Annotated in this window: 51 protein-coding genes, 1 tRNA gene and 1 pseudogene (1 of these 53 cut by a window edge); 27 read left to right on the top strand and 26 right to left on the bottom strand. The window is 59.4% G+C overall.

The features are described 5' to 3' along the window. Positions 1-926: the 3' portion of an MATE family efflux transporter gene (locus ACTG2B_RS03915; protein ID WP_439996908.1), read on the top strand. It extends 409 nt beyond the left edge of the window; the window shows 926 of its 1,335 coding nt (coding positions 410-1,335); its start codon lies beyond the left edge, outside the window; it ends in the stop codon at positions 924-926. Between the two features lie 34 nt (positions 927-960). Here the strand turns inward: ACTG2B_RS03915 and ACTG2B_RS03910 are convergent, their stop codons facing one another. Continuing rightward, positions 961-1,437: an FxsA family protein gene (locus ACTG2B_RS03910; RefSeq protein ID WP_043826334.1), complete on the bottom strand. Its 477-nt coding sequence runs from the start codon at positions 1,435-1,437 to the stop codon at positions 961-963. Positions 1,438-1,879: 442 nt separating this feature from the next. Between ACTG2B_RS03910 and aspA the strand changes: the two genes are divergently transcribed. Together aspA and ACTG2B_RS03900 are read left to right on the top strand one after the other, a co-directional pair. Then, a complete protein-coding gene (aspA, locus tag ACTG2B_RS03905; RefSeq protein WP_005340569.1) occupies positions 1,880-3,322 on the top strand; it encodes an aspartate ammonia-lyase in 1,443 nt (480 codons plus the stop codon). 125 nt (positions 3,323-3,447) lie between these two features. Next, positions 3,448-4,767 carry an anaerobic C4-dicarboxylate transporter gene (locus ACTG2B_RS03900; RefSeq protein ID WP_021229055.1) on the top strand — a complete coding sequence of 440 codons (1,320 nt, stop codon included), beginning with the start codon at positions 3,448-3,450 and terminating at the stop codon, positions 4,765-4,767. A gap of 242 nt (positions 4,768-5,009) precedes the next feature. Here the strand turns inward: ACTG2B_RS03900 and tsaD are convergent, their stop codons facing one another. Next, positions 5,010-6,023: a tRNA (adenosine(37)-N6)-threonylcarbamoyltransferase complex transferase subunit TsaD gene (gene tsaD, locus ACTG2B_RS03895; protein ID WP_439995234.1), complete on the bottom strand. Its 1,014-nt coding sequence runs from the start codon at positions 6,021-6,023 to the stop codon at positions 5,010-5,012. A gap of 179 nt (positions 6,024-6,202) precedes the next feature. On the opposite strand from tsaD, the gene rpsU reads away from it, so the two are divergent. The 6 genes from rpsU to ACTG2B_RS03865 all read left to right on the top strand — a co-directional run bounded on the left by rpsU (position 6,203) and on the right by ACTG2B_RS03865 (position 12,413). Continuing rightward, a complete protein-coding gene (gene rpsU / locus ACTG2B_RS03890) occupies positions 6,203-6,418 on the top strand; it encodes a 30S ribosomal protein S21 (protein ID WP_005309452.1) in 216 nt (71 codons plus the stop codon). 15 nt (positions 6,419-6,433) lie between these two features. Then, positions 6,434-6,877, top strand: a complete 444-nt coding sequence (locus ACTG2B_RS03885; protein ID WP_005349081.1) for a GatB/YqeY domain-containing protein — start codon at positions 6,434-6,436, stop codon at positions 6,875-6,877. A gap of 88 nt (positions 6,878-6,965) precedes the next feature. After that, complete coding sequence (gene dnaG, locus ACTG2B_RS03880; RefSeq protein ID WP_439995233.1) at positions 6,966-8,753, top strand: DNA primase; 1,788 nt, start codon at positions 6,966-6,968, stop codon at positions 8,751-8,753. A 183-nt stretch (positions 8,754-8,936) separates the two neighbouring features. After that, a complete protein-coding gene (gene rpoD / locus ACTG2B_RS03875; protein ID WP_263718854.1) occupies positions 8,937-10,832 on the top strand; it encodes an RNA polymerase sigma factor RpoD in 1,896 nt (631 codons plus the stop codon). Positions 10,833-11,019: 187 nt separating this feature from the next. Beyond that, positions 11,020-11,096 (top strand) — tRNA-Ile (locus ACTG2B_RS03870). A gap of 97 nt (positions 11,097-11,193) precedes the next feature. After that, positions 11,194-12,413, top strand: a protein-coding gene (locus tag ACTG2B_RS03865) for an IS3 family transposase (RefSeq protein WP_439995232.1) whose coding sequence is annotated in 2 segments (ribosomal slippage) — positions 11,194-11,542 and positions 11,542-12,413 — 1,221 coding nt in all. Because the reading frame shifts where the segments join, the coding sequence is not laid out codon by codon here. 172 nt (positions 12,414-12,585) lie between these two features. Here ACTG2B_RS03865 and ACTG2B_RS03860 read toward each other — a convergent pair. The 4 genes from ACTG2B_RS03860 to purH form a co-directional block, all read right to left on the bottom strand. Continuing rightward, entirely contained in the window at positions 12,586-13,140 is a 555-nt protein-coding gene (locus ACTG2B_RS03860; protein ID WP_179903166.1) for a cytochrome b/b6 domain-containing protein, read from the bottom strand. Then, the gene (locus ACTG2B_RS03855; RefSeq protein ID WP_005349056.1) at positions 13,121-13,495 is read right to left on the bottom strand and encodes a cytochrome b562; all 375 of its coding nucleotides are present in this window, start codon (positions 13,493-13,495) and stop codon (positions 13,121-13,123) included. The genes ACTG2B_RS03860 and ACTG2B_RS03855 overlap by 20 nt, the downstream gene beginning before the upstream one ends. A 277-nt stretch (positions 13,496-13,772) precedes the next feature. After that, the gene (purD, locus tag ACTG2B_RS03850) at positions 13,773-15,059 is read right to left on the bottom strand and encodes a phosphoribosylamine--glycine ligase (protein ID WP_335832351.1); all 1,287 of its coding nucleotides are present in this window, start codon (positions 15,057-15,059) and stop codon (positions 13,773-13,775) included. A 114-nt stretch (positions 15,060-15,173) separates the two neighbouring features. Further along, the gene (purH, locus tag ACTG2B_RS03845) at positions 15,174-16,766 is read right to left on the bottom strand and encodes a bifunctional phosphoribosylaminoimidazolecarboxamide formyltransferase/IMP cyclohydrolase (RefSeq protein WP_439995231.1); all 1,593 of its coding nucleotides are present in this window, start codon (positions 16,764-16,766) and stop codon (positions 15,174-15,176) included. Positions 16,767-17,181: 415 nt separating this feature from the next. On the opposite strand from purH, the gene zntR reads away from it, so the two are divergent. After that, complete coding sequence (gene zntR / locus ACTG2B_RS03840; protein ID WP_236767088.1) at positions 17,182-17,637, top strand: Zn(2+)-responsive transcriptional regulator; 456 nt, start codon at positions 17,182-17,184, stop codon at positions 17,635-17,637. 214 nt (positions 17,638-17,851) lie between these two features. After that, on the top strand, positions 17,852-18,091 hold the full coding sequence (locus ACTG2B_RS03835) for an alternative ribosome-rescue factor A (protein ID WP_236767087.1): 240 nt from the start codon (positions 17,852-17,854) through the stop codon (positions 18,089-18,091). A 226-nt stretch (positions 18,092-18,317) separates the two neighbouring features. On the opposite strand, the gene hemW is transcribed toward ACTG2B_RS03835, so the two are convergent. Continuing rightward, positions 18,318-19,463, bottom strand: coding sequence for a radical SAM family heme chaperone HemW (hemW, locus tag ACTG2B_RS03830; RefSeq protein WP_236767086.1), 1,146 nt, complete (start codon positions 19,461-19,463; stop codon positions 18,318-18,320). 90 nt (positions 19,464-19,553) lie between these two features. Further along, positions 19,554-20,150 (bottom strand): RdgB/HAM1 family non-canonical purine NTP pyrophosphatase, encoded by a 597-nt coding sequence (gene rdgB / locus ACTG2B_RS03825; RefSeq protein WP_182938801.1) that lies wholly within the window; start codon positions 20,148-20,150, stop codon positions 19,554-19,556. A 238-nt stretch (positions 20,151-20,388) separates the two neighbouring features. Between rdgB and ACTG2B_RS03820 the strand changes: the two genes are divergently transcribed. The 3 genes from ACTG2B_RS03820 (at position 20,389) to ACTG2B_RS03810 (ending at position 23,295) form a co-directional block, all read left to right on the top strand. Continuing rightward, positions 20,389-21,552, top strand: coding sequence for a multidrug effflux MFS transporter (locus ACTG2B_RS03820; protein ID WP_439995230.1), 1,164 nt, complete (start codon positions 20,389-20,391; stop codon positions 21,550-21,552). Positions 21,553-21,687: 135 nt separating this feature from the next. Further along, the gene (locus ACTG2B_RS03815; RefSeq protein ID WP_439995229.1) at positions 21,688-22,737 is read left to right on the top strand and encodes an oxidoreductase; all 1,050 of its coding nucleotides are present in this window, start codon (positions 21,688-21,690) and stop codon (positions 22,735-22,737) included. Between the two features lie 309 nt (positions 22,738-23,046). Then, positions 23,047-23,295 carry a hypothetical protein gene (locus tag ACTG2B_RS03810; RefSeq protein ID WP_005340533.1) on the top strand — a complete coding sequence of 83 codons (249 nt, stop codon included), beginning with the start codon at positions 23,047-23,049 and terminating at the stop codon, positions 23,293-23,295. Between the two features lie 62 nt (positions 23,296-23,357). Here ACTG2B_RS03810 and rimJ read toward each other — a convergent pair whose 3' ends face one another. Beyond that, positions 23,358-23,909, bottom strand: coding sequence for a ribosomal protein S5-alanine N-acetyltransferase (gene rimJ, locus ACTG2B_RS03805; RefSeq protein ID WP_439995228.1), 552 nt, complete (start codon positions 23,907-23,909; stop codon positions 23,358-23,360). After that, positions 23,909-24,463, bottom strand: coding sequence for a GNAT family N-acetyltransferase (locus tag ACTG2B_RS03800; RefSeq protein WP_005341258.1), 555 nt, complete (start codon positions 24,461-24,463; stop codon positions 23,909-23,911). The genes rimJ and ACTG2B_RS03800 overlap by 1 nt, the downstream gene beginning before the upstream one ends. Before the next feature lie 346 nt (positions 24,464-24,809). Between ACTG2B_RS03800 and ACTG2B_RS03795 the strand changes: the two genes are divergently transcribed. After that, positions 24,810-26,585: a M4 family metallopeptidase gene (locus ACTG2B_RS03795; RefSeq protein WP_439995227.1), complete on the top strand. Its 1,776-nt coding sequence runs from the start codon at positions 24,810-24,812 to the stop codon at positions 26,583-26,585. Positions 26,586-26,617: 32 nt separating this feature from the next. On the opposite strand, the gene ACTG2B_RS03790 is transcribed toward ACTG2B_RS03795, so the two are convergent. Beyond that, entirely contained in the window at positions 26,618-27,511 is an 894-nt protein-coding gene (locus ACTG2B_RS03790) for a LysR family transcriptional regulator (RefSeq protein WP_335827226.1), read from the bottom strand. A 92-nt stretch (positions 27,512-27,603) separates the two neighbouring features. On the opposite strand from ACTG2B_RS03790, the gene mdtH reads away from it, so the two are divergent. Together mdtH and ACTG2B_RS03780 are read left to right on the top strand one after the other, a co-directional pair. Then, entirely contained in the window at positions 27,604-28,800 is a 1,197-nt protein-coding gene (gene mdtH / locus ACTG2B_RS03785; protein ID WP_005340523.1) for a multidrug efflux MFS transporter MdtH, read from the top strand. 139 nt (positions 28,801-28,939) lie between these two features. After that, positions 28,940-29,851 carry a bifunctional helix-turn-helix transcriptional regulator/GNAT family N-acetyltransferase gene (locus tag ACTG2B_RS03780; RefSeq protein ID WP_110304085.1) on the top strand — a complete coding sequence of 304 codons (912 nt, stop codon included), beginning with the start codon at positions 28,940-28,942 and terminating at the stop codon, positions 29,849-29,851. 250 nt (positions 29,852-30,101) lie between these two features. Here ACTG2B_RS03780 and prfC read toward each other — a convergent pair whose 3' ends face one another. Further along, the gene (gene prfC, locus ACTG2B_RS03775) at positions 30,102-31,691 is read right to left on the bottom strand and encodes a peptide chain release factor 3 (RefSeq protein WP_439996906.1); all 1,590 of its coding nucleotides are present in this window, start codon (positions 31,689-31,691) and stop codon (positions 30,102-30,104) included. A 429-nt stretch (positions 31,692-32,120) separates the two neighbouring features. Here prfC and ACTG2B_RS03770 point away from each other — a divergent pair, with 429 nt between their 5' ends. Beyond that, the gene (locus ACTG2B_RS03770) at positions 32,121-32,843 is read left to right on the top strand and encodes an SDR family oxidoreductase (protein ID WP_439995226.1); all 723 of its coding nucleotides are present in this window, start codon (positions 32,121-32,123) and stop codon (positions 32,841-32,843) included. Between the two features lie 141 nt (positions 32,844-32,984). Here ACTG2B_RS03770 and ACTG2B_RS03765 read toward each other — a convergent pair whose 3' ends face one another. From ACTG2B_RS03765 to ACTG2B_RS03755, 3 genes are all read right to left on the bottom strand, one after another. After that, a complete protein-coding gene (locus ACTG2B_RS03765) occupies positions 32,985-34,832 on the bottom strand; it encodes a diguanylate cyclase (RefSeq protein WP_439995225.1) in 1,848 nt (615 codons plus the stop codon). Between the two features lie 227 nt (positions 34,833-35,059). Further along, complete coding sequence (gene viaA, locus ACTG2B_RS03760) at positions 35,060-36,514, bottom strand: ATPase RavA stimulator ViaA (protein ID WP_439995224.1); 1,455 nt, start codon at positions 36,512-36,514, stop codon at positions 35,060-35,062. A 9-nt stretch (positions 36,515-36,523) separates the two neighbouring features. Then, the gene (locus ACTG2B_RS03755) at positions 36,524-38,137 is read right to left on the bottom strand and encodes an ATPase RavA domain-containing protein (protein WP_335842191.1); all 1,614 of its coding nucleotides are present in this window, start codon (positions 38,135-38,137) and stop codon (positions 36,524-36,526) included. Positions 38,138-38,451: 314 nt separating this feature from the next. Between ACTG2B_RS03755 and ACTG2B_RS03750 the strand changes: the two genes are divergently transcribed. After that, positions 38,452-38,886 (top strand): DNA polymerase III subunit psi, encoded by a 435-nt coding sequence (locus ACTG2B_RS03750; RefSeq protein WP_439995223.1) that lies wholly within the window; start codon positions 38,452-38,454, stop codon positions 38,884-38,886. 118 nt (positions 38,887-39,004) lie between these two features. Continuing rightward, positions 39,005-39,454, top strand: coding sequence for a ribosomal protein S18-alanine N-acetyltransferase (rimI, locus tag ACTG2B_RS03745; RefSeq protein WP_042053375.1), 450 nt, complete (start codon positions 39,005-39,007; stop codon positions 39,452-39,454). A gap of 39 nt (positions 39,455-39,493) precedes the next feature. Here the strand turns inward: rimI and ACTG2B_RS03740 are convergent, their stop codons facing one another. Then, complete coding sequence (locus ACTG2B_RS03740; protein WP_371733181.1) at positions 39,494-39,997, bottom strand: hypothetical protein; 504 nt, start codon at positions 39,995-39,997, stop codon at positions 39,494-39,496. Between the two features lie 227 nt (positions 39,998-40,224). Between ACTG2B_RS03740 and ACTG2B_RS03735 the strand changes: the two genes are divergently transcribed. Continuing rightward, positions 40,225-42,015, top strand: coding sequence for an AMP-dependent synthetase/ligase (locus ACTG2B_RS03735; protein ID WP_439995222.1), 1,791 nt, complete (start codon positions 40,225-40,227; stop codon positions 42,013-42,015). Positions 42,016-42,096: 81 nt separating this feature from the next. Here ACTG2B_RS03735 and gshA read toward each other — a convergent pair whose 3' ends face one another. The 4 genes and pseudogenes from gshA to ACTG2B_RS03715 form a co-directional block, all read right to left on the bottom strand. Further along, positions 42,097-43,695, bottom strand: coding sequence for a glutamate--cysteine ligase (gene gshA / locus ACTG2B_RS03730; RefSeq protein WP_439995221.1), 1,599 nt, complete (start codon positions 43,693-43,695; stop codon positions 42,097-42,099). Between the two features lie 61 nt (positions 43,696-43,756). Continuing rightward, positions 43,757-46,569, bottom strand: a pseudogene (locus ACTG2B_RS03725) (M16 family metallopeptidase). A gap of 27 nt (positions 46,570-46,596) precedes the next feature. Continuing rightward, complete coding sequence (locus ACTG2B_RS03720; RefSeq protein WP_005348990.1) at positions 46,597-47,034, bottom strand: YqaA family protein; 438 nt, start codon at positions 47,032-47,034, stop codon at positions 46,597-46,599. Beyond that, the gene (locus ACTG2B_RS03715; RefSeq protein WP_439995220.1) at positions 47,031-48,008 is read right to left on the bottom strand and encodes an NADP-dependent oxidoreductase; all 978 of its coding nucleotides are present in this window, start codon (positions 48,006-48,008) and stop codon (positions 47,031-47,033) included. Before ACTG2B_RS03715 ends, ACTG2B_RS03720 begins: the two co-directional genes overlap by 4 nt. Before the next feature lie 56 nt (positions 48,009-48,064). Here ACTG2B_RS03715 and ACTG2B_RS03710 point away from each other — a divergent pair, with 56 nt between their 5' ends. Beyond that, positions 48,065-48,232 (top strand): hypothetical protein, encoded by a 168-nt coding sequence (locus tag ACTG2B_RS03710; RefSeq protein ID WP_005308905.1) that lies wholly within the window; start codon positions 48,065-48,067, stop codon positions 48,230-48,232. Between the two features lie 53 nt (positions 48,233-48,285). Here the strand turns inward: ACTG2B_RS03710 and ACTG2B_RS03705 are convergent, their stop codons facing one another. Further along, positions 48,286-49,296 (bottom strand): Preprotein translocase subunit SecY, encoded by a 1,011-nt coding sequence (locus tag ACTG2B_RS03705; RefSeq protein ID WP_110304074.1) that lies wholly within the window; start codon positions 49,294-49,296, stop codon positions 48,286-48,288. Positions 49,297-49,551: 255 nt separating this feature from the next. On the opposite strand from ACTG2B_RS03705, the gene ACTG2B_RS03700 reads away from it, so the two are divergent. Beyond that, positions 49,552-49,848, top strand: a complete 297-nt coding sequence (locus ACTG2B_RS03700; RefSeq protein ID WP_110304073.1) for a hypothetical protein — start codon at positions 49,552-49,554, stop codon at positions 49,846-49,848. A gap of 19 nt (positions 49,849-49,867) precedes the next feature. Further along, entirely contained in the window at positions 49,868-50,218 is a 351-nt protein-coding gene (locus ACTG2B_RS03695) for a hypothetical protein (RefSeq protein ID WP_162507950.1), read from the top strand. 51 nt (positions 50,219-50,269) lie between these two features. On the opposite strand, the gene ACTG2B_RS03690 is transcribed toward ACTG2B_RS03695, so the two are convergent. The 4 genes from ACTG2B_RS03690 to rpsF all read right to left on the bottom strand — a co-directional run bounded on the left by ACTG2B_RS03690 (position 50,270) and on the right by rpsF (position 52,258). Next, positions 50,270-51,010, bottom strand: coding sequence for a ferredoxin--NADP reductase (locus ACTG2B_RS03690; RefSeq protein WP_439995219.1), 741 nt, complete (start codon positions 51,008-51,010; stop codon positions 50,270-50,272). A gap of 101 nt (positions 51,011-51,111) precedes the next feature. Then, complete coding sequence (gene rplI / locus ACTG2B_RS03685) at positions 51,112-51,558, bottom strand: 50S ribosomal protein L9 (RefSeq protein ID WP_005340490.1); 447 nt, start codon at positions 51,556-51,558, stop codon at positions 51,112-51,114. Positions 51,559-51,610: 52 nt separating this feature from the next. Next, positions 51,611-51,841, bottom strand: a complete 231-nt coding sequence (rpsR, locus tag ACTG2B_RS03680; protein ID WP_005308890.1) for a 30S ribosomal protein S18 — start codon at positions 51,839-51,841, stop codon at positions 51,611-51,613. A 30-nt stretch (positions 51,842-51,871) separates the two neighbouring features. Next, positions 51,872-52,258, bottom strand: coding sequence for a 30S ribosomal protein S6 (gene rpsF / locus ACTG2B_RS03675; RefSeq protein ID WP_005308887.1), 387 nt, complete (start codon positions 52,256-52,258; stop codon positions 51,872-51,874). Positions 52,259-52,495: 237 nt separating this feature from the next. On the opposite strand from rpsF, the gene ACTG2B_RS03670 reads away from it, so the two are divergent. From ACTG2B_RS03670 to ACTG2B_RS03660, 3 genes are all read left to right on the top strand, one after another. After that, positions 52,496-53,719, top strand: a complete 1,224-nt coding sequence (locus ACTG2B_RS03670) for an Nramp family divalent metal transporter (RefSeq protein WP_005340487.1) — start codon at positions 52,496-52,498, stop codon at positions 53,717-53,719. A gap of 111 nt (positions 53,720-53,830) precedes the next feature. Beyond that, positions 53,831-54,688, top strand: a complete 858-nt coding sequence (locus ACTG2B_RS03665) for a hypothetical protein (protein WP_429201480.1) — start codon at positions 53,831-53,833, stop codon at positions 54,686-54,688. Between the two features lie 164 nt (positions 54,689-54,852). After that, a complete protein-coding gene (locus ACTG2B_RS03660; RefSeq protein WP_439995218.1) occupies positions 54,853-55,296 on the top strand; it encodes a PACE efflux transporter in 444 nt (147 codons plus the stop codon). Between the two features lie 127 nt (positions 55,297-55,423). Here ACTG2B_RS03660 and hupA read toward each other — a convergent pair whose 3' ends face one another. Next, positions 55,424-55,696, bottom strand: coding sequence for a nucleoid-associated protein HU-alpha (gene hupA / locus ACTG2B_RS03655; protein ID WP_005340484.1), 273 nt, complete (start codon positions 55,694-55,696; stop codon positions 55,424-55,426). Between the last annotated feature and the right edge of the window lie 288 nt (positions 55,697-55,984).

Raw genomic sequence — 55,984 nt, 5'->3', positions numbered from 1 at the left:
TCCCCATGCTGGTGCTGCCCATGGTGGGCAATGCCGCCATCCGGGCGACCGGCGATACCAAAACCCCCAGTTTGGTGATGGCAGTAGCCGGGTTGGTCAACGGGGTACTGGATCCTCTGTTGATCTTCGGTATCGGCCCCTTTCCCGAGTGGGGGATCCGCGGGGCCGCCATCGCCACCTCTATCTCCTGGTTGATGGCAATGCTGGTCAGCCTCTATATCCTGCGTCATCGGGAGGGCTTGCTGCTGTGGCGCCTCTCGCCGCGGGCTCGGTTGCTATCCCACTGGCGGGCGTTACTCCATGTCGCCGTCCCAGCCTCTTTTACCAATATGCTCAACCCGCTGGCCAACGCAGTGCTGATGACGATTTTCGCCGGTCTGGGTACCGAGGTGGTCGCCGCTTACGGCGCCGCATCGCGGGTTGAGGCGCTGCTGCTGATTGTGATGATGGCCCTCGCCTCCGTACTGGCCCCTTTCATCTCGCAAAACTGCGGCGCTGGCAATCCGGCCCGCGCCAAAGCTGCACTGCAGAGCTGCATGCGCTTTGCACTACTGTTCCAGCTCGCCATCTATGGCCTGACCTGGCTACTGGCGCCACTCATCGCCAATCTGTTCAGCGATCATCCGCAGGTCATTCGCCTCATCATTCTCTATCTGCATCTGGTGCCGATCGGTTACGGCTTTCAGGGCATGGTGATGCTGCTGGCCTCGGCACTCAATGGCGTGAGGGCATCCAGTATTTCGTTCTTGTTCAATGGATTGCGACTGTTTGGTGTTCTGTTGCCAGGAGCCTGGCTGGGGGCAAAGCTGGGAGGAGAACAGGGGATATATCTGGGGATACTGCTGGCAAATCTGGCGGCGGGCACCCTCGCGTGGTGGTATGCCCGACACCGCTTCGAGGCCTTGTGCCATCAGGGCAAACCCTGATTCAGTCACTCGCCTCGGGTTTTCGTCTCGTCGATTACTCTTTACGCTCAAATTCGCCTTCGATGGTGGTGCCGCCCTGCTTGGCGTTCCCCAGATGATCATCGGACGGTGCGTTGCCAAACGGCGATTGAGTACGCTGGAAGCCACCCATCTGCATCCGGAACTGGCTGCTGCCGATCAGCTTGTCAGCCAGTTTGTTACGCAGCCAGGGTTGCAGCAACAGCACACCGAAAATGTCGGTCACGAAACCCGGGATAATCAGCAGCAAACCGGCCAACGCAAGCATCATGCCCCCCATCACCTCGCGGCCCGGCATCTCGCCCATCTGCATCTTTTGCTGGGCGCTGAACAGGGTCTTGAGCCCTTCACTGCGCACCAGCGAGGAGCCCAATACCGCTGTCAGGATGAGCAAGCCGACAGTCGGCAGCGCCCCGATTACCGAGCCGACCTCGATCATCACGGTGAGCTCCAGCACAACCAGACCCACCAACAACAAAAACAACTTGCCCATATCCACTCCAGCACCGGTAAATTGAGAAAAAGTGGCCCCCATCCAACGATGGTCAGAGGCGATTTTGCCGCCCCGTCATCACCACTTTCTGCCCTGAATAAATGGGGGCAGCCCCCCTCTTTTCAAGTTGGCCAACTGACTCCCACGTCATCAGCAATCTAAAAAACCAGCAAAAATTCACAAAAACTTATAAAAATCATCACGATAAAAACTTCATAACATATGTGTACTTTTCTCAAAGTAATTTGAAAATGTCGCAAATTTAGTGATCCACCTCTAATAACCGATACCTCAATTGGAGTAGTATATTGATTAGTTTTTCGGGAGGTTATTCTCCCAACCGCCCCACTCGATGTGTGGTGCTTCAGGATGAGCTGTGCGCAAGGAACTCGCGACCACTCGGTGAGGATTTTTCCATTTATCTGATTTCTGAGGCATTACAATGAGCGACATCAAGAACGTCCGCATTGAAGAAGACCTGCTGGGCACCAAAGAAGTTTCCAATGATCTCTACTACGGTGTGCACACCCTGCGCGCTGTCGAGAACTTCAAGATCAGCTCTCAGAAGATTTCTGACGTTCCGGAATTCGTCCGCGGTATGGTGCTGACCAAGAAGGCCGCTGCGCTGGCAAACGGTGAACTGGGTACCATCCGTCCTGAAATTGCTGACAAGATCGTAGAAGCCTGCGACCTGATGCTGAACACCGGCAAATGCTTCGACCAGTTCCCGGTCGACGTTTACCAGGGTGGTGCCGGCACCTCCGTCAACATGAACACCAACGAAGTACTGGCCAACATCGCCCTGGAAATCATGGGTCTGGAGAAAGGCCGTTACGACGTCATCAACCCGAACGACCACGTCAACAAGTGCCAGTCCACCAACGATGCCTACCCGACCGGTTTCCGCGTTGCTGTGGTCAACAGCACTGACGTGACTCTGCACGCGCTGGAGCACCTGATCGCGGCATTCGATGCCAAAGCGAAAGAGTTCAAAAACATCCTGAAGATGGGTCGTACCCAGCTGCAAGATGCGGTTCCGATGACCCTGGGTCAGGAGTTCCACGCGTTCGCCGTGACCCTGCGTGAAGAGATCAAATCCATCAAGCGTTGCCAGGAGCTGCTGCTGGAAGTGAACCTGGGCGCTACCGCCATCGGTACCGGTCTGAACACTCCGCCCGAGTACTCTGCACTGGCTATCAAGCGTCTGGCCGAGATCACCGGTCGTGCCTATGTGCCGGCAGAAGATCTGATCGAAGCGACCTCCGACTGTGGCGCCTACGTCATGCTGCACGGCGCCATCAAGCGTCTGGCCATGAAGCTCTCCAAGATCTGTAACGACCTGCGTCTGCTCTCCTCCGGCCCGCGCACTGCACTGAAAGAGATCAACCTGCCGGAAATGCAGGCGGGTTCCTCCATCATGCCGGCCAAGGTCAACCCGGTTATCCCGGAAGTGGTCAACCAATCCTGCTTCAAGGTATTCGGTAACGACATCACCATCACCTTCGCCGCCGAAGCCGGTCAGTTGCAGCTGAACGTCATGGAGCCGGTGATTGGTCAGGCGATGTTCGAATCCCTGAGCCTGATGGAAAAAGCCTGTATTTCCCTGCGCGAGAAGTGCGTGGAAGGTATCACCGCCAACCCGGAAATCTGCATGAATCACGTGCTGAACTCCATCGGTATCGTGACCTACCTGAACCCCTTCATCGGCCACCACGAAGGGGATATCGTCGGCAAGATCTGTGCCCAGACCGGCAAGAACGTCCGCGAAGTCGTTCTTGAGCGCGGCCTGCTGAGCGCCGAGCAGCTGGACGAAATTCTCTCCATCGAGAACCTGATGAACCCGCAATACAAAGCCAAGCGTTTCACCCGCGAAGCTGCCGTATAAGCGAGTGTGGGCCGGGATCTTCCCGGCCCATAAAGTCAGTTCCCGATTGGTCTTTATCCCCAGCCCGATCGGGAATTGGCTTTTTGCCAAATAAAAACCAAAAACTAAAAAATGGAGTTATCGCTATGATTGGAATCGAGTTACTTGTCGTGCTCGCCGCTATCTATCTGGGGGCCCGGATAGGCAGCATCGGCATCGGCTTTGCCGGTGGTCTGGGGGTACTGGTATTGACGTGGGGTCTGGGCATGCCCATCCCGAGCGATCAACTGGTCAGCTACATCCCTTGGGATGTGATCATGATCATCGCGTCCGTCATCTGCGCCATCGCCTGTATGCAACTGGCTGGCGGGATGGACTACCTAGTCTTCCTGGCAGAAAAAGCGCTGCGCAAGAACCCCAAATACATTACCTTCGCCGCCCCGGTGGTCACCTACCTGATGACCATGCTGGCCGGTACCGGTCATACCGCCTTCTCCACCCTGCCGGTGATCGCGGAAGTGGCCAAAGAGCAAGGGATCCGCCCATCCCGTCCGCTCTCCATCGCGGTTGTCGCCTCCCAGATCGCCATCACAGCCTCCCCGATCTCTGCCGCTGTGGTTGCCTTCTCCGGCATGCTCGAGCCATTTGGTGTTGACTACCTGACCCTGCTGGCCATCTGCATCCCCTCCACCTTCCTGGCCTGTATCCTGGGCGCCTTCATTGCCAACATGATGGGCAAGCCGCTGGAGCAGGACGAAGTCTATCTGGAGCGTAAAGCCAAGGGCCTGATCAAACTGCGTGGTACTACCAAGCTCGAGATCAAACCGTACGCCAAACTGTCTGTCTGGATCTTCATCGCCGCCATCGTTGCTGTCATGGCTTATGCCACTGCCATCTCCGGTAAAGTGGGCCTGATCACCAACCCGCCAATCCCCCGTGACGGTGCCATCATGGGCATCATGCTGGCCGCGGCCACCATCATGACCCTGGTGTGCAAACTGGACGCCACCCAAGTGACCAACATGCCGACCTTCAAGTCCGGTATGTCCGCCTGTATCTGCGTACTGGGTGTCGCCTGGCTGGGTAACGTCTTCGTGAAAGGCAACATGGACACCATCCAGCTGATCGCTGGCGACCTGCTGAACCAGTACTCCTGGCTGCTGGCCGTGGTGCTGTTCTTCGCCGCCATGCTGCTCTATTCACAAGGCGCCACCACCAAAGCGTTGATGCCTGCCGCACTGGCACTGGGTGTCAGCCCGCTGACTGCGATTGCCTCTTTCGCAGCCGTGAGCGCCCTGTTCGTACTGCCGACCTACCCGACTCTGCTGGCCGCGGTAGAGATGGACGACACCGGCTCCACCCGTATCGGTAAGGCGGTCTTCAACCACCCCTTCTTCGTACCGGGCACCGCCACTATCGCCATCGCCGTGGCACTGGGCTTCTTCTTCGGCGGCATCCTGCTGTAATCTATCGCCTGCCGATTACCAAACAAAAATCCCCGCCAGTTGGCGGGGATTTTTTTATCTCTTTACTCTGTGCTTGGCTGTCTGGCAGCGAGAGACCTGACGTCTTATCCGGATGGCTCAACCACGGCGACAGCAGACACCACAACAGCGTGCCAACGGCGCTATAACCACCGCTGCCGGATTGCCGGAGTAGTAGGCCACCATGGTACTCAGCACCACGCCAGAAGGCGGGATCCGTAGGATCAGACCGGATCCAGGGTATCCAGCGGCCAGCGCGGCACGGCTTTGACCGCTAGCGGTTCGAACACGCCCGCTTTCAGGCGCTGCATACCGGCGTAAGCGATCATGGCGCCGTTATCGGTGCAATATTCAGTGCGCGGATAGAACACCTCGCCCTTGAGGCTCTCCATCAGCTCGGCCAGATGGGCTCGCAGATGACGGTTGGCACTGACGCCGCCAGCAACCACCAGACGCTTAAGACCGGTCTCTTTCAAAGCACGACGGCACTTGATGGCCAGGGTATCGACCACCGCATCTTCAAACGCCCGAGCGATATCGGCACGGGTCTGCTCATCATCACCATTGGCGGCGATGGTGTTAGCGGTGAAGGTCTTCAGGCCGGAGAAGCTCATATCGAGCCCTGGGCGATCTGTCATGGGACGGGGGAAGTGAAAACGTCCGGTAGTGCCCTTCTCGGCCAGACGGGAGAGCAGCGGGCCACCCGGATAGTCCAGCCCCATCAGCTTGGCGGTCTTGTCGAACGCTTCGCCAGCGGCATCATCGATGGATTCGCCCAACAGCTGATAGCTGCCGATGCCATCAACCCGCACCAGCATGGAGTGACCACCGGAGACCAGCAGCGCCACGAAGGGGAACTCGGGAGCTTTATCTTCCAGCATGGGGGCAAGCAAGTGCCCTTCCATATGGTGGACGGCGATAGCAGGCTTGTTCCATGCCATCGCCAGCGAACGACCAATAGTGGCGCCCACCAGAATGGCGCCAACCAGACCCGGCCCCGCGGTATACGCGATGCCGTCGATGTCATCTTTGCCCAGTCCCGCCTCTTGCAATGCGGCCTGGATCAACGGGATCGTCTTGCGAACATGATCCCGGCTGGCGAGTTCGGGGACTACGCCACCGTAGTCCGCATGCAGCTTGACCTGGCTGTATAACTGATGGGAAAGGATCCCTTTTTGATCGTCGAAGATCGCGATCCCGGTTTCGTCACAGGATGTCTCTATGCCCAATACACGCATTGCTAAAAAATTTCACTGCTAAAATGAGACGGCTATGGTAACCTTCGCGGGTTTTTTAAACCAGAGCGATCTCTGCGGGTTTACTTTCATTCCCTGTCCAGAGTATAATTTCGCACCATTTTAAGACATGCTGATCGATTGAAGGTCAGCTAACAATTTATCACTGAGGTGAAAGGCACATGCCAGTAATCAAAGTCCGTGAAAATGAGCCGTTTGACGTTGCTCTGCGTCGTTTCAAGCGTTCTTGCGAAAAAGCCGGTATCCTGTCCGAAGTTCGTAGCCGTGAGTTCTACGAGAAGCCGACTACCATTCGTAAGCGCGCCAAAGCGTCTGCTGTCAAGCGTCACGCCAAGAAGCTGTCTCGCGAAAACGCACGTCGTATCCGCCTGTACTAATCGGGAGATATTGCCGTGTCTCTGAAGGATCAACTCAAGGATCAGCAAAAGCTCGCCATGCTTGCCAAAGATAAGGCACGTCTGGGAGCGATCCGCTTGTTGATGGCAGAAATCAAGCAACGTGAAGTCGATACCCGTATCGAGCTGAATGATGAGGATATCCTCGCTGTCGTGACCAAAATGGTCAAACAGCGCCGCGATTCCATCAGCCAATTTGAAGCTGCCGGTCGCCAGGATCTCGCCGACAAAGAGTCCGCCGAGATCGTTGTGTTGCAGGAATTCCTGCCGCAACAGCTGACCGCAGATGAAATTGCTGCCCTGATCGAGCAAGCAATCACTGAAAGTGGTGCTGCCGTCATGGCTGATATGGGCAAGGTCATGGCTGTCTTGAAGCCGAAAATTCAGGGGCGTGCCGATGTCGGCGCCGTCAGTGCTCAGGTGAAAACCCGCTTGGCGTAACAGGCAACTCTCTTGTTTGGTCGAAGAAGCCGTGCTTCCCTTGGAATGCGCGGCTTTTTTATTTTCTCCGCAATGAAACAGGACGGTTATGGCAGGCAGGATCCCCCAATCCTTTATCGACGATCTGCTCGTACGCACAGACATAGTCGAGCTGATCGACTCGCGAGTGCGGCTGAAAAAAGCCGGTAAGAACTACCAGGCTTGCTGCCCTTTTCATAACGAAAAAAGCCCCTCTTTTACCGTCAGCCAGGAGAAGCAGTTCTACCACTGTTTCGGTTGTGGCGCCCACGGCAACGCCATCGGCTTTGTCATGGAGTACGACGGTCTCGAATTTCCCGACGCCATCGAAGAGCTCGCCAGCATGCAAGGCATGCAGGTACCTCGCGAGCAGAGTATCGGCGGCTCGGCCAATAGTCAGCCCGCCGTTAGCAAGGATCTGTTCGAGCTGATGAACCAGATCGCCCGCTTCTACGAGAGCAACCTCAAGAGTGCTCCTCATGCGGTGGAGTATCTCAAAGGCCGCGGTCTGACCGGTGAAGTGGTCAAACGCTTCAACATTGGCTATGCACCGAGCGATTGGGATCAGGTGCGCCGCCGCTTTGGTACCAGCCGGGATCACGAGCTGTTGCTTATCTCGGGCGGCATGCTGATCACCCGTGACAATGGCCCGGGGAGTTATGATCGTTTCCGCGATCGCATCATGTTCCCGATCCGTGACAAGCGTGGCCGTGTCATCGGTTTCGGTGGCCGGGTGCTGGGTGATGGCACCCCCAAGTACCTGAACTCGCCGGAGACCCCCATCTTCCATAAAGGGAGGGAGCTGTTCGGTCTCTACGAGGTGAAGCAGGCACACAAGGATCCACGCCGGATCCTGGTGGTGGAAGGCTACATGGATGTGGTGGCACTCGGTCAGTACGACATCGACTATGCGGTGGCGGCGCTGGGTACTGCAACGACCAGCGACCATATCCACACCCTGTTTCGCACCACCGCCGAGGTAGTCTGCTGCTACGACGGTGACAACGCCGGTCGTGAAGCCGCCTGGCGCGCGCTGGATAATGCCCTTCCTCATCTGCAGGATGGCCGCGAGCTGAAGTTCGTGTTCCTGCCCGATGGCGAGGATCCCGACTCGCTGGTACGCCAGATCGGCAAGGAGGGCTTCGAAGCCCTGCTCGATGAAGCCCAGCCATTCGCCGACTTCATGTTCGAGCGTCTCGGGCGGGATGCGGCGCTCTCCGGTGAGGCAGGCAAGTTCGAAGTGGCCAACAAGGCCGCCGAGCTTATTCGTCGCGTACCGGAAGGGTTTACCCGCGAAGGGCTGATCACCCGCCTCTCCAGCATGATGCGCTGGGGTGAGAACAAGCAGCGCATCGCCGAGCTGTTTGCCCGCAACAGTCAGCCCAAGGCCGAGGTCAACAAACCCAAGGCAACCAAGCTGACGCCACTGCGGCGTGCACTGGCACTGATGGTGCAATATCCGGCAGTAACGGCTGAGCTTCCCCCCATGCCGGAATTGGCCGGGCTACGCGTACAGGGCATCAAGTTCCTGCTGCAACTGCACCAGCAAATCCTGGCACAGCCCGGTATCACAACCGGTATCCTGCTGGAACACTGGCGTGGAACCAAGGAGGGAGAGATCCTTGCTCAGCTGGCCATGCACGACCTGTTCGAGGAGATCAAACTCGATCAGGATCCAGATATTCTGGGAGAATTGCAGGACACCTTCGTCGGCTTCATCAACCAGTTTCTGAAACAGCGGATCGAAGAATTGCAGGCCAAAGTGGCTCAGGAAGGACTAAGCTCCGAAGAAACCCAAGAGCTGATGATGCTGATAAGAGAGGTGCAAATTGAGAAAAGAAATGAGAGTGGGGCTTGATATTTGAGTGATTAGTCCCAATATGGATAGCGTTGCCCGAATCGACGGGATGAAAAGCAAAAAATTTATAACCGCCTGGCCCCGACAATACTGCGGGCAGGGGTTTCTCATGACCGACGCCGCAACCAGACATAGCATGTCTGGCGGTTTTCTATTAGAATTGGCTATTTGCGCAGCAGCGCACTGTACGCGCAACCTAGCAACACCAACCGGATGAGTTCTATGGAGCAAACCCCGCAGTCTCAGCTTAAACTCCTCGTTGCCAAAGGTAAAGAACAGGGCTACCTGACCTATGCCGAGGTGAACGATCACCTCCCGCAAGACATTGTCGATTCAGACCAGATCGAAGACATCATTCAGATGATCAACGATATGGGCATTCAAGTGGTTGAAAACGCTCCGGATGCCGATGACCTTATCATGGCTGAAGGTGGTACCGCCGATGAGGACGCTGCCGAAGCAGCGGCCCAGGCTCTGGCATCTGTTGAATCTGAGATTGGTCGCACGACCGATCCCGTCCGCATGTACATGCGGGAAATGGGTACCGTCGAACTGCTGACCCGTGAAGGCGAAATCGACATCGCCAAGCGGATCGAAGACGGTATCAACCAGGTACAAAGCTCCGTAGCCGAGTACCCTGAAGCAATTACTTACCTGCTCGAACAGTACGACAAGTACGAAGCCGAGCAGCTGCGTCTCTCTGACATCATCTCTGGGTTTATTGATCCGAACGAAACCGAAGACATGGCACCTACTGCCACGCATATCGGTTCCGAGCTCGGCGAAGACGATCTGGCCGACGAAGATGAAGAGGACGAAGAAGACGAAGACGAAGATGGCGACAGCTCTGACGACGACGGTGACGGTGGCCCGGATCCGGAAGTCGCTCGCGAGAAGTTCGGCGAACTGCGTGCCCAGTATGAAGTGACTCGCCTCTCCATTCAGAAGAATGGTCGCGCGCACGAAGATACCCAGGCCGCCATCGCCCAGCTGGCCGATGTATTCCGTCAATTCCGCCTGATGCCCAAGCAGTTCGATCGCTTGGTCAACAACATGCGTGAAATGATGGAGCGCGTCCGCGTGCAGGAACGCATCATCATGAAGCTCTGCGTTGAGCAGGCCAAGATGCCGAAGAAAACCTTCGTCGCGGCCTTCACCAACAACGAGTGTGAAACTGCCTGGTTCGAATACCAGAAGCAGGCTGGCAAAGCCTGGTCTCCCCGTCTGGTTGAAATGGACGAGGATATTCAGCGCGCCATCGGCAAGCTGCAGCAGATTGAAGAAGAGACCGGTCTGTCGATTGCCCAGATCAAGGATATCAACCGCCGCATGAGCATCGGTGAGGCCAAAGCCCGCCGTGCGAAGAAAGAGATGGTTGAGGCCAACTTGCGTCTGGTTATCTCTATCGCCAAGAAGTACACCAACCGTGGTCTGCAGTTCTTGGATCTGATCCAGGAAGGCAACATCGGTCTGATGAAGGCGGTAGACAAGTTTGAATACCGTCGTGGCTATAAGTTCTCGACCTATGCAACTTGGTGGATCCGTCAGGCCATTACCCGCTCCATCGCGGATCAGGCCCGTACCATCCGTATCCCGGTACACATGATCGAGACCATCAACAAGCTCAACCGTATCTCCCGTCAGATGCTGCAGGAAATGGGTCGCGAACCGAACCCGGAAGAGCTGGCCATGCGCATGGGCATGCCGGAAGACAAGATCCGCAAGGTACTGAAGATCGCCAAAGAGCCTATCTCCATGGAGACGCCCATCGGTGATGATGAAGATTCCCACTTGGGCGACTTTATCGAAGATACCACCCTGGCTCTGCCAGCGGATGCTGCGACCAGCGAAAGCCTGCGCAACGCCACCCGCGAAGTGCTGGCTGGCCTGACCGCCCGTGAAGCCAAGGTACTGCGGATGCGTTTCGGTATCGACATGAACACTGACCACACCCTAGAGGAAGTGGGCAAACAGTTCGACGTGACCCGTGAGCGTATTCGTCAGATCGAAGCCAAGGCACTGCGCAAACTGCGCCACCCGAGCCGCTCGGAAGTGCTGCGCAGCTTCCTGGACGAATAGTCCTGACCCTGTGTCAAACTGCTCTGCCAAAGCCCCGCCATGCGGGGCTTTGTTTTGTCTGGCATTTACCCTTGCGACCCTCTTTGCGCCCTCAATCAAGCTGGACAATTAGTCGCCAAGTGGTTGATATGCCTATAGACTGCCCTTTCCTCTTCCCCTATAATCCACGCCGCTAAACGCACAATTTGGCCCCTTAGCTCAGTTGGTCAGAGCAGTCGACTCATAATCGATTGGTCGTGGGTTCAAGTCCCCCAGGGGCCACCAAATTGAAAAAGGCCGCTCATGATGAGCGGCCTTTTTGCATCTGCTGTCCCGTCCTGAATATGGTTTACACCTTTCCCCCCAATAAATGGAGAACCCGATGGGACAAGGTGTGAAACGGACACAGCGCGATTACTCGCTGACTTTTAAACTGGCACTGGTCGAGCAGATTGAAAAAGGCGAGCTCACCTACAAACAGGCTCAGGTGCGTTATGGCATTCAGGGCCGCTCCACCGTTCTGGTATGGTTGCGTAAACATGGTCTGCAAGATTGGAGCCAGGGGGCTTCTTTGCGCGCCGGCAGGAGCATCACCATGCCTGACCCCGACAACCAGACACCCGAACAGCGCATCAAGGTACTCGAGCAGCAGCTGGCGCTGATGAGTCAGAAGGCCCAGTTTTTTGAGGCCGTCGTCAATGTACTGAAGAATGACTACGGTGTCTCCATCGTAAAAAAGCGACCCGGCAAGTCCTCTCGCAGCGGCAAGTCGAGAGGCTGACCATTGTCAGGGCTTGCCTGTTTCTGGGGATAAGCCGGCAGGCTTACTACAAGCGCAATCGGGTCGCCGACGAGCGCCATGCACAGGGATTACAGGTGGTGCGCTTCGTGCGTCAGGTTCGACTGCGACAACCTCGGGTCGGCACTCGCAAGCTGCATTATCTGCTGCAGGGTCTGGATGATGGCGGGCTCAAGGTCGGGCGTGACAGGCTGTTTCGGATATTGGCCGAGCACCGCCTGCTGGTGCAGCCCAGGCGGGCGTATCACAAGACCACCCACAGTTTTCACCGTTTCTACCGTCATCCCAACTTGCTCAAGGCGGGGCCAGAGCAGGTCACACCGGTGGCCCCGGAGCAGGTCTGGGTCGCTGACATCACCTATCTGCCAGCCAGGAGCGGGCCGCTGTACCTGAGCCTGGTGACGGATGCGTACTCACGCAAGATAGTAGGCCACCACGTACACGAAGGAATGCACGCGGAGTCGGTGGCGATGGCGTTCAAGAAAGCGCTGAAGCAACGGTGTGGCAGCGGGGAGCTAATCCATCACTCAGACCGTGGCGTGCAGTATTGCTCTGGGCTGTATCAGTCATTACATGAACGGTACGGGGTGAAATGCTCGATGACGGATGGGTATGACTGTTACCAGAATGCGTTGGCGGAGCGGGTGAACGGGATTTTGAAAGGAGAGTTATTGCTACAAAGCCCGCAGGATTTGGCGCAAGCGCGGGAAATGGTGCGTGAAGCGGTGGATATTTACAACGCGGAGCGGCCGCATCATGCGTTGAAATACAGAACCCCCGATGCGGTACATAGGGGGTGCTGAGTAGAGAAATGCTAGTTGAAAATGTGTAAACCTATTTCAGGACTAGACATGCGGATCGGGCAATGTCCAGTGATGAGCTCGATGAGGTCATAGAAAAGACCCGCCATGGGCGGGTCTGGGCAGGGTCCGGATCAGGCGCCTCACTCAGAGACAAGGAGCCTAATGCTGAGCCTCAGGTTTGCTCGTTGCTGCCGCTCTGGATGGATGAGCGACGCCCGGCGGGTAGCATCCGGGTAACCAGATTGCTGCGCTGGCGCCAGGAGGTAAAGACAATGGCCAGCAGGTGCAGACCAATCAGTCCCTGCAGCGCCACCACGCACCACTCATGCCACTCGTCAGCCCCCAGTTCAAATCCCGTCTCGGTATTTTGAAACCAGCCGCTGCCTGCAGTGGCCAGCACAACCAGCCAGAGCGCCCACACGGCCAGCTTGCCGCTACCGTGATGACCCGGTGCCGGAGGCTGCCGCTCACGCATCTCTCGCGCTTGCCGGCGAAAATCCTCACCGCTGGGGATGAGAGCACCAAGGCGAGCGTAGCCACGGGCGAAAGTGAGCCCCCAGAGCAGACGCAAGGAGACCAGCCCAATGGCGCCGTAACCCAGCCACTCGTGCCACTCCTCGCCCGCTTCGTTAACCCAGAGATTGCTGATGCAGACCGCCACCAAGCCCCAGTGGGTCAGGCGAACCAGCGGATCCCAACGAAAGGGCTCACCCTTTTTGCTTGGCATATTTGTGGTACTCCTTCTTCAGGTCGTTGACCTTGGCCAAATGTTCGCGCGCCTTGGCCTCATCACCCGCCTTGAGTGCGGCCAGGCTGGCGTCCAGCTCGGTCTGTACCTCGTTCATCCCTTCAAGGAATTTCTCTTTCTTGGCGGCCGGCATGTTCTTCTGCTTGGCCACATCCAGCTGGGCCTTCATCTCGTTGATGTGCTTCTCCATGGTGGCTGCATCATCAGCCTTGACGGCCTGCTTGTAGTTGAAGCCAATCTTCTTCATCGGCTGTTCCAGATCACCCGCCACGGCAGGCAGGGTCATCAGGCCAAACATCAGGGGCAGCAGCAGGGGGCGGACGGTTTTCAACATGGGATTTCCTTATATAACGACATGCTCGAATTGTTAGGGGTACTTATGAATCCAAACAAGAATTCATCACCAGCATGATGCCATGACTCATGGTGAAACGTTTGTGAAAAATGCTGTTTTTTGTGGCAAATAGTGACAGATATGCCGCGCTTGTTTGCGCTTGGTAACTGATTGAACGCCGGTGACGCGCACCATGAGGATGGTTGAAAGCGGTAAACAGGGACAAAAAACCCCGCCGTAGCGGGGTCTGAATCAGCTGGCCAATGGCTTGCGTCAGTTACTCCTGTTCGCGAGCAATGGCGCGCCAGCCGATATCCTTGCGGTAGAAGACGCCATCCCACTTGATGCGGCCAGCGAGCTGATAGGCACGCTGCTGGGCTTCTGCCACAGTGTGGCCGAGGGCGGTTGCGCACAACACGCGACCACCAGCGGTCAGGCTGGTATCGCCCTCCAGACGGGTACCGGCATGGAACACCTTCTCACCCGCCACTTCATCCACGGGCAGGCCGCTGATGGGGTGGTTGGTGCTGTAATCGCCAGGATAGCCACCCGCCGCCAGCACCACGCCGATAGCGGCGCGGGGATCATAGATGGCCTCTTTCTGATCCAGCTTGCCCGCGCAAGCGGCCAGACAGAGCTCCACCAGATCGGACTGCATCCGCAGCATGATGGGCTGGGTCTCGGGATCGCCGAAACGGCAGTTGAACTCGATCACCTTGGGATTGCCCTGACCGTCGATCATCAGACCGGCATAGAGGAAACCGGTGTAGACGTTGCCTTCGGCCGCCATACCACGCACGGTCGGCATGATCACCTGCTCCATCACGCGTCGATGTACCTCGGCGGTCACCACAGGCGCCGGGGAGTATGCCCCCATGCCGCCGGTGTTGAGGCCGGTATCACCATCGCCAACCCGCTTGTGATCCTGACTGGTGGCCATCGGCAGCACATGCTCGCCATCGACCATGACGATGAAGCTTGCCTCTTCACCCTCCAGAAACTCCTCAATCACCACCCGGGAGCCCGCTTCGCCAAAGGCATTGCCGGAGAGCATGTCGCGCACCGCGTCTTCCGCTTCCTGCAAGGTCATGGCGACAATCACCCCCTTGCCCGCCGCCAGACCATCGGCCTTGATGACGATGGGGGCGCCCTTCTCGCGCAGATAAGCGAGTGCTGGCTCCACTTCGGTGAAGTTCTGGTACTCGGCGGTCGGGATGGCGTGACGGGCCAGGAAATCCTTGGTGAAAGCCTTGGAGCCTTCCAGCTGGGCAGCGGCAGCGGTCGGGCCAAAGATGGGCTGACCGGCAGCGCGGAAGGCATCCACCACTCCTTTCACCAGCGGCGCTTCCGGCCCGACGATGGTGAGGCCGACCTGCTTCTCTTTGGCAAAGGCCAGCAGCCCTTCGATATCGGTCGCCTCGATGGCAACGTTCTCGACCCCCGGCTCAAGCTGGGTGCCCGCATTGCCCGGCGCCACAAAAACGTGACGTACCAGCGGGGAGTGTTTGGCCTTCCAGGCCAGAGCGTGTTCGCGGCCACCATTGCCAATGATCAGTACTTTCATCGTATCGCTCGCTTCTATTTGTGGTCACCGGACGGCCACCCGGGCCGTCAGTCAGTGGAAATAGTCAGTTGAAAAGAGACAACAAAAGGGCCGCCATCGGCAGCCCCTGACCCATCAATGACGGAAATGGCGCATGTTGGTGAACACCATGCACATACCGTGTTCGTCGGCGGCATCGATCACCTCCTGATCGCGCATCGAGCCACCCGGCTGGATCACGCAGGAGATACCGGCCTGCGCGGCAGCATCAATACCGTCGCGGAACGGGAAGAAGGCATCGGAGGCCATCACGGAGCCCGCCACGGTCAGCCCTTCGTCCGCCGCCTTGATACCGGCGATTTTGGCCGAATAAACGCGGCTCATCTGGCCTGCGCCGACGCCGATGGTCTGGCCATCTTTGGCGTAGACAATGGCGTTGGATTTGACGAACTTGGCCACTTTCCAGCAGAACAGCAAATCTTGCAGTTCGGCCTCGGTCGGCTGGCGCTTGCTGACCACGGTCAGATCACCCAGCGTCACCATGCCGAGATCCCGCTCCTGTACCAGCAGGCCGCCGTTGACGCGCTTGAGGTCAAAGCCTTGCGCCGGTGCCGTCCACTGACCGCATTCGAGCAGACGCACGTTCTGCTTGGCAGCGACCGCATCGCGGGCCTCCTGGCTGACGGTGGGGGCGATGATCACTTCGACAAACTGGCGGGCCACGATGGCTGCCGCAGTGGCGCCATCCAGCTCGCGGTTGAAGGCGATGATGCCGCCAAAGGCGGAGGTGGGGTCGGTCTGGTAAGCGCGATCGTAGGCACTCAGCAGGTCGTTACCGATGGCCACACCGCAGGGGTTGGCATGCTTGACGATGACGCAGGCCGGCTCGTCGAACTCCTTGACACACTCCAGCGCCGCATCGGTATCGGCGATGTTGTTGTAGGAGAGCGCCTTGCCCTGCAGCTGGGTAGCGTTGGAGACAGAACCCGGCGCGGCATGCTCTTCGGCGTAGAAGGCGGCTGCCTGATGGCTGTTTTCGCCGTAACGCATGTCCTGCTTCTTGATGAACTGGCTGTTGAAGGTGCGCGGGAAGCGGGACTCCTCGTCACCCTCCTTGTTGTCACCGTAAGAAGGAACCATGGTGCCGAAATAGTTGGCGATCATGCCATCGTAGGCAGCGGTGTGCTCGAAGGCAGCGATGGCAAGATCGAAACGGGTCGCCAGTTTCAGGCTGTTGCCGTTGGCATCCATCTCGCGAATAACCCGATCATAGTCGGCAGCTTTGACGACGATAGCGACATCTTTGTGGTTTTTGGCGGCAGAGCGCACCATGGTCGGGCCGCCGATGTCGATGTTCTCGACCGCATCGGCCAGAGTGCAGCCCGCTTTGGCCACGGTGGCAGCAAAGGGGTAAAGGTTGACGACAACCATGTCGATGGGGGAGATAGCGTGCTGGGCCATGATGGCGTCATCCTGATCCCGACGGCCGAGGATGCCGCCATGAACCTTGGGATGCAGGGTCTTGACCCGGCCATCCATCATTTCAGGGAAACCCGTGTAGTCGGAGACCTCGGTCACCGGCAGACCCGCCTCGCCAAGCAGCTTGGCGGTACCGCCCGTGGAGAGCAGGGCAACACCACGCTCGTTGAGTGCCTTGGCAAATTCCAGAATGCCAGTTTTGTCAGACACACTCAGCAGTGCACGGCGAATGGGTCGAGCTTGTTCCATCACACTATCGTCCTCAACATAACGGGGACCGTTCCATGGGAGGCGAGGCTCAACACAGAGAGTCCCCAAATAAATGGAAGTGGGGGATTTCGCAAACCACTCTCGCCCCGACATCCGGCAAAAGCGTTTTAGGAAATGCCCGCTTGGTGCGGCGCTCTGTTATGGGCGCGTATTCTACACAAAAAATGTGACCTGTGGTGGATTTTTTGAAACAGCAAAGCCTTATTTGGCGCGGCGTTAAACGTTTTCCACTTGATTTTCTCGAAACGTTTGCACTTTCAGTGTTTTATGGGAAAAAGGGTCGCCATGAGATGTTTATCTGCCCCTTTTATGCCCTTGGCTGGCAATCCATGGGCAAAGGGGTGATAGTGGATTCCGGTTTTTGTGGCGGCATATATTCAAGGGGAGAGAGAGCATGTATCGGATCGGTGAACTGGCCAAGGCGTGCGGGGTCAAGGCAGATACCCTGCGTTTTTACGAGAAGAACGGGCTTATCTCACCGGGGATCCGCAACGAATCCGGCTACCGTCTCTACAGCGAACAGGACAAGCTGCGGCTGGAGTTTATTATCCGCGCCAAGTCGGTCGGATTCTCGCTGGCCGATATTGGCGAGCTGCTCGACCTCGATACCAACAAGGCCAAAGTCACCTGTCAGGAGGTGAAAGCTGTGGCCGACACCAAGCTGGCCCAGGTGGAGCAGAAGATCATCGAACTGACCCGCTTTCGCGACAACCTGCGAGAGCTCTCCAATATCTGCTGCGGCGGGCCGCGCTCGGCGGAGCACTGCGCCATCCTCGAGACGCTGGAATCTGGTGCCCCGGCCCATCACGAGCATCACAGCCACGACCAGCATGACCCGGTTCACGGCTGACGTGGTATGTCTGACTGAGCGTGCCTGGCTCAGTGTGACTGACTCGGCGCGCCCGACGCATTGCTCCTGCGGCGATTTGGTGACAAAATCGCCGCGTTTTTAACCGGTGCCAGTGCATCCGGTTGCCGGGCGCCCAGCTGAACAGGCGCTCGCAGCGAAAACCACCATCCAGACACAAGAATCAACACACCAAGAGAAAAGAAGAGGAGCCATCATGGCCAAAATTCGGGTCGACCAACCCGCCCTCCCCCGTGAGGAAAATCCGCAAGGGAGCTGCTATGCCCATCAGCGCGGCGAGATAAAGGATAACCATCTGCACGCCCTGCTCTCCGATCCCCTGTTTCGCAGCCGGGTCGAGCGCAACAAGAAGGGCAAGGGGAGTTACCAGCGCAAGGCCAAATTTGGCAAGCGGTGGGAGCCCGGCCAACAGCAGATGATCCGCGTCTGCTGCTGAGCGGGTTTCTACCGACCATAAACTATCAGGGCGCCATTGGCGCCCTGATTGTTATCTCGAAACACGGTTCGCCAAAACTGGCTCACGACAGACGTAGGGTGCAATAAGCGAAGCGCATTGCACCGGCAACCTCGCGGCTCCAATAATGGTGCAATTTCATTGCACCCTACGGTTAACTCTCCTCATCCTCTCTCAAGTTGAGAGAGAATCTTTAATGTGATTGGTATCACTCATCCATAAAGAGTTCGAGCAGCACGTTGAGATAGCGATGGCCGAGAGAAGTGAGCTGCCAGCTCTCTCCCAGATCCTCGATCAGCTCCTTGCTCTGTGCGATGGCGAGCACCGTCTCCACCCGTTCCAGCGGCAAGCCAGTGTAGGCCTCGAACTCCGCCTTGGGGGCAGGTTCAAACAGGCGGAAGCGGTTCATAAAGTATTCGAGCGGCAGATCGTCTGCCGTCACCTGCCACTGCTCGTCCAGATAGGGGCGACTCTTGTCCAGATACCCTTTCGGATGCTTAACCTTGGCGGTGCGCAGGATCTGCTGATCCGCGAGATTAGTCACTTTGCCGTGGGCGCCACAGCCGATCCCCAGATAGTCGCCAAAGCGCCAGTAGTTGAGGTTGTGACGGCACTGATAGCCCTCTTTGGCGTAAGCCGAGATCTCGTACTGGCGATAACCGCTGGCGGTGAGCATGGCGTGGCCCTGCTCGTAGATATCCCACAGGGTGTCATCTTCCGGCAGTTTGGGCGGCTTGGAGGCAAACGCCGTGTTCGGCTCTATGGTGAGCTGATACCAGGAGAGGTGCGGCGGGGCGCAGTCGATCGCCTGCTGCAAGTCATAAAGGGCATCGTCCAGACTCTGATCCGGCAGACCGTGCATCAGATCCAGATTGAAGGTGGGCAACTTGATGGCATGGGCCAGTGCGGCGGCCTTGCGCGCCTCTTCCGGGCCGTGAATGCGGCCGAGGCGGGTCAGCTTCTCCTGCTGAAAGCTCTGCACCCCGATGGAGATGCGGTTGATGCCGGCGCGCTGGAAACCGGCAAACTTCTCCGCCTCCACCGTGCCCGGGTTGGCCTCCATGGTGATCTCGCAATCTGCGGTGAGCGGTATGCGGGCCCGTACCCCGTCCAGCAAGGCTTGCATCGCCTCCACCGTCAACAGGCTGGGGGTGCCGCCGCCGATAAAGATCGAGGAGAGCGGCCGCCCCTGTGCCCACTTCAGATCCTGATCCAGATCCTCCAGCAGGGCGGCGACATATTCTAGGTGAGGCAACTCCCCCTTCTGGGCATGGGAGTTGAAGTCACAGTAAGGGCACTTCTGGACGCACCAGGGCACATGAATATAGAGAGAGAGCGGCGGCAGTTGCAGCATGGGGCTTCCAATAAAACGGGGGCTCAAGGCCCCCATTGTAGATGACTATGTGTAATTGACCGTGTGTAACCGACAAGGTGGCGAAGTGACTCAGTGCGCCGCAGCCAGCGCCGCTTTGAGCTTGGCCAGCGCCTGACCGCGATGGCTCAGCTGGTTTTTCAGCTCGGCAGGCATCTGGGCGGCGGTGCAGTCGTGATCCGGCACGAAGAAGACGGGGTCATAGCCAAAACCGTGCTGACCGCGCGGCTCGTCGATGATCATCCCTTCCCAGCTCGCCTGACAGATGATGGGAGTGGGATCGTCGGCGTGGCGCATATAGACCAGCACACACCAGAAGCGGGCGCTCTTCAGGTACTCGGGGGCACCTTGCAGCTCACCGAGCAGCTTCTCTATGTTGGCCTTGTCGCCGGCACCCACACCGGCAAAGCGGGCGGAGTAAACGCCGGGGCGCCCTTGCAGCAGATCAACTTCCAGACCGGAATCATCGGCCACGGCGGGCAGACCGGTAATGCGGGCGGCGTGGCGGGCCTTGATGATGGCATTCTCGACGAAGGTGGTGCCGGTCTCATCGGCATCGGAGACCGCAAACTCGCTCTGTGGGATCACCTGGATCTTCATATCGGCCAGCATGGTGGCCAATTCCTTCACCTTTTTCTGGTTACCTGTTGCCAGGACAAGCTTGTTCATCGAGCACCTCCGCAAAAATAATCTGCGCATTCTATGCGGCGCAAGCGTTTAGTAAAAGCGTCAATTACACCCGCTGTGATGGGGTTACGGGGGATTTGCCGTCATCGAATAACCAGCTTTTTAATACATGTTTCCATAATGGAATAACCAAAGTGATTAAATACCATTTCTATTCATTACTGTGAGTCAGTAGACTCGCGCCCCAATTCAATAACCTGGCTGACTAAAGAGGTGACAGATGCCATTGATACTTTTACTCGTACTACTGGTGCTGTTCAGTCCGCTGGCTATCGACATCTACCTGCCCGCCATTCCGCAGATGGCCGAGCAGCTGGGCGCCGAAGTAACCCTGATGCAGGGCACCATCACCTGGTTCCTGTTCAGCATGGGGCTGGGGCAACTGCTTGTTGGCCCGCTGGCCGATCGCTACGGTCGCAAGCCCATCGCGCTGGGCGGCGTGCTGCTCTATGGCCTGAGCGCGCTGGGGGCCGGTTTTGCCGCCAGCCTCGGTGAATTGATGCTGGCCCGGGTGCTGCAGGGCTTCGGCGCCTGCGCTACTTCGGTCGCCGCCTTCTCGGTGGTGCGTGACAGCTACGGCCCGAAAAAGAGCGGTCAGATGATCTCCTACCTCAATGGCGCCATCTGCTTTATTCCTGCGCTGGCCCCCCTGCTCGGTGGCTGGCTCACCGCCAAGGCGGGCTGGTCTGCAAACTTCTGGTTTATGGCCGGTTATGCGCTCATCGTCGGCTGCTGGCTGATGTGGCGGATGCCGGAGACCCGCCCGGAGGAGACCCGCAGTGAAGGGGCCCTCATCAGCTGGTCTCGCTACAGCCCGGTGCTGCGCTCCCCCAGCTTCCTGTTCAATGCGGCGCTGTGCATGCTGGCGATGGCGGTGATCCTCGCTTATGTCACCGCCGCACCGGTGCAGCTGATGGTGAAACTGGGGCTCGATATGAGCGGCTTTAGCTACTGGTTTACCGCCAACGCCGCGCTCAACATCCTGGCCTGCTTTATGGCGCCGCGCTTTATCGCCAAGGTGGGGCCAAGACGCACCCTGCGCATCGGCCTGCTGGTGTTGATGCTCTCGGCCATCACCCTGACTTTGGCCATGCACATCGAGCATCCGCTGGCGATGATGGGGCCGGTATTCCTCTCCAGCATCGCCTTTGCCATGATCCTGGGTTCGGCCGCCGGGATGGCGCTGGCACCATTCGGCCACTGCGCCGGTACCGCCGCCGCCCTGCTCGGCCTGTTCCAGATGAGCGGCTCCGGCGCGTTGGTTGGCCTGACCGGCGCCCTGATGCACGACCCGCTGAGCCAGCTGGCGCTGCATATGTGGCTGCTGCTGCCGCCCTTGGTGATGCTGATGACCCGACGCGGTCGCCGCTTGTGTTTGCAATAAATCCTGTGCTCTGATGGGCACACTCAGGGGGCCATCGGCCCCCTTCTCGTTTGTATCGCCTTTACAGCACATGGCCATCCGGCAGAGAGCCGGCGATGGCAACCCCACTCACTCGATGTCAGCGGAGAACTCCCGATGAGCCACACTCTCAACGCAGCCCTGGTGGGCTATGGCTTTGCAGGCAAGACCTTCCACGCCCCCTTCCTCTCCACCACCCCGGGCTTGTCCCTGAGTTGGGTGGTGAGCCGCGATGCAGCCAAGGTGCAGGCCGATCTGCCCGGCTGCCGGGTCGGTTCACTGGAGGAGGTGCTAAGCGATGAGACCGTCGATCTGGTGGTGATCGCCACCCCCAACGACACCCACGCCCCCCTCGCCCGCCAGGCGCTGCTGGCAGGCAAACATGTGGTGATCGACAAGCCCTTTGCTCTGGATCTGGCCGAAGCGCAAGCGCTGGTCGAACTGGCCGAAAAGCAGCAGCGGCTGCTCAGCATCTTCCACAACCGGCGCTGGGACGGGGATTTCCTTACCGTGCGCCGTTTGATTTCCGAAGGGACGCTGGGGCAGCTCGCCCAGTTCGAATCCCACTTCGATCGCTATCGCCCCGAAGTGCGCCAGCGCTGGCGCGAAGCGGGTGGCCCGGGTTCCGGCCTCTGGTTCGATCTCGGCCCCCATGTGCTGGATCAGGCATTGCAGCTGTTCGGCCAGCCGGACTGGTTGCAGGCCGATCTGGCCGAGCAGCGCCCCGGCGCACTGGCGGACGACTACTTCCATGTGGTGCTGGGTTACGGTGCTCTGCGGGTTATTCTGCATGGCAGCAGTCTGGTCTCGGCCACCATGCCGCGCTTTGTCATTCACGGCAGCCAGGGTTCGTTCGTGAAATTCGGTATGGATGTGCAGGAAGATCAGCTCAAGCAGGGCTTGCGGCCACCGGCGGCTGATTGGGGCATGGATAGCGAACTCGGTCAGCTCAGCCGCATTGTCGATGGTCAGTTACAGCAGCAGAGCGTAGTGGGTGAGGCGGGGGATTATGGCGCCTACTATCGCGGTGTCTGCGCCGCCATCCAGGGCGAAGGGAGCAACCCGGTGCCAGCAAGTGAAGCGCTGGCGGTGATGGCGCTGCTGGATCTGGCCCGTCAGAGCCACCTTGAGGGAAAACGGCTGCCCTGTCAGAAGCTGTCTGACTAAGGTACGGGCCATCGGCCGCGCTTGAGCAACCTTGACCTTGCTAAACCGCCACAAGATGGCAGTAAAGCGGTGTTTTATTGTGCAATTAGTGCCATTTAACGGCATCTTGTATTGATATCAGTCGTTGCAGTGGAGCTTTTTATCCACGGCACGAAAAAATGTCATTGTGATATCCGTTTTCATCGGTAACTAATGGGGCTATATTGCGCCCGCCTGCTGCCTCCCGGCTTCTTGTTTCAATACCGGGCAACGGTGGGCGCTGTGATGGTTGCACAGACCATCTCTCCATCTTTTTTTGAGGGAATGCACATGAACAAAGTACTGGTAGCCGGTATCCTGGGTCTGATGTTGACTGCTTGCGGTCAGAAAGAAGAAAAAGCTGCCGCTCCTGCTGCTGCTCCGGCCGCCGAAGTTGCTGCCACTGTAGAAAAAGCCGCTAGCGAAGCCACCTCTACCGTAGAGAAGGCCACCTCCGAAGCGACTGCAACCGTAGAAAAAGCTGCTACCGAAGCCGCTACCAAGGTTGAAGCTGCAGTGAGCGATGCCAAGGCCAACTAAGCCTGCACCTCATTCGAAGACGGGTCCGAAGGCAACTTCGGGCCCGTTTTTTTATCTGTCGTTCAGGAGGCCGGATTAATCAGCGAGGTGAGGATGTGATCCTCCCAGCGGCCATTGATCATCAGATATGCCCGCGCGAATCCCTCCCGCTCGAAACCGAGCCGCTCCAGCAAGGCGCCACTGCGCTGATTGGCAGGCATATAGCAAGCCATGATGCGATGCAGATCGTGCTCCCGAAACAGGTAGTCGATGGCGGCTGACAGCACCTCTCTCATCACTCCCTGCCCTTGATGCTGCTGGTCGATGGCGTAGCCCAGATGACACGCTTTGAAGACCCCCATCAGGATATTGCTGAAGTTGCAGGTGGCGATCACCCGCTCGCCAGCCGGATCGATGGCCACCAGATTGACGCCGGTGCCGTTGAAGAACTGGCTGTAGCTGTCCTGTAGCCGGGCATGCCAGTACGAGAGGGTATAAAAGTGCTCGTCCCGAAGCGGCTCCCAGGGGATGAGATGGGCACGGTTGCGCCGGTAGAAGTCGAGCATCATGGGGGCCTGATCCGGCGACAGTATGGTCAGGTGGGTGCGGGCCGTCTTGATATGTGGCAGCGCCATCAGGACTCCCTCTGTCTTAGCCACTCGTCACGCAGCAAGCTGTAGTGGGCATGGTCCACAATCCGGTTGCCCAGCCGCTCTGCGCGTCGGGTCACCCCCTCCTGCTGCATCCCGAGCCGTTCACAGACCGCTCTGCTTGGCTCGTTATCGGTGGCGGCGCTGATCTCCACCTTCTCCATCCCCATCTCCTCGAAGGCGTGGTGGATCAGGGCCTGACAGGCACGGGTGATGATACCGTTACCCTGCCAGCGCTCCGCCAGCCAGTAACCGATGACCACCTTGCCAAGGTCGTGATCGATGCTGTTGTACCCTATGACCCCCACCACCTCCCCCTGATACTCGATGGCAGTGGTGAGCCCCTCGCCGCGGGCGAACTTCTCGATGGCACTGCGAATGAAGAGGGCGCTGTCGACGGGGCGCTGGATCAGTGGCGGCCAGGGTAGCCACTGGGAGAGGTACTCCCGGTTGTCATTGCAGAGGGCAAACAGTTCGCTCGCCATATCGGGCTGCAAGAAGAGCAGCGCAAGCTCGTCGTCCAACTGCCATGAAAACATGGGATTCTCCTTTCAAATCAGTGATCAAATCGCGAACCAGCACCCAATGTAGCCAATCGCCACTGGCCGCGCCAGCCACTTTTACGGCCCTCATCCGGCAGGCTTCGCAGAGGGTGACTGCGCACGATCTCTCCTCCCTCAAAAGAGGAGGGTGGGTGTCTGAAACCGGATAATGCTCTCCACATGGCGCCGACGAATGCCCGAAAAGGGCACTTTGGCAGATCCTGCTACCCCTTTGTGCTGCGCTGTCACTTTTGACAGGGGGCACTTTCCCCCACCGGCACTAGCTTCAAAACGCCCGACCTTCGGTCGGTTTATCAACCTCATCGATTTAAGGAAAGAAGAGATGAATAAAATTTATCTGGCCGTTGCGCTGGCCTGCTGGGGAAGCGCCGCACTGGCGGCGCAAGAGGTAGAGATCAACGTAACGACAAACGGCATCCGGGCCATGACAGGCCTCAGTGCCGCGAGTGGTACCTTGCAGCTGGAAGATGGCGAGTTTCGTCAGGTGCGGGTGGTCAAGCTGCCCAACGGCCAGCAGCGGATCCGCTACGAGCAGGTCTGGAACGGCATCCCGGTAATGGGTCAGGTGGTGGTAGCTGACAAGAGCCTGAACGGCCAGCTGCAACAGGCCAGCGGGCGCATGCTGCGCCAGATCGATCAGGATGTTGCAAGCCCGGTCGCCACCCTCTCGCCACAGGATGCCGCCAGCAAGGCCAAGGCGGGCAGCAAGGGGAGCAACGAGCAGGTCAAACTCTACGTGATGCAGGATGAGAACGGGCTGGCCCGGCTGGTTTATCAGGTCTCCTTCATCGCCGAAGGTGACAAGCCAAGCCGCCCCTTCGTCATTCTTGATGCCCAGAGCGGTGATGAGCTCAAACGCTGGGAGGGGATCAACCACAAGGACGCCACCGGCCCGGGGGGCAACATCAAGACCGGCAAATACGTCTACGGCACCGACTTTGGCCCGCTCATCGTGGATGACAACTGCCGGATGACCAGCCCCAACGTCGATACCATCAACCTCAACCACGCCACCTCAGGCGGTGCCATCCACCAGTTCACCTGCCCGGAGAACCGGATCAAGGAGATCAACGGCGCCTACTCGCCCCTCAACGACGCCCACTACTTCGGCAACGTGGTGTTCGACATGTACCGCAACTGGTACAACACGGCGCCCCTCACCTTCAAACTGAAGATGCGGGTTCACTACAGCAAGAATTACGAGAACGCCTTCTGGGATGGCAGCCAGATGACCTTCGGTGACGGCGCCACCACCTTCCACCCGCTGGTGAGCCTCGATGTGGCGGCCCACGAGGTGAGCCACGGCTTTACCGAGCAGAACTCCGGGCTGATCTATTCAGGACAATCCGGCGGCATCAACGAGGCCTTCTCCGATATGGCGGGGGAAGCGGCCGAGTTCTACATGAAAGGGAGCAACGACTGGCTGGTCGGGGCGCAGATATTCAAGGGCAACGGCTCCCTGCGCTACTTCGAGGATCCGACCCGGGATGGCAGATCCATCGGCCATGCGGCGGATTATCAGGAGGGGATGGATGTACACCACAGCTCAGGGGTCTATAACCGCGCCTTCTACCTGCTCGCCACCAGCAACGGCTGGAACACCCGCAAGGCATTTGAAGTGTTCTTGCTGGCCAACCGCCTCTACTGGGGCGCCAACACCAACTACCAGCAAGGTGCCTGCGGCGTCAGCCGGGCGACCGCCGATCTGGGTTACAGTCAGGCGGATGTGGCACGGGCCTTCCAGACCGTCGGGGTCGATGCCAATTGCGGCAGCACGCCGCCACCGAGCGACAACATACTGCAAAACGGCGTGCCGGTGAGCAACCTCGCCGCCAACAAGGGTGGCAAGCTCAACTACACCCTGAACGTACCGGCGGGCACCAGGTCGCTGCAGATCAGCAGCAGCGGCGGCACCGGAGATGCCGACCTCTACGTCCGCTTTGGCAGCGCCCCCACCAGCAGCAGTTACGACTGCCGTCCCTACAAGGGGGGCAATAACGAAAGCTGCTCGTTCACCAATCCCAAGGCAGGCACCTGGCATGTGCAGCTGTCAGGGTTTTCCGCGTTCAGTGGCGTAACCCTCAAGGCCAGCTACTGATCCACCCGATGCGGGCCTTGTCCCGCATCGCTCTACTCATTGCGCCACCGTTTCGCCAGCGTGCGGGCGGTGGCCAACACGGTTTCCCTGGCCGGGTTGGGCCGCTTGCCACCGCGCCACGCCATCATCACATCCCAATGCTCTTGCGGCAGATTGCGCACATCGAGCCTGACCAGCCGCCCCACCTCCAGATCCCGCTTGATGGCCAGCTCCGGCATCAGGGTGATAAACCCGTGTTCCAGCGCCAGATCCCGCGCCGCACTGGCGGGTTGCACCGCATGCAGGGGGCTGGCGGCCCGCCGCAGCCGCCGCAACTGCTGGATAAAGACGTCACACCCCGGCCCCCATACCTGAGGCGCCAGCCGCTGGTCGGCAATATCCTCCAGGGTGAGGCCGTGACAACCGGCCAGCGGATGCAATGGCGAGGCGATAGCGATAATGGGGGAGCAACAGAGCAGCTCCATCTGCAGGCCCGCAACCGGCGGGCGCTTGAGCACAAAGCCGATATCGGCCTCCCCGGTCAGCAGCGACTGCATGATCTCGCCGGAGTGATCCGTGGTGCAGCGGATCTCAAACGGCTCATCCACCAGCTCCATCAATAGCGAGCCAAACACCACCGAAGTGAGGGATGGCAAGCTGGAGAGACGGATACAAGGCAGCGCAGGCGCCCCCTGCAGTGCCAGCCGCCCTTCGCTCAGGATCGCTAGCGCAGAGCGGGCCGATGGCAGAAACTCCTCGCAGGCACGGGTCGGCGTCACGCCGCGCCGATGACGCTGAAACAGCGGCGCCCCGAGGTTCTCCTCCAGCTGGGCAATGCGCTGACTCACCAGCGGCTGTGACCAGCCACGAATGGCCGCCGCCTGACTGAAGCTGCCCAGCTCGGCCACATCCAGCAGCAGTTGCAGATCGTCCAGATCCATAGACATAAATAATCCTGATATGAAATATAGGTAGTTGTCGTCTACCACTATATCTAAACCCTCTCCAGAATGAAGGTATCTGTGAATGAGAGGGCGTTATGGTCGATAGGGCGAGGTTTTGGGGACGCTGGTTTCTGGCGCTGGATACCACACTGGTGATCCTGGGTTTCTTTGTGGTGATGCCGATGATCAGCCTGCGCTTCGTCGATCAACTCGGCTGGGCGGCCGGTCTGGTGGGGCTGGCCCTCGGCCTGCGCCAGCTGACCCAGCAGGGGCTGGGGATCTTTGGCGGCTCCCTCGCTGACCGTTTCGGCGCCCGCCCGCTCATCGTCACCGGCATGTTGTTGCGCGCCGTCGGCTTCGCCACCCTGGCCTGGGCCGACAGTGGCGCCATGCTGATCTTCTCCTGCTTCCTCTCCGGACTGGGCGGTTGCCTGTTCGACCCGCCACGGGCCGCACTGGTGATCAAATTTACTCGTCCCCATGAGCGGGGCCGCTTTATCTCCCTGCTGATGATGCTTGAGAGTGCGGGAGCCGTCACCGGTGCCCTGCTCGGCAGCTGGCTGCTGCGCTTTGACTTCACCTACGTCTGCCTGCTGGGGGCCGGGCTCTTCACCCTGGCAGCACTCTGCAACTGGACCCTGCTGCCCGCCTACCGCCTCTCGGTCAAACCGACTCCGATGCGGGAAGGGTTGGGGCAGGTGCTGGCGGATCGCGCCTTCTGCCGACTGGTACTGATCCTGAGCGGCTACTACATGCTGTGGGTACAGGTGATGCTGATTTTCCCCATTCTGGTCAAGCAGCTCTCCGGCACCACCACGGCGGTAGGCTGGATGTACAGCCTGGAAACGGCGCTGTCACTGGCGCTGCTCTACCCCATCGCCCGTTTCAGCGAACGGCGCTATCGGCTGGAGAGCCGACTGATGGCAGGTATCCTGCTGATGACGGTGGGGATCGGGCTGGTCGCTTTCGTCAGCACCCTCTCCGGCATCTTCGTACTGCTGGCCTGCTTCTATCTGGGGATCATCATCTGTGAACCGGCCCGGGAGACCCTGATGACCCGGCTGGCCAACCCCACAGCCCGCGGCAGCTACATGGGCTTCAGCCGCCTCGGACTGGCGCTGGGGGGCATGACCGGCTACGTGGGCGGCGGCTCCCTCTATGACTTCTCGCTGCAACAGGGACAACCGGCCCTCCCCTGGCTGGTGCTCGGTACCATAGGCGTCGCCACCATGTTGCTGCTCGCCCGCTGCTTCTCCCGCCGCCCGGAGCTGGCTATCAGAGCAGCCGCCTGACGACCGCCCCTCCTGTGGCAGTCCCGCCAACGGGGCTGCCGCTTACCCCATATTCTGCAAGTCATCACAGCAAAAGGTTGCGATTTACAACTTTTACGCTATTTTAGTTGTCATGCACAACTAAATAGGAAACCACGATATGGATCCCCGTCCCCTGCGCGCCCTGTCACGCGACCTGGTTCGCGAACTCGGCATGCTCTCCCAGCAGTGCGGCAACCTGGCCCTCACCCCCATTGAGGCTCATCTGCTGATCGAGCTGGAAAACGCCCCGGCCACCAACCAGCAGCTGGCAGAAAAGCTGCACATCGACAAATCCAACGCCAGCCGTCCGCTGGCGCGCCTCGCCGAGCGGGAGCTCATCAGTTGGCACCCGCACCCCTCCGATGGGCGCAGCAAGGAAGCTCGCCTCACCGTCAACGGTCAGGGGATGCTGCTGGAGTTGCACCGGGAGATGGACGGGGCGATGGAAGAGATGCTGGCGCAGTTGAGCCTGCCCGAGCGGGAGCAGCTGTGGCAAGGGCTGCGGCTCTATCGCAGCGCCCTCTCCCGCGCCCGTCGCCAGCGGGGTTACCAGATCCGCCCCATCACGGCGGCGGACAATGCCCAGATCGCCTTGGTGATCCGAGCCGTCTCGGCCGAATATGGCCTCACCGCAGACAAGGGCTATGGGGTATCCGATCCCAATCTCGACACCCTCTCCCAGAGCTATCAGGGGGAGAAGAGTCGCTACTGGGTCATCGAAGGGCCGGACGGTTCCATCCTCGGCGGTGGTGGTATCGCGCCATTGGCGGGAGAAGAGGGAGTCTGCGAGCTGCAGAAGATGTACTTTATGCCCGCCCTGCGCGGACTGGGCCTTGGCAAGCGGCTGGTGTTGCAGGCACTGGACGAGGCGCGCGCGCTTGGTTATCAGCGCTGCTATCTGGAAACGACCGAGGTCTTGCGCGAAGCCACCAGCCTCTATGAATCACTGGGCTTTGAACACCTGCCCGGCCCCCTTGGCTGCACCGGCCACGGGGATTGCGAGATCTGCATGGTGCTGACACTGGGGTAACCCCCCTCATCCCCAACCCTTCTCCCGCAAGAGGAGAAGGGGGCAAAAACACTTCCGCGATCTTTCAGGCAGACCTCTGATGGTTCCCTCTCCCTCTGGGAGAGGGCTAGGGTGAGGGCTGCTTGCGACTGGTATATGCCGAACAATTCCCCCCTGCATCCCTCCTTAAACAGGCAAAACGGCACAAAACAAGAGACCCCGCCGAAGCGGGGTCTCTTTGATTATCTGCCAACAGGCAAACAAACCATTATCAGTGCTCGCGAGTCTGACGGAACTCCACGTCGGGGTGACGCTCCTGAGCCAGGCGCAGGTTGACCATGGTCGGTGCGATATAGGTGAGGTTGTCACCGCCATCGAGGGCCAGGTTGACCTCGTTCTTGCGCTTGAACTCTTCGAACTTCTTGACGTCAGTCCCTTCCACCCAGCGGGCGGTGGAGACGTTGACCGCCTCGTAGATGGCCTCGACGTTGTACTCGCTCTTCAGACGGGACACCACCACGTCAAACTGCAGCACACCGACCGCCCCAACGATGAGATCGTTGCTGATCAGCGGACGGAACACCTGCACCGCGCCCTCTTCGGAGAGCTGGACCAGCCCCTTGAGCAGCTGCTTCTGCTTGAGCGGATCGCGCAGGCGGATGCGGCGGAACAGTTCCGGTGCAAAGTTCGGGATACCGGTGAACTTGAGATCTTCACCCTGGGTGAAGGTGTCGCCGATCTGGATGGTACCGTGGTTGTGCAGACCGATGATGTCACCGGCGAAGGCGTCTTCCGCCTGCTCACGGTCACCGGCCATAAAGGTCACGGCGTCGGAGATGTTCACATCCTTGCCGATACGCACATGGCGCATCTTCATGCCCTTGCTGTAAGTACCTGACACGATACGCATAAAAGCGATACGGTCACGGTGCTTCGGATCCATGTTTGCCTGGATCTTGAACACGAAGCCGGAGAACTTCTCCTCGGTCGCCACCACTTCGCGGCTCTCGGCCTTGCGCGGCATGGGTGCCGGCGCCCAGTCGGTCAGGCCGTCCAGCATGTGGTCGACCCCGAAGTTGCCAAGCGCGGTACCGAAGAAGACCGGGGTCATCTCGCCAGCGATAAAGGCGTCGTGATCGAACTCGGGGGAGGCGCCCTGCACCAGCTCCAGCTCGTCGCGCAGTTGCCGGGCCAGATCTTCGCCGACGGCGGCATCCAGCTCCGGGTTGTTCAGCCCCTTGACCACCCGCTTCTCCTGAATGGTGTGGCCCTGACCGCTCTGATAGAGATAGGTCTCATCCTTGTAGAGGTGATAGACCCCCTTGAAGGATTTACCGCAGCCGATGGGCCAGGTGATCGGGGCGCACATGATCTTCAGCTCGCGCTCCACCTCGTCCATCACTTCCATCGGATCGCGCACTTCGCGGTCCAGCTTGTTCATGAAGGTGAGGATAGGGGTATCACGCAGACGGGTCACTTCCATCAGCTTGCGGGTCCGGTCTTCAACACCCTTGGCGGCATCGATGACCATCAGGCAGCAGTCGACCGCGGTCAGGGTACGGTAGGTATCTTCAGAGAAGTCCTCGTGACCCGGGGTATCGAGCAGGTTGACCAGACAATCGGCATAGGGGAACTGCATCACCGAGGTGGTGATGGAGATACCACGCTGCTTCTCCATCTCCATCCAGTCGGATTTGGCGTGCTGGCCCGAGCCACGGCCCTTGACGGTACCGGCGCGCTGAATGGCCTGTCCGAACAGCAGGACTTTCTCGGTGATGGTGGTTTTACCCGCATCCGGGTGCGAAATGATCGCAAAAGTGCGTCTCTTGGAGACTTCACTCAGAAATTCAGCTGACATAATTCAACGTTCTTCTATTGAGCGGTGGCATCAGCCACCGTGGGAATAAATCCGGAATGCCGCTCACGGCACATGTATACGCAACGAAAGCCACGCCAGCTGGCGTTTTGCCAACCTGGTGGAGAGAGGGAGGAGGGTTGCGTTACATGGGTCTTCTCGCCTGAGTCAAAGCAAAATTGCGCGACATTATACCCGCGCGAGTGAAAAATACCCAGCCTGACAAGAGATGATAATTTGGCCGCCCAGCCGTTACACAGGTTCCAACTGAACAGAAAATCAAACGCTCCGAATCGGATGGCAGCATCCGGACCACGTGGACTTGGCCCCCTCCCCATGCCAGCAACAACCACTCTTGATAAATTTTCATACTTGGACTTTCCCTATCCAGCTACAAATATGTAAATCGTATCTACATAATGGAGAGGTCATTACATGAAACATTCCACCCTACACAATCAACAGATCGTCATTATCGGTGGTACCTCGGGTCTTGGCCTAGCCACCGCCAAACAAGCGATCGAGCAAGGCGCCAAGGTCATTATCGGCGGTTCCAGCCGTGAGCAGCTTGCCACTGCACTGGCTGAACTGGGCCCAAGTGCCAGTGGCCATCAACTGGATATTCTCGACGTCGACTCCGTCAATCACTTTTTCAACCAGCTGGATTCGCTGGATCATCTCGTCATCACCGCCGCCGTCATGCGACCAGGCAGCTTTCTCACCGCTGCCATCGAGGATTTGAAAATCAACATGGACAGCCGCTTCTGGGGAAGTGTTCATGCGATCCGCGCCGCAGCACCCAAACTGTCCGAACGCGGCTCCATCCTGCTCACGTCCGGGATGGTGACGCGCCGCCCACAACTAGGTAAGGCACTCCCTGCCGTTGCAGCTGGCGCGGTTGAAACGCTGGCTCACAGTCTGGTGACTGAGCTGACCCCCCGTCGGATCAACGTCATCAACCCGGGCCCCATGCGCACTCCCATGCTGCTTAAAGCGCTGGGCAATGACCCACAAAAAGTGGCCGCAGTGGCGCAAAGCCTGCCGTTGAAACGCTTGGGAGAGGGAGAGGATTATGCGCAGGCCGCGCTATTCCTGATGAGCAATAACAACATGAATGGTGAAGTGCTTCACCTCAATGGCGGCAGCGCCTGGGCATAACGCCCTTCTGACGGTCTTCTGCGCTCGTGCTTGCCAATCTGTCATCGCAGGCAAGAACGAGCGCAGGGGACGAGCATCATCGCCGTATCAGAGTGCTCCCCAATGGCGATGACATCCTGCTGAGTGACAATACCCAGCCCGTCAATCATCTGTTTCCACCCGGTTGCGCCCCGCCTCTTTCGCACGATACAGCGCATTGTCGGCACGCTGGATCAGGGCCGCCAGATCCTGATCATCGTCTCGCAGAGAGGCACATCCGATACTGATGGTTACCGGGTACGACATGCCGGGCAGCGCCCGGTTGGCGACCGTGTGACGGATCCGCTCAGCCACCCGGCACGCCTCTTCAAGGCTGGTATCCGGCAGCAGGATCAAGAACTCCTCTCCGCCGGTACGCCCCAACTGATCCTGGTGCCGCAACTGACGCTCTGCCGCCCGAGAGACCCATTGCAGCACCCTGTCTCCTTGATGATGTCCCAGGGTATCGTTGATCCGCTTGAAGTGATCGATATCGAACACCAGCAGACAAAATGGCGAGTCCTGCCTGCGAGCCTGCGCCAACATATCGCTGCCCTGCCGTAGCACCCGACGGCGGTTGTTGATGCCGGTCAGCTCATCGGTAAAGGCCAGACGACGCATCCGACGGTTGCGATCAAGCAGCCACCCCATCGTCAGCAGCGCCAGTACCCCGCAGAGCACCATCACCACCAGCAGCCAGAAACGACGCTCCTTGACCTGCTCCAGCTCCTGCTGCTGCAGTCGCTGCTCGACTCGCAGTCGCTCGTTCTCACCCTCCTGACGGGCCAGTTCGAACTCGCCGCGAACCCAGGCCGTGCTCTGTTCCCGTAACAGCTGATCGAGCCGCTGCTCCTGCACCAGATGCTCCCGCAATGCGGCCAGTGCCGCCGGATAATCGCCTTGCAACTCGAGCGCCCGGCTGCGTACCCAGTAGAGCTCGAGCAAAAAGCGCACGTGCCCTTCCACCTTCAAAATCGGCTCAATCTTCTCAAGCGCACGCAAGGCTGGCACAGGTTCCTGCTCTTCGACTCTCAACCTCGCCCGCACCAGCTCGAGATGCGCGTGGAGGATGGGGTCAACGTCGGGAGAGAGCACCTCCGCCGCTTGTGCCAGCAAGCGTCCCGCATCAGCGGGGCGATCCAGCCCGAGCAGAGCCTCGGCCTGCATCACCATGCGTTCGGCATGCTCAATCAGATATTGAGGTTGATTATAAAAGGCCGCACTGCGTTCAAGCTCGCCCAGCGCATCCTGATAACGCCCGGTCTGCAGATAAACCATCGCCAGTTGATCGCTTAGCCTTGCCGAGCCAAATCCATCGTGACTTCTGGCAAAATGCTCGCTCAACCGGTTGAGGGTGGCGAGCGCTTCGGCATAGAGGCCCATACGACGAAATGTGGCTGCAATCTCGAGCTGCGCCTGGTGATACCAGGTGGGCAACCCCAGCTGTTCGTAGATATTGTGCGCCTTGGTGAGATCCATCAGCCCCTGGCCTGAGACCCCCTGAAAAGACAGCATGGCCCCCCGGCGGGCCAGCGCCAGCGCCTCCAGCTTTGGCAAGGCGGCCTCTCTTGCCAGCCGCAGCCCCTCATCGTAATCGTGACGAGCCTTCGCTACCTCGCCGAGCAGCTGATTGAACCAGCCGCGGCAAATCGTCAGCTCCGCCACGGCGGCGTCATCACCCTGCTCGCGCGCAATGGCAAGCATCCGCTCCGCATTGGCGATGGCAGTTCGGGACTCCTGCATGTCATCGGCCGATTGGGCCCAGCAAGCCAGACGACTGATCCGCATCTGCTGCGACGGCGGATAAGCGTTGCCGTCCCGCTGCAAACGGGCAACGCGTTCCCGCAACAACTCGATCGGCTGGTAGACCCGCTCCATCCCTCCCAGTTCATTTTCCAACTGCTCGGGGGACAAGGGTTTGGCTGCCAGCCCGAACACCGCCAGCAACAGCAGCAAGGCAAGTCGGCTCATACGCACTCCGGATCAATGGGAAAGATCATCGGGCAAGCCGATGCCGGAAAATCATCATCTTTTGCCCTGTAACAATGGTTGTAAAGGCTATCACCCGGACAGAGAGCCCGAATGGCAGGCTAGTCACATTTTACTGCGATATCATCGCGTTGGAATAAAAGCGGGGACGCACAGCGAAAAAGAGGGGGCGGGATAACAACTCAAGAGGGGTTGCCCCCTCCCGGTCACTAGTGATGCTGCCAGCGCCGCAGCAGTCGGCCGCGCAGGCCACAATCGAGCAGCCAGCTGTTGTCAAAAATCCGCAACAGCGCCTGCTTGGCGTGGCGGGACATGGCGACGGCGTGAAAACGGGTCTGACGCTGGCGATAGCGGTTCATCTGATCGAGCAGGGGATGAGGCAGGCTTTGGGCGATAAAGTCGGAGATGACCAGCACATCCGCCTTGGCAAATGCAGGATCATCGAGCTTGGCCAGCGCTTTTTCCAGGCAGGGCACCAGGTCGGTACCGCCGTGAAAACTCATGGAGAGGAAGCGCTCCGCCTTGTCCAGACCGGTATCTGCGGTGATCTCGAGGGTCGCCACCTCGGTGGAGAAGAGCATCAGGTAGCAGCCGCGCTTCTCATCCATCGCCACCTTGAGCAACGCCAGAAACAGCGCCTTGGCACACTCCTCGGGATATCCCCCCATGGAGCCCGAAGTATCGACGCAGACGATAAAGGGGCCTCGCTGCTGCAACTGCTGCCCCCCCTGCTCCGGAGTGCGCAGCATGATGCGTTGACGTGGCAAGGTGCCACGTGACTGGTAGCTGAGCAGACGCCGCTCCAGATAGCGGCGGTAGAACTCCAGCTCCAGCTCCGGTAGCCCCAGCATCACCGCCTCGCTTGGCAGCAGCCGCATCAGATCGTTCGCCTGATGGATCCCCACCAGATCGTCCGGCACATCGTCGCTGGGGGCGGATTCCAGCTCCAGCACCTGAACCGGCGGCACAGGTTGCTCCTGCGCCCGGCGATCCCGCTCGCTGCGCCCGAGCAGGCCGGCAATCTCCGCCAGCAAGGGCTCGCGCTGCAACATGCGGGCATATTGTTTGATCAGCACCAGACTGCGCTTGTGCCAGTGCCCCTGAGCCAGATCCCAAAGACCACCAGCGGAGATCTGGTTGGGATCGAGGGCATCGGCCAGGGTGCGGCTCGCCAGCAGCTGATCTTCAATCTCCTGACGCTGCTTCTCCCGCTCCGCTTCGGCGATCTGCTGCTGCAGTTGCAGCAGGCTTCCCACCAGACTGGCGCGCCACTTGTCGATAAAGAGCTGGCGCAGCCCCTCGGTGGGATGGGCCGTCAGCTGACGCACCAAGGATCTGGCCTCGCCGGCGAAGGGGCTGTACTGCTCCAGCGACTCCAGCAAGCCGGGCAGCCGACCAATCAGCTCGGTCATCGGCAGTTGCCGATGCGCCTGATAGAGCAGGTACTCCTGCTCCAGCGCCACCGGCACCGGCTTGTGGCGGATCTCCTCACCAAGCTGCTCACCCCAGCTATGCAGGCGCTTTTTCAACAGCTTGCCCTGTAGCGGAGAACGTTTGATAAATTCGGAAATCTTGGGCGAGGCCGCCAGCAGCGCCACCACCTCTCCCGCAAGCTCACCCTCTCCCATGAGAAGGCCCAGATCCAGCATGCCGATCTCAAGCATTAGCGCTCCTTACTCGTCCAGCCTTGGCAACCGCTCGCGCCACTGGGTCAGCTCGCTGCGCAGCAGTTCGAGATCCCGGTTCAGCACGAAGAAGCTGTCTTCCACCTGCTGCAGCCAGCGCTGGGCGATAAAGAGGTGTTGCTGGTGACGCTCGAACAGGCTGCGCTGCTGTTTGAGCTCCTGCATCACCTTGCCGACCTGAACCAGCTGCTCGTCGAGCGACTGCAACCAGGGCGCCAGCACCACCTCGGGGATGGCGTTGCGCTCCATCAAAACCAGCGGGATCTGCTGGCGCTGGATATCGAGCACCTGCAGCCGCAGCTCATCGTCCAGCACCAGCTCGTAATGGCCCTCTTTCGGGTTGCCGAACTCATAACCCACCAGCGCCTCACCGGTGGGGCGCCAGTGGGAGAGCAAGGTGCGATCGAACACAAGGGTGCGGGTGAGGCGCTCGGGATCGCTGCCATCCAGCGGCGCCGGGGTGAGCAGATGGAAGTGCACCTGCTTGCCGAAGGGTCTGGCATTGGCAAGCGGGATCTCGATACCCCGGGCCCGCCGGCCAAACCACTGCTTGCGCTGGCGGGCCTTTGTGCACAGGCGCTGGGCCACGCTCTGTTTGAGCTGTTTGAACTGATCCCGCAACGCCAGCAGCTGACGGGTCATCGCCAGTTGCTGATAGCCGTAAAGGCGGGAAAACTCGGTCATCATCTCCAGCAGGGCGGTGCGGGACTCCTCGTCATGCCAGAGACAATCCTTGAACAGCAGCAGATCTACCGGTGCGACCTCGTCACGGCCATTGAAGAAGGCGCTCGCCTTGATAAGCCGTACCGCCTTCTTCCAGCGGCGATCCGACACATAGCAGCGATGGGCCAGCTGGCTGTCGAGCTGCTGGCGCAGCTGATAGATAAGCTCGAAACAGGCATCCGGCAGGCGCACCTGTTCAATCTGGCTCTGCCACTGCTCGTACTCATCCCCCCGGATCTGCAGGGATTCCGGCAGATTCTGGTGGGCGTGACCATCGCTGGCCAGCATGGATTGAAAGTTGGCTTTCTCCTGCACCCGGTCCATCCAGATCCGCACCAACATCCGGTCGTAGAGCGCTTCCAGCCCGCTGTCCGGCGCCGGCAGCTCGTTGGAGGCAGTCACCAGCAAGCGCATCGGGATGGGGTGCTGGCTGTCGCCGTTGCGAAACTGCCGCTCGTTGATGGCGGTGAGCAGGGTGTTGAGGATGGCAGGGCCCGCCTTCCAGATCTCGTCGAGGAACACCACTTCGGCCTCAGGCAGATAACCTGTGGTGAGACGCAGATATTTGCCATCCTCTTTCAGCGCCTGAATGGAGAGGGGGCCAAACACCTCCTCCGGCGTACTGAAACGGGTCATCAGGTATTCAAAGTGGCGTGCGTCGTGAAAGGCCAGCTTGAGGCGGCGGGCAATCAGGCTCTTGGCGATACCGGGTGGCCCCAGCAAGAAGACACTCTCACCGCTGAGGGCCGCCAGCAGACCGAGGCGCAGGGCATCCTGCCGTTCGTAAAGTCCCTCACCGAGGGCGGCCAGCAGCCGGGGCAAGCGCTCCTGGATGGGAATAAGACGCGCAGGGTTCTGGGCTTGAGCTAAAGACGACATAGAGAGTGTTCCGAAGCTGGGATGATGTTAGCCCCAAGGTGCGATATCCATTTGCTCGACCTTGGGTTTTGTCTTGTTATGATGTTTATTCTGGTGTCTCTTGCCGCACAATACCCGCCTCTGGCAGGAAAAAACGCAAGGGCAGTGCGATACCGTATCGGCAACGTGCTGCGCCCATGCATAGCCAGTGTCGTGATGAGTACCATGTCCGCATGCGCCAGATGATGCGTTGCAAAGGGTGCAGCAAAAGCGGTTCGAGTGTACCCTGCGCAACACAATTTTCCCCAATGCAGATCAAGAGTGAGTCGCCTCAAATGCAAGATCCCGTTCGTCAGAGCATGTTGGCCCGCATGGGCATTCAAAGCTGGCAACTGCGTCGTCCGGCATTGCTGGGTGCAGCACCCGCTCCCGAGCTTGCGCAAGATGCCGTGCAGCCCGACCAGACAGCACCGGCCACCCGCGCTCCGCTGCCCAGCGGCAAACTCTGGTTGCTGGCGCCTCAGCTGCCTGCCACCACGCTGCTGGCGGATATCTGCCAGTTGCTCGGCATGACCCCCGACGAGGTCTCACTGCTCAGCGAGCTGCCGCCTGCCGATCTGCAAGCGGCGGATGCCTCCCCTCTGCTCTGGCTGACGGAGGCCAACCCCGAGCGGCCAAATGCGCTGATCTGCCCGCTCGCCCCCAGCGCCGCGCAAAAGCGCGCCCTGTGGCAACAGCTGCGCCAGCACCTTGCGGCCAGCGCGGCGTGATCCTGCATCATGCCGCCAAGTCCCACTGTGATGCCGCTCTTTTTACCTGATTTTACAAATGCCGCCTCTGCAACCTCTGCTAACCCCAGTGCCCAACATCTTGCCATCCGGAGCCCCCATGCCTGAGTTTCGTCCCCTGCTCGAGAGCGATTTCGCCCTTGTCTACCCCATCGAGCAAGCCGCTCACAAGGAGCCGTGGAGTGAGGCCAACCTGCTCTCCTGCTTCGGTCCTCGCTATCTCAACGGTTTGATGCTGGTCGATGGTCGCCCGGCGGGCTTCTATATCTCGGATCTGGTGGCCGGTGACAGCTCGCTGATGAACATCTGCGTGCATCCGGCGTTTCAGGGCAAGGGGTTGGGACGGGCGCTGTTGCAAGCCTATCTGGCGCGCAGCAAGCAAGCCGGGGCAGAGGCCTGGTTTCTCGAGGTGCGGGCCGGTAACCAGACCGCCATCAACCTCTACGAGAGTGCCGGTTTTGCCGAATATTGCCGCCGCGCCGACTACTACGGCACCGGCAACGACAGGGAAGATGCGGTGCTGATGTCGCGACTGTTCGATTTCGGCTGATCCAGCCTGTTCGTCGCGCCCAAGCCTTTTGTCCCCCCCTCAATCGAGGGGGGCGTTGTCCAGCGCGGGATCCTGCAAGGCCAGTGTGGTATGCACTACCGCCTCGAATCCGGCCCCGGAGAGCGGCATATAGAAGCCACGCAGCCAGGTTTTTCCCGGCATCCAGATCTGGTCGATATCCACCACTATCTTGATGGGTCTGAGGGGCTGCCCCGGCTGCTGGATATAGATGCCGGGCGGTGTGGCGACTTTGGGAAAGCGGCGCAGGATCTGCTCGCTGCCATCCCCCTTGCCCGGGTTGAGCCGCACCTTCACCAGCCGGGCAAGCGGACCAGCCATCTCCTTGCTCTGCCAGAATTTCTTCTCCAGATCGCCGCAGCGGCGGCACTTGGGGGTCTCCAGCACATAGAGCAGCGGATAGCCCAACGCCAGCGCCTGTTGCTGCGCCTGCTGATACCCCTCGGCCCCCTGATACCAGGGATTGGCGGGCCCCTGTGATGACGTTCCGGCAAAGAACCAAAACGCAGCGCCCCCCACCACCATCAACCCGACCGCGGCCAACGCCCCTTTCACCCACAGATTCATATCGTTAACCCTCTCTCTGCCTCCTAGCAGTATCGGCCAGTCTGCGCAAAGGGAGAGCTATTTGCGCTCTTTGTGATCCAAGACAAACGGCGAACACTTGTAAGCTGTAATGTTGGAGTTTAAACTCTAGCCCGATTTTTAGTGCCCTCGCGGGCGTACAACTGTAATTAAAGGATGTTTAACTGATGCCGAAGCTTCATCTGGTTCGACTGATGCGTGAACGTATTGCCCAGCTTGGCAACAAGGCTGCCCTGCGGGTTCAGCAAGATGGCCAGTGGCGCGCCATCGGCTGGCGTACTCTGGGCCAGGCCATGGACTACTGTGCACAGGCGCTGATCCGTGCCGGCCACCAGCCAACCGAAATGGTCGGCATCTATGCCCGCAACATGCCGGAGTGGACCCAGGCCGATCTCGGCATCCTTGCCGCCCGCGGCGTCAGCGTCCCTATCTACCCCACCAGCACACTCGATCAGTTGCGCTACATCGTCAAAGATGCCGGCATCAAGGTGCTGTTCGTTGGCGAACAACCCCAGTTCGATCAGGCGCTGCAACTGATTGAAAGCGGCGAGATCCGCCAGCTCATCGCCCTCGATGGCAACGTCAATCTGCGCGGCTGTGAGCAGGCGAGCCACTTCCAGACATTTCTGGTCTCCGGCAACCATCAGCCCAGCGAGCAAGAGCTGCGAGTACGGGAAACCCAGTACCGGATGGATGATCTGCTGACCCTGATCTACACCTCCGGCACCACAGGCGAGCCCAAGGGGGTCATGCTCGACTTCAGCAACATCGCCGCCTGTTTCGAGATGCACAACAGCCGCCTCGACCTCAATCAGCAGGATGTGTCGCTCTGCATGCTGCCGCTCAGCCACGTGTTTGAGCGGGCCTGGAGCTACTACGTGCTCTACTGCGGTGCCGAGAACGTCTATATCCGCGATCCGCAGAAGGTGATGGATGTGATTGGCGAAGTGCAGCCGACCGTGATGTGCGCTGTGCCGCGCCTCTACGAGAAGGCCTACGCCATGATCCAGGCCCGGGTTGCCCAGGCTCCGGCTCTGCGCCGCGCCCTGTTTGGCTGGGCGACCAAGGTCGGCAAGCAAATGGTTGCCACCCGTCAGGCTGGCAAGTCCGCTTCCCCGCTGCTCTACGGCCAGCTCTGGCTCGCCGAGCGACTGGTGTTTCGCAAGCTACGCGCCCGTTTTGGCGGCCGCACCCGCTTCCTGCCGGTGGCGGGCGCCCGTCTTGCCGACGATGTGAACCTCTTCTTCCAGGCGATGGGGCTCAACCTCAAGTACGGCTACGGCATGACCGAGACCACCGCCACTGTCTGCTGCTACGAGGATAGCCAGTTCAAGCTGGGCTCCATCGGCACGGCACTGAACGGCATCGAAGTGAAGCTGGGTGAGAACAACGAACTGTTGGTGCGCTCCCCCACCGTGATGCGCGGCTACTACAACAAGCCGGACGCCACCGCAGAAGTGATGACCGAGGATGGCTTCCTGCGTACCGGCGATGCCGGTGAGCTCGACAGCCAGGGCAATATCTACTTCACCGAACGCCTCAAGGAGCTGATGAAGACCTCCAACGGCAAATACGTGGCCCCGCAACTGGTGGAAGGGACCATCGGCAAGGATCGCTTTATCGAGCAGATCGCCATCGTCGCCGATGCTCGCCACTTCGTCTCTGCGCTGATCGTCCCCTGCTTCGAGTCGCTGGAGGAGTACGCCCGCTCCATCAACCTGCAGTACCAGTGCAAGACCGAGCTGCTGCGCCACTCCCGGGTAATGGAGTTCTTCGAGGCCCGCATCGCTGATCTGCAAAAAGAGCTGGCCAAGTTCGAACAGGTGAAGAAGTTCACCCTGCTGCCGAGCGCCTTCTCCATGGAGCTGGGTGAGCTGACCCCCACCATGAAGCTGCGCCGCAAGATCATCGAGGCCAAGTACCAGAGCGAAATCGAGGCCATGTATAACCACGTCTGATATCGCTCAGGTTCAGAGAAATAAAAAAGCCGCTCACTCGAGCGGCTTTTTGTTGGCTCTTTGGCCGGTACGAACCCGCCTTCAGGCCGTAGTGGTAGTGGTACCGAAGTAGTCGGCCAGGAAGTCATCGAACGACAGGCTGTCGCTGCGCTCGCGTTCGCGCTGCTTGGCCAGCGAATCCTTCGCCTCACCGGCAAAGTAGGCCTCATCCCAGTACTGCAGCTCCCCTGCCAGCAGCTCCTCCCGATAACGGGTCGCCAGCTTGTCGCCATAGCAGCCGTTGTCCTTGCCGCTCTCCAGCAACTCCCTGAGCATGCGGGCGGAGTAGGTGAGCTCGGGGTTGAGCAGCTTCTCGCGGTGCATCGCCAGCGTCTCGTGATAGCGATTGCGGCCGCAGCAGCGATCCAGCAGATCGGCCACCTGAGCCAGCTCGTCAAACAGTTTGAGGCCGTACTCTTTGAGGCCAATGGCATTGCCCTGCTCATCTTCCAGCGTCAGGCCGGGACGACGTCCTTCCAGCACCACCTTGTTCTGGTTGCGGCGGTTGCGGGCAATCTCCTCGTCACTCAGCACCGGAGAGGGGCGCAGCAGGCACCAGACCAGGAACAGATCGAAGAAGCGGATCTGGTCGGCATCGATGCCGAGCGGGGTGAAGGGGTTGACGTCCACGGTGCGCAGCTCGATGTATTCGATGCCGCGCTGATCCAGCGCATCCGAGGGCTTCTCGCCGCTGCGCGGGGTGCGTTTAGGGCGGATCGGGGCGTAGAGCTCATTCTCCAGCTGCAACACGTTGTCGTTGAGCTGACGATACTGCCCATCCACCTTGACCCCGATCTTGGCAAAGTCGGGATTGTGGGTGTTGATGGCGCGGCGCAGGCTGCTGACATAGGCCGGCAGATTGTCGTGGCTGATCTTGAGCCCAGCCTGGGCACTGTTGGTGTAACCGAGATCGGAGAGACGCAGCGCGGTGGCGTAAGGCAGATAGAGGGTGCCCTTGCCGGTCTTCTCGAACGGCAGGTTGCTCTTGCGCCCTTTGAGGAAGGATTCGCAGATGGCCGGGGAGGCGCCGAACAGATAGGGCACCAGCCAGCCGAAGCGGTAGACGTTGCGAATAAGCCCCATGTATTTATCGGAGATAAAGCGCTGGCTGCAGCACCCTTCGCACACCAGATCCTGCCACTCGCTCCAGAAGCTGTCGGGCATGGAGAAGTTGAAGTGCACCCCGGCGATCACCTGCATCAGGCTGCCGTAGCGGTTCTTCAAGCCCTGACGGTAGAGGGTCTTCATCTTGCCGATATTGGAGCTGCCGTACTGGGCCAGCCGGATGCTCTCTTCCCCGCCGACGAAGCAGGGCATGGAGAGCGGCCAAATCCGCTCGTCACCCAGATGTTGAATCACATGGTGATGGATGTCGCCGAGCTGCTCCATCAGGCTGTCGATGGAGTCGGTGGCCGGGGTGATGAACTCCAGCAGGCTCTCCGAGTAGTCGGTGGTGATATTGGGATGGGTCAGGGCCGAGCCCAGCGCCCGGGGATGGTCACTCTGGGCGAGTCGGCCATCCGGCGTGATGCGCAGGCATTCACGTTCGATCCCGCGCCGGATCCCCTTGAGCGCGGTGAGGCGCTCCGGTGATCCCAACGCATTCAGCAACTCGGTGAGCGACAAGCTTGTTGTAGTCATATTCACGGCTCATGTGAGGCCGCCCCATCCGGGGCGGCTCTTGATTTTTATAAAGCGTCAGTTACGGCAACTGCAGCGGATAGATGGGAAGATGAAGCTCCTTCAGGGGTTTTTCAAGCTTTTGCTTGTCTCCCACCACCACGATCACCATGTCGGCCGGATTGAGCCAACGGGCCGCACTGGCCTTCAGCGCCTCGGGCGACACCGTTTTGATCAGGTTGTTCTGGGCCTGCACATAGTCCGGTTTCAGGTCATACATCACCATCTGCAGCAGGAAGCCCGCCTTCTGGCCCAAGGTCTCGTAGAGAGGGCATCCTGCTGGGAGACGGCGCTGCGCATATAGGCCAGCTCGACCGGGGTCGGGCCGCTCTTGCGGTAGTTGTCCATCTCCTTGAGGAACTGGCGGATGGCATCGACGGTGGCATCGGCCCGCACATTGGCACCGGTGGCGAAGGTGCCCACCTCGCGGTTGGCGGAGAAGCCCGAGCTGGCGCCGTAGGTGTAGCCCTTGTCTTCCCGCAGGTTGAGATTGATGCGGCTGTTGAAGTTACCACCCAGGTTGAAGTTCATCAGCCCGGCGGTGAAGTAATCCCCCGTGGTATCAAACGGCATGGCGCGACGACCGATGCGGATCACCGACTGGGGCGCCCCCGGCTTGTCGACCAGATAGATGCCCGGCTTGGCCTGCTCCCCCTTGAGCTTGAGATCCCCCAGGGTTGGCGTTGCCCCCTTCCACTCGGTCAGGAAGCCAAGTTGCTCCTCGATCTGCTTCTGGTCCACATCACCGACCACCACCACTTTGGCGTTGGTGGGGTTGTAGTAGGCCTGATAGAAGTGCTTCACGTCCGCCAGGGTCAGCTTGGCCACATCGGCCGGTACCCCGTCGGTAGGTTGCCCGAGGCGGTTCTGCTTGCCGTAGACCAGTTCGCGGAACGCCTGCCCGGCCAGCCACTCGGGCTGCTGCTGGGCCTGTTGCATCCCTTGCAGCAGCTGCGCCTTGACCCGCTCGAAGTCCGCCTCCCGCATGCCCGGGCGCTCCAGCACCTCGCGCACCAGCGCCATGGTCTGGGGCAACTTGTCCGCCAGCGAGCTGACGGTGATGAGGTTGTTGTACTGGGCGCTGGAGACATCAATGCTTGAGCCCAGCTTTTGCAGCTCGTCGCTCAGCTGAGCCTCGGTCAGGCGCACCGTGCCCTGCCCCATCATGGCAGCGGTCAGATTGGCCAGCCCCAGTTGCCCCTTATCTTCGGCACGAATGCCGCCCGGCAGGGCAATCATGATGGAGACGGCGGGGATCTCGTCACTCTTGGTGCCGATGATCTCGATGTTCTTGTCGAGCTTGCCGTGCCAGATGGCGGGCACCTTGACGCTCACCGCCTCGCTCGCCTTGGGTTGCACGCTGCGATCGAAATTGTCTTTTACCGGTCGTTCGGCCAGCGCCTCGTCATGCTTGCTGTAATCCGGCAGCTCGCGCTTGGCGGGGGTAAAGTTCGGGGTGGCAACCTGCCACTCTGTCTTGCCCTTGGGCACCACGCTCAGCACCACCGCAGGCTTGTCGGCGATGAACTTGTTGTAGGCGGCCTTCACCTGCTCAGGTGTCACCTTGCCGATAGCATCCAGCGTCTTGAACACATAGTTGGGATCCTGGGCAAACACCTGACCCATGGCGAGCTGGCTCACCTTGCCGGAGACGCTGTCCAGACCCCAGATGGCGGAGGCACGGTACTTGGCGATCGCCTTCTCCAGATCTTCCGGCTTGAGGCCGCGCTGGGCAAACTCGCCGATCACCTTGTCCACCTCCCCCTTGAGGGTCTTGAGGCTGCCATCCTGCGACGGATTGGGGTAGGCGTAGACGGTCAGAGTACAGGCCAGCTCTTCGCAGTAGTGGGATGCCCCCACATCGATCGCCTTGCCGGTTTTCACCAGCGACTGGTAGAGCATGGAGCTGGCGGAACCGCCCAGCACGTCGGCAAACATGTCGAGTGCAGGCTCCTGCGGATCGCCAAGAGAGACGGTGGGGTAGCTGATATAGAGCAGCGGCAGGTGCACCTTGTCCTGCAGCGTCACGTAGCGGGTCTCGGGCAGAGTCACCGGCTTTGGCGTCGGCTCGGCCACGTCCGGGCCGCGCGGGATGGAGCCGAAGTACTTCTCGATCCATTCGAGGGCCTGCTTGCTGTCAAAGTCGCCGCCCAGAGTCAGGGTGGCGTTGTTGGGGCCATACCAGCGCAGGAAGAACTGCTTGAGGTCGTTTACATCAACCCGGTCGAGATCCTCCACGTAACCGATAGGCTGCCAGGAGTAGGGGTGAGTACGCGGATAGAGCGCCTCCCCCACCTTCTCGCTCACCAGCCCGTACGGCTGGTTGTCGACCCGCTGAGCCCGCTCGTTCTTGACGGTGGCGCGCTGGATCTCGAACTTCTTCTGGCTCACCGCATCGAGCAGGAAGCCCATCCGATCCGCCTCCAGCCAGAGCACTTTTTCCAGCTGGTTGGCAGGCACAGTTTCGTAGTAGTTGGTGCGGTCCTTGTTGGTGGTGCCATTCATGTCACCACCGGCTTCGTTGATGATCCGCATATGCTCCTGATCACCGACGTGCTTGGAGCCCTGGAACATCATGTGCTCGAAGAAGTGGGCGAAACCGGACTTGCCGACCGTCTCGCGGGATGAACCGACGTGATAGGTCACATCGAGGTGCACCAGCGGATCGGAGCGGTCGGGGGCCAGGATCACGGTCAGGCCGTTGTCCAGCTTGTACATCTGGTAGGGGATGGCGAGCTTGCCCTCCTCCTTGCCCTGTTCGGCGATCAGGGTCGGTGCCGCCAGCACCGGCAGGGTGAAGCCCAGCAGAATCGTTAAAGGTATGACTTTTTTCACGGTAACCTCGTGAGTGACAAAAACAGGCTAGAAAATGTGACTGGCCAGCAGAAAAACCAGGGCATAACGGAACAATTTGCCGAGCCCGATCAGAATGAGAGAGCGCCAGAAGGAGAGGCGCAGCCAACCGGCCAACAGACAGAGACCATCACCGACCACCGGCGTCCAGGCAAGCAGCAGACACCAGTGACCATGTTGTTTGAGCCAGCCTAAGGCTTTTTGTTCCCCACGGCCTTGAAAATCTTCCGGTTTTTTCTTGAAGGTGGCGAGCCAGCCGAGCCACCAGGTGGTCATGGATCCGAGGGTATTGCCCAGCGTCGCCCACAGCAGCAGGCTCGCCATGCTCCACTCCCCCTTGGCCGCCATGGCCCCCAGCAGCACTTCGGAGCTGCCGGGCAGCAGGGTGGCGGAGGTAAAGGCGCTTAAAAAGAGCCACCCCAGCCCCATCTCCATCATCTCGCTCATCCGGGATAGCCGTCGGCCGCAGGCATCCGCAGCAGCAGCTTGCCGCGCACATGGCCCCCTTCGATAGCCTGATGGGCCAGCGCCCCCTCAGCCAGAGCGAACTCACCGGCGAGGGTGACCTTCACCTCCCCCTGACGCAGCAGCATCAACATCTGCCCCAGCTGCTTCTGGTCGGGGTGAACCAGCATGCCGACCACCTCGATCCCCGCCGCAGCCCCAGCATCCTTGATCTGCTGGGCGGTAATGGTAGGCACAGTCACCAAGCGGCCCCCCGGCTTGACGCAGGCCAGCGCCGCCTTGCCGCTCTCGCCGCCCACCAGATCCAGCACCAGATCGACCTGACCGGCCTCTGCCACCACCTGTGCTGGCCAGTTCGCATCATGGTAATCCACCATCCAGCGCGCCCCCAGTGCGTGCAGGAAGCCATGGTTGTCGGGGCTGGCGGTAGCCACCACCTCGGCGCCATAGGCGCTGGCAAACTGCACCGCAAGATGGCCGACACCACCGGCACCGGCGAGGATCAATACCCGCTGACCGCTCTGGAGGGCGCCGTGCTCAAGCAGCCCCTGCCAAGCGGTGAGACCGGCCAGCGGCAGCGCCGCACCCTGCTGCAGGCTCACTCCGTCGAGCTTGACCAGCTCGCCTTCGCTTGCCACCACAGACTCCCCGTAGCCACCGGCAGCGAGGGGAAAGCCGACCATGCCGCACACCAAATCCCCCTCGACCAGCGAGGTCACACCGGGGCCAACCTTCTCCACCACGCCGGAGATGTCATAACCCGGCGTCCAGGGCAGCTTGTCCTTGTTCTGGGCCGCCGCCCAGCCAAGACCGGCGCGGGTTTTGGCATCGATGGGATTGACCCCCGCAAAGCTGATGCGCACCCGCACTTCGCCATCGGCTGGCACCTTATCGAGGGAAGGGTTGAGCCTGAGTACCGAGGGGTCACCGAATGCGGTAATCTGTATTTGCGTCATAGCACAATCGATCCTGTTGATTGATCAAGGGTCAACAGAATAACAGCGAGGACACCATGGCTCGAATGTTTCTTATTCCTCTGTTGCTGGCACTGGGGTGGTGGGCATTTCTGCTCTACTTCCGCATCCCGCTCAAACAGGGGGCCAAGGGGTTTTACTGGATCATCGGCATCGGTGGCGGACTGGCCGCCTTCCTCAGCCTGATGATGGTGCTGACTCACTGAGTGCCAAGCCACTCGATAACGAAAAAGGCCACCGAGTTCCGGTGGCCTTCTCACTATCCGGGTTGCTGCTCCAGCGCCGGATTGAGGTAGTAGTGGCGATTGCTCCCCTGCCCCAGCACCCCTTGCGACAGCAGATGGTGGAACACCCGATCCACCTCCTCCAGCGAGAGTGACAACGCCTGTGCCACCGAGCGCTTGCTGCACTTGAGCTCACCGCTCACCAGCGCACCGCGCACCTGTGCCAGCACTTCGGGGGCGGGCTCGGGGGGCATGATGGGCTCTGGCTGGGCTGCCATCGCTAACGCCTCCTGCGCCTCTCTGCGAGCTTGATCCTGCTGCCAGCGCCACATCCGGCGAAAGCGGTTCTCCTCGCCGATCAGGCTAACGAAGAAGGCGCCGAACACGTCGAGCAGCACCGAGAGGAAGCAGACCAGCAGGAACTGCACCTGACTGATGCTCATCCCCACCCCGTCCGCCAGACTGCTCATCAGCCCCAACATGGAGGATTGTTCGTTGACCGGCTTGGCATCGCGCTGCTGACGCAGCTCATCCTGCTGCAAGCGCAGCTTGGTGTTGGCGTGCTGCAACGAGGAGACGCCACTGGAGATGCGCTCCAGCTCGATATATTTGCGGGCCGCCTCCTCGTTGAGCTGGATCTGCCGCTCGATGCTGGCGATCTGCTCGTCGAAACGGGCCAGTTCCCGTTCGTGGCGCGCCTGCTGGCTCAGTACCGTGTTGGTGGCGCTGTTGATGCCACCAATACTGCCGCCGATGGAGATGGCCGCCAGCACGCTGTAAAACAGCAGCGACCAGAAAGCACCACTCAAATCCCGCCGCGCCTTGCGCTCGCCGTACTCGTACCAGACGTAAAACTTGCCCAGTTCGAAAATGATGGCCAGCCCGCCAAACAGCCACTTCATCAGCGGGTTGTCATCGATGGAGAGGAACAGCAGCAGGGAGAAGATAATGGAAGCCAGAATGGCCAACCCGGTGAAACTGTATACCGTCGTCAGAGCAAACCACCCCTTGGGGTAGCGCAATGTAGAGGAGTCCTGTGTGGTCATGATGAAGGGGTGTGCTGTGCAGGAAAAGTTGGCTGCCGATTATAGTCGCCAGACTCGCCCAGAGAAGGGCAAATGACTGAATTCCTTCAGATTGGCAACCAGCTGCCCAGAGTGCGACCAAAACGGACAAATCGGCAGCAGAAAAGCGATACAATCCCTCCCTGACTTGATCATGTGGTGAGATGGGGAACAGTTCCGCCCGGGTTCAGCTCCGGTCTGTACACTCATCCACCGTTGCAATTATCCGAGGCCATCATGAACAGTAAGACCACTTTGCTACTCTCCCTTCTTCTGGTTACCGGCAGCGCCGCAGCGACCCAGCAATATCAAGAGAGCAGTGGCTCCGAATTCTCCGTCGATGAGCTTAAATTCAATCTGGACTGGGATGACAAGCAGTTCGGCTGGACCCAGAACGACTGCCTCGACTTGGGGGTCGGCGAAACCGCCCCGGCCGACTGCAGGGCAGTCAAATTCAATCTGGAAGATGAAGAGAACCGCAACCAGCCGCCGCAAACCAACCAGCTCCCTGCCAACGCGCAGAGTGGCCAATAACGACAGGAGTACCCTGGCGATGACCCAAGCCAAACACAACCCCGTTATCCAGCGTGGCGCCCTGCTGCTCTCCCTGCTCATGGCGCACGGCATCGCGGTTGCGGCACCGCCAAGCAAAAATAGCGATGGCATCAAGATCTCCGGTGATGACATCAAGATCAATCTCGACTGGGATGACAAAGAGTACGACTGGTGGCAGGACAACTGCCTGGATCTTGGCATTGGCGACAGCCGGATCAAACTCAACTGCGACAAGATGGATGGCAAGTACCGGGATCACTACAACCGCAGTATCCACAGCGGCAATAACCCCGGGCAAGGTCACGACAAACAGAAGGATAAAAACAAGGGTAACGGCAAGAAAAACTGACCGCCCCCTTTCCTTATGCAGCAGGGGCATGGCGCCCCTGTGCTGATTGTTTTACCAATAATTCTCCGCACTGATATTGCCCGGCGCCCGCCGCAGATTCTTGGCCAACCCCAGCGCCAGCAAGGTCTGCTGGGTCTCTTTCACCATCTCCGGATTGCCGCAGACCAACACCTGACTCAGCTCGGGTGAGAACTCCAACCCCACCCGCGCCTGTAGCTGACCATTGGCAATCGCCGCCGGGATCCGCCCTGCCATTGCATCGGGCCAGGGCTCGCGGCTGACAAAGGGGACATAGCGGAAACGCGCGCCATATTGCTCGGCAAAGCTGGCGATCAAATCCTGATAGCTCAGCTCCTCGCCTTTACGTACCCCATGCACCAGCACCAGATTCTCGAAACGGTTGAAGGCTTCCCCATCGGCCAGCATGGAGAGGAAGGGGCCGATGGCAGTACCGGTCGAGAGCAGCCAGAGATCGCGCCCGGCGGGCACCTCATCCAGCGTCAGAAAGCCGGTGGCCTGGGATTGCACCAGCAGGGTATCGCCCGCTTGCAGCGAGCCGAGCGAGGGAGTCAGCTCACCGCTCGGGATCTCGACCAAATAGAACTCGTGATATGGCGCAGAGGGGGGATTGACGAAGGAGTAGGCGCGCTGAATGCGGCGATCGCCCTGCTCGAGGGCCAGCTTGGTGAATTGGCCTGCCTTGTAGGGAGCCAGCTCGGCCGCTACCCGCAGGGAGAACAGAGTGGGTGTCCATTCGATGCGTTCAATGACGCGGCCTTCTACCCAAGCCATAAGGATCTCCTCCAGTGGAACAGACCTTCACTCTACCCCCGGGCCGGAAAATAAAAAACCCGCGCAAAAGCGCGGGTTTTCTCTGCAAAAGCGAATCGCTATTACAGGGCAACAACCTGGATCTGTACGGTTGCTTTAACGTCAGCGTGCAGCTGAACAGCAACTTCGTAGTCACCGGTGTTACGCAGAACGTTGCCCATGCGGACTTCGCTCTTGGCAACGGCTACGCCGGCAGCAGTGATGGCTTCAGCCACGTCACGGGTACCGATGGAACCGAACAGCTTGCCTTCGTCGCCAGACTTGGAAGCGATAACCACGGTAGCCAGTTCGGCCAGCTTGGCAGCACGCTCTTCAGCAGCAGCTTTGTTGGCAGCCAGTTTGGCTTCCAGCTCAGCGCGACGAGCACCGAAAGCTTCGATGTTGGCCTTGGTGGCCATAACAGCTTTGCCTTGCGGGATCAGGTAGTTACGGGCATAACCAGATTTCACGGAAACTTGGTCACCCAGACCGCCCAGTTTGGCGATTTTGTCGAGCAGGATAACTTGCATTACCTTTCCTCTATAAATTTCGTTGAGTTAGGCTTAAGTGCCGGGCCGATTCTTACTTGTTGTGCAGATCGGTGTACGGCAGCAGAGCCAGGTAACGAGCACGCTTGATGGCGCGTGCCAGCTGACGCTGATACTTGGCGCGGGTACCGGTGATACGGCTCGGTACGATCTTGCCAGATTCAGTGATGTAGTTTTTCAGAGTAACGATATCTTTGTAGTCGATCTCGGTAACGTTCTCGGCGGTGAAGCGGCAGAACTTACGACGACGGAAATAACGTGCCATGGCCTTTATCCTCTAGTCAGTGATCCAGAATTACTCTTCGGAAGCAGCTTCAGTAGCTTCTTCGCGGCGCTCGTCGTCACGACGGGTGAAGCGCTCTTCTTTGGCCTTGGCCATCGGAGAAACTTCAGTCACGGCGTGCTTGGTGCGCATGATCATGTTGCGGATAACGGCATCGTTGAAGCGGAAGTTGGTTTCCAGCTCATCGATAACGGCTTGCTCTGCTTCTACGTTCATCAGAACGTAGTGGGCTTTGTGCAGTTTGTCGATCGGGTAAGCCAGCTGACGGCGGCCCCAATCTTCCAGGCGATGAATGGTACCACCGGAGGTGGTGATGGCGCCGGTGTAACGCTCGATCATGCCGGGAACTTGCTCGCTCTGGTCCGGATGAACCATGAAGACGATTTCGTAATGACGCATTTTAGCTCCTTACGGATTAATTCAGCCTCCGCCCAGGTGCAGCCAGACCTCGGAGGCAAGGAACATAAAGGTGTTTAGTCGCTGCTTTTCTAGGGCGGCGTATTGTACGAAATCACATCCCTCACTGCAACTGACTGCCTTAAATGTTTTTCCCGATGGAAATCATCAGAAACAACAATTGATAATGATTATCACTTAGATCTATTCTCTCTCCATATCCTTATGGAGGGTGATGCCATGCAACCCGCACTGACGACTACGATTCCAGCCCGCAAATTCAAACTGACCCTGCTCGGGCCTGCCTTTATCGCCGCCATCGGCTATATCGACCCGGGCAACTTCGCCACCAATATTCAGGCGGGCTCTACCTTTGGCTACCAACTGCTCTGGGTGGTGGTATGGGCCAATCTGATGGCCATGCTGGTGCAAACCCTCTCGGCCAAACTCGGTATCGTCACCGGCAAGAATCTGGCGGAGCACATCCGCGACCGACTGCCGAAACCGGCGGTCTGGGCCTACTGGGTGCAGGCAGAGATCATCGCCATGGCCACCGATCTCGCCGAATTTATCGGCGCCGCAGTCGGCTTCAAACTGCTGCTCGGCGTGACCTTGCTTGAAGGGGCCTGCATCACCGCCGTGGTGACCTGGGGGATCCTGATGTTGCAATCCCGTGGCCAGAAACCGCTGGAGTTCGTGGTCGGCGGCCTGCTGTTGTTTGTCGCGGCGGCCTACATCGTCGAGCTGATCTTCTCCCGCCCCCATCTGCCCAGCCTGCTGGAGGGCGCCCTCTTCCCCGGTCTGCCCAACAGCGATGCCGTCTATCTGGCCGCCGGTGTACTCGGTGCCACCGTGATGCCCCACGTTATCTACCTGCACTCGGCACTGACCCAGCACACGCAGGATCAGGGTTCAGTCAGCCAGCGGCTGCACACCACCCGGGTCGATGTGGCGATTGCCATGACTATCGCTGGCTTCGTCAATCTGGCGATGATGGCGATGGCTGCCGCCGCGTTCCACAGCTCGGGCCACCAGCAGGTAGCGGAGCTGGAATCCGCCTATCAGACCCTCACTCCGCTGCTGGGTCAGGCTGCAGCCACCCTGTTTGGCCTCTCGCTGGTCGCCTCCGGCATCAGCTCTACCGTGGTGGGCACGTTGGCCGGGCAAGTGGTGATGCAGGGCTTTGTCCGCTTTACCATCCCACTCTGGCTGCGTCGCGCCATCACCATGGCTCCCGCCTTCGTGGTAATCGCCATGGGGCTCAACACCACCGAAATTCTGGTGTTGAGTCAGGTGATCCTGAGCTTTGGCATCGCGCTGGCCCTGATCCCGCTGTTGATGCTGACCGGCGATCGGGCGCTGATGGGGCAACATCGCAACCATCCGGTCACACAAGCCGTCGGTCGCCTTATCGTTGCGCTGGTGATCGGGCTCAATGCCTATCTGTTGGTCGCCATGATCTAGCGAACCGTAAAACCGAGAAGAGAGGCTCATTAACTCTGGTTAATGAGCCTCTTCGCACTTTGGCGTATGCTGCCGCTTTCTCTTCTCATTTATCGTTGCGGGAGCCTTGCCATGGAACATACCCGAGCCAGCTTCGTACTGGGCCATCATCAAGAGCAGGCCAGCGTGGTCTGCTGCCAGCGTGGCGACACCACACTGCTGGTCACCGACCTCACCCCCTTTCATCCCCAGAGCCACCTCTGGCCCGATCAGCCGGGGGATGTGGGCCATGTTCGCTGGGAAGGGGGCGAAGCCACCATTGGCCCTTGCCGAATGGGGGCCATCAGCCCGGATGGCGAGCTGTTCGTCGATACTGCCATTCCGGTCAAGCGGGGCGCAGAGGGGTGGCGTTTCGTGGTGGTCCATCCGCTGACCGGTGACCACGCGCTAGCCATTGGCAGCCAGGTCGAATTGCAAGTAGATAGCGCTGCCCGCCACGCCCTGAGCCTTGGCCATAGCGGCTGCCATCTGGCCGCGCTGGCGCTCAATCGAGTACTAACTCCCTACTGGCGCAAGGTGGTAAGCGAGCGTGATGCTCTGGGCCAGCCCGACTTCGACCGTCTGGCTATTCAAAGCTCTCGGGTCGAGCCTTGCGGATCACGGGAGCAGTACCGAATCGGCAAGAGCCTGCGCAAGAAAGGGGTCAACAGCGAGGCGCTGCTGGCAGATCTGGCGCTGATTGAAGAGAAGGTCAACCAGCAGCTGGCCGACTGGATTGCAGCCGGAGGCGAAATCCGCCGCAGCCGCGCTGGCGAGGCGATCATCGATTCCCGTTACTGGCACTGCATGCTGGAAGGCCAGGAGGTGACCATTCCCTGTGGTGGCACCCATGTTGCCTCGCTCGCCGAGTTGGGAGAGGTCAAGGTAGAGCTCACTCAAGTGGAAGAGGGCTTTGCCATGCTGACCCGGGTCACGCCAACCGGCGCCTGAGTCGCAGACTTGACCACTCAGGGCTAACGCCCAAATTGGCAATAGAGAAGTATCGCAAATGAAGGGGCATCATCATGCCCCTCAACGCCAGTCATGACGGACCGATGCTTCTCTTTTAACCACCCCCTGATTAGAATGCGCCTCCCACAGGAGGCACATCACCCATGAGTAGTACCCAACTACGCACCACCCCGGATCGACTTCGTTATCTGGTTCTCTACGAAGGCATAGGGCTGGCACTGGTCGCACCGCTGATCAGCCAGCTGTTCGGTCAGGGCGTCGCCGAGGTCGGTTCACTGGCCATCTTCTTCTCCATCGTCGCCACCGCCTGGACCTATGGCTGGAACCTGTTGTTCGACAAGGGGTTGCTCAAACTTTTCGGGCGCACCAACAAGCGACCACTGGACCGCTTCCTGCATGCGTTTGGCTATGAGGCGAGCTTTATGATGCTCTCCCTCCCTTGCGTCATCTTCTGGCTCGATTTGGGAGTGTGGGACGCCCTGATGCTGGATCTCGGCTTCGTCGCCTTCTACCTCGTCTACATCATGGTCTTTACCTGGGCCTATGAGCGGATCTGGCCGCTGCCATCCAACCCGCAAACGGCATAAGGCCTCAGCCGCAACGAGGCTGACAGAAGGAAAAGTCAGGAAGGACTAATAGGAAGGATGGGAGAATCCCATAAAAACAATGCCAGTCAGCAAGCTGACTGGCATTGGACAAAACAGACTTTCGGACTTACTTGACGGCGTCTTTCAGAGCCTTGCCAGCCACGAATGAAGGCACGTTGGCAGCAGCAATCTGGATCTCTTTACCAGTTTGCGGGTTACGACCGGTGCGGCCTGCGCGGTGGGTGACCTTGAAGGTGCCAAAACCGACCAGTTGCACAGCATCGCCTTCTTTCAAGCTCTGGGTAATACCATTGATGATCTCTTCCAGAGCCACTTTGGCCTGAGCTTTGCTCAGATCTGCTTTGGCGGCAATCGCATCGACAAGTTGAGCTTTGTTCATAACATTTCCTTTATGATCGGGCATTTAGCGCTGGGTCACTCTATGCAAAAAAAAACGCACAGGCAAAGCCTTTATCGAGCCGAACGCGTCAAACGCTGGGGTTTTCATCAAGATCTGCGGAAATAGTCACATTCCACACGCGAAAAACCGTGAGCAGGCCTGAAACCTGCTAGCACGCAGACACAATCCGCTGACTATTTCTTCGCCACTTAACATTATCCCCCCATGGCTATTGACGCTTGCCCAGATTTTCCCTAGTTATAGGTTGTGTCACTGCTCAAACGGCTC

It is taken from the genome of Aeromonas sp. 30P (assembly GCF_051919805.1).
Lineage (GTDB): Bacteria > Pseudomonadota > Gammaproteobacteria > Enterobacterales > Aeromonadaceae > Aeromonas > Aeromonas veronii.
This window is presented reverse-complemented; position numbering and strand designations above follow the sequence as displayed.

Coding starts and splice junctions, on each gene's coding strand:
- ACTG2B_RS03910 (WP_043826334.1), bottom strand. CDS start 1,437: ATGGGCAAGTTGTTTTTGTTGTTGGTGGGTCTGGTTGTGCTGGAGCTC.
- aspA (WP_005340569.1), top strand. CDS start 1,880: ATGAGCGACATCAAGAACGTCCGCATTGAAGAAGACCTGCTGGGCACC.
- ACTG2B_RS03900 (WP_021229055.1), top strand. CDS start 3,448: ATGATTGGAATCGAGTTACTTGTCGTGCTCGCCGCTATCTATCTGGGG.
- tsaD (WP_439995234.1), bottom strand. CDS start 6,023: ATGCGTGTATTGGGCATAGAGACATCCTGTGACGAAACCGGGATCGCG.
- rpsU (WP_005309452.1), top strand. CDS start 6,203: ATGCCAGTAATCAAAGTCCGTGAAAATGAGCCGTTTGACGTTGCTCTG.
- dnaG (WP_439995233.1), top strand. CDS start 6,966: ATGGCAGGCAGGATCCCCCAATCCTTTATCGACGATCTGCTCGTACGC.
- ACTG2B_RS03860 (WP_179903166.1), bottom strand. CDS start 13,140: ATGCCAAGCAAAAAGGGTGAGCCCTTTCGTTGGGATCCGCTGGTTCGC.
- ACTG2B_RS03855 (WP_005349056.1), bottom strand. CDS start 13,495: ATGTTGAAAACCGTCCGCCCCCTGCTGCTGCCCCTGATGTTTGGCCTG.
- purD (WP_335832351.1), bottom strand. CDS start 15,059: ATGAAAGTACTGATCATTGGCAATGGTGGCCGCGAACACGCTCTGGCC.
- purH (WP_439995231.1), bottom strand. CDS start 16,766: ATGGAACAAGCTCGACCCATTCGCCGTGCACTGCTGAGTGTGTCTGAC.
- zntR (WP_236767088.1), top strand. CDS start 17,182: ATGTATCGGATCGGTGAACTGGCCAAGGCGTGCGGGGTCAAGGCAGAT.
- ACTG2B_RS03835 (WP_236767087.1), top strand. CDS start 17,852: ATGGCCAAAATTCGGGTCGACCAACCCGCCCTCCCCCGTGAGGAAAAT.
- hemW (WP_236767086.1), bottom strand. CDS start 19,463: ATGCTGCAACTGCCGCCGCTCTCTCTCTATATTCATGTGCCCTGGTGC.
- rdgB (WP_182938801.1), bottom strand. CDS start 20,150: ATGAACAAGCTTGTCCTGGCAACAGGTAACCAGAAAAAGGTGAAGGAA.
- ACTG2B_RS03820 (WP_439995230.1), top strand. CDS start 20,389: ATGCCATTGATACTTTTACTCGTACTACTGGTGCTGTTCAGTCCGCTG.
- ACTG2B_RS03815 (WP_439995229.1), top strand. CDS start 21,688: ATGAGCCACACTCTCAACGCAGCCCTGGTGGGCTATGGCTTTGCAGGC.
- ACTG2B_RS03810 (WP_005340533.1), top strand. CDS start 23,047: ATGAACAAAGTACTGGTAGCCGGTATCCTGGGTCTGATGTTGACTGCT.
- rimJ (WP_439995228.1), bottom strand. CDS start 23,909: ATGGCGCTGCCACATATCAAGACGGCCCGCACCCACCTGACCATACTG.
- ACTG2B_RS03800 (WP_005341258.1), bottom strand. CDS start 24,463: ATGTTTTCATGGCAGTTGGACGACGAGCTTGCGCTGCTCTTCTTGCAG.
- ACTG2B_RS03795 (WP_439995227.1), top strand. CDS start 24,810: ATGAATAAAATTTATCTGGCCGTTGCGCTGGCCTGCTGGGGAAGCGCC.
- ACTG2B_RS03790 (WP_335827226.1), bottom strand. CDS start 27,511: ATGTCTATGGATCTGGACGATCTGCAACTGCTGCTGGATGTGGCCGAG.
- mdtH (WP_005340523.1), top strand. CDS start 27,604: ATGGTCGATAGGGCGAGGTTTTGGGGACGCTGGTTTCTGGCGCTGGAT.
- ACTG2B_RS03780 (WP_110304085.1), top strand. CDS start 28,940: ATGGATCCCCGTCCCCTGCGCGCCCTGTCACGCGACCTGGTTCGCGAA.
- ACTG2B_RS03770 (WP_439995226.1), top strand. CDS start 32,121: ATGAAACATTCCACCCTACACAATCAACAGATCGTCATTATCGGTGGT.
- ACTG2B_RS03765 (WP_439995225.1), bottom strand. CDS start 34,832: ATGAGCCGACTTGCCTTGCTGCTGTTGCTGGCGGTGTTCGGGCTGGCA.
- viaA (WP_439995224.1), bottom strand. CDS start 36,514: ATGCTTGAGATCGGCATGCTGGATCTGGGCCTTCTCATGGGAGAGGGT.
- ACTG2B_RS03755 (WP_335842191.1), bottom strand. CDS start 38,137: ATGTCGTCTTTAGCTCAAGCCCAGAACCCTGCGCGTCTTATTCCCATC.
- ACTG2B_RS03750 (WP_439995223.1), top strand. CDS start 38,452: ATGCAAGATCCCGTTCGTCAGAGCATGTTGGCCCGCATGGGCATTCAA.
- rimI (WP_042053375.1), top strand. CDS start 39,005: ATGCCTGAGTTTCGTCCCCTGCTCGAGAGCGATTTCGCCCTTGTCTAC.
- ACTG2B_RS03740 (WP_371733181.1), bottom strand. CDS start 39,997: ATGGTGGTGGGGGGCGCTGCGTTTTGGTTCTTTGCCGGAACGTCATCA.
- ACTG2B_RS03735 (WP_439995222.1), top strand. CDS start 40,225: ATGCCGAAGCTTCATCTGGTTCGACTGATGCGTGAACGTATTGCCCAG.
- gshA (WP_439995221.1), bottom strand. CDS start 43,695: ATGACTACAACAAGCTTGTCGCTCACCGAGTTGCTGAATGCGTTGGGA.
- ACTG2B_RS03720 (WP_005348990.1), bottom strand. CDS start 47,034: ATGAGCGAGATGATGGAGATGGGGCTGGGGTGGCTCTTTTTAAGCGCC.
- ACTG2B_RS03715 (WP_439995220.1), bottom strand. CDS start 48,008: ATGACGCAAATACAGATTACCGCATTCGGTGACCCCTCGGTACTCAGG.
- ACTG2B_RS03710 (WP_005308905.1), top strand. CDS start 48,065: ATGGCTCGAATGTTTCTTATTCCTCTGTTGCTGGCACTGGGGTGGTGG.
- ACTG2B_RS03705 (WP_110304074.1), bottom strand. CDS start 49,296: ATGACCACACAGGACTCCTCTACATTGCGCTACCCCAAGGGGTGGTTT.
- ACTG2B_RS03700 (WP_110304073.1), top strand. CDS start 49,552: ATGAACAGTAAGACCACTTTGCTACTCTCCCTTCTTCTGGTTACCGGC.
- ACTG2B_RS03695 (WP_162507950.1), top strand. CDS start 49,868: ATGACCCAAGCCAAACACAACCCCGTTATCCAGCGTGGCGCCCTGCTG.
- ACTG2B_RS03690 (WP_439995219.1), bottom strand. CDS start 51,010: ATGGCTTGGGTAGAAGGCCGCGTCATTGAACGCATCGAATGGACACCC.
- rplI (WP_005340490.1), bottom strand. CDS start 51,558: ATGCAAGTTATCCTGCTCGACAAAATCGCCAAACTGGGCGGTCTGGGT.
- rpsR (WP_005308890.1), bottom strand. CDS start 51,841: ATGGCACGTTATTTCCGTCGTCGTAAGTTCTGCCGCTTCACCGCCGAG.
- rpsF (WP_005308887.1), bottom strand. CDS start 52,258: ATGCGTCATTACGAAATCGTCTTCATGGTTCATCCGGACCAGAGCGAG.
- ACTG2B_RS03670 (WP_005340487.1), top strand. CDS start 52,496: ATGCAACCCGCACTGACGACTACGATTCCAGCCCGCAAATTCAAACTG.
- ACTG2B_RS03665 (WP_429201480.1), top strand. CDS start 53,831: ATGGAACATACCCGAGCCAGCTTCGTACTGGGCCATCATCAAGAGCAG.
- ACTG2B_RS03660 (WP_439995218.1), top strand. CDS start 54,853: ATGAGTAGTACCCAACTACGCACCACCCCGGATCGACTTCGTTATCTG.
- hupA (WP_005340484.1), bottom strand. CDS start 55,696: ATGAACAAAGCTCAACTTGTCGATGCGATTGCCGCCAAAGCAGATCTG.